Source organism: Aequorivita lipolytica, assembly GCF_007997135.1.
Lineage (GTDB): Bacteria > Bacteroidota > Bacteroidia > Flavobacteriales > Flavobacteriaceae > Aequorivita > Aequorivita lipolytica.
Map to the genome: position 1 here is coordinate 346,030 of NZ_VORU01000002.1, position 57,671 is coordinate 403,700.

Annotated in this window: 57 protein-coding genes and 2 tRNA genes (1 of these 59 running past the window's edge); 29 read left to right on the plus strand and 30 right to left on the minus strand. The window is 37.3% G+C overall.

Annotated elements, in window-relative coordinates:
- A protein-coding gene (locus ESV24_RS04100) for an NAD-dependent epimerase/dehydratase family protein (RefSeq protein WP_111815393.1) crosses the window boundary here: on the plus strand, positions 1–646 show its 3' portion. Its footprint begins 302 nt before the window's first position; only the last 646 of its 948 coding nucleotides appear in the window; its start codon lies beyond the left edge, outside the window; it ends in the stop codon at positions 644–646.
- 3 nt (positions 647–649) lie between these two features.
- On the opposite strand, the gene ESV24_RS04105 is transcribed toward ESV24_RS04100, so the two are convergent.
- The 8 genes from ESV24_RS04105 to ESV24_RS04140 all read right to left on the minus strand — a co-directional run bounded on the left by ESV24_RS04105 (position 650) and on the right by ESV24_RS04140 (position 8,416).
- Positions 650–1,519 (minus strand): SdiA-regulated domain-containing protein, encoded by an 870-nt coding sequence (locus ESV24_RS04105; protein WP_111815394.1) that lies wholly within the window; start codon positions 1,517–1,519, stop codon positions 650–652.
- Between the two features lie 296 nt (positions 1,520–1,815).
- Positions 1,816–1,887: transfer RNA gene (locus tag ESV24_RS04110), tRNA-Arg, on the minus strand.
- A gap of 75 nt (positions 1,888–1,962) precedes the next feature.
- Complete coding sequence (locus ESV24_RS04115; RefSeq protein ID WP_111815395.1) at positions 1,963–2,952, minus strand: DNA topoisomerase IB; 990 nt, start codon at positions 2,950–2,952, stop codon at positions 1,963–1,965.
- Between the two features lie 173 nt (positions 2,953–3,125).
- Positions 3,126–3,199 (minus strand) — tRNA-Asn (locus tag ESV24_RS04120).
- Between the two features lie 114 nt (positions 3,200–3,313).
- A complete protein-coding gene (locus ESV24_RS04125; RefSeq protein WP_111815396.1) occupies positions 3,314–4,048 on the minus strand; it encodes a tetratricopeptide repeat protein in 735 nt (244 codons plus the stop codon).
- Positions 4,035–4,622: an RNA polymerase sigma factor gene (locus tag ESV24_RS04130; protein WP_111815397.1), complete on the minus strand. Its 588-nt coding sequence runs from the start codon at positions 4,620–4,622 to the stop codon at positions 4,035–4,037. Before ESV24_RS04130 ends, ESV24_RS04125 begins: the two co-directional genes overlap by 14 nt.
- 253 nt (positions 4,623–4,875) lie before the next feature.
- Entirely contained in the window at positions 4,876–6,207 is a 1,332-nt protein-coding gene (gene rseP, locus ESV24_RS04135; RefSeq protein WP_111815398.1) for an RIP metalloprotease RseP, read from the minus strand.
- A 274-nt stretch (positions 6,208–6,481) separates the two neighbouring features.
- On the minus strand, positions 6,482–8,416 hold the full coding sequence (locus tag ESV24_RS04140) for a M1 family metallopeptidase (RefSeq protein WP_111815399.1): 1,935 nt from the start codon (positions 8,414–8,416) through the stop codon (positions 6,482–6,484).
- Between the two features lie 180 nt (positions 8,417–8,596).
- Between ESV24_RS04140 and ESV24_RS04145 the strand changes: the two genes are divergently transcribed.
- The 3 genes from ESV24_RS04145 to feoB all read left to right on the plus strand — a co-directional run bounded on the left by ESV24_RS04145 (position 8,597) and on the right by feoB (position 11,703).
- The gene (locus tag ESV24_RS04145) at positions 8,597–9,262 is read left to right on the plus strand and encodes an SCO family protein (RefSeq protein ID WP_111815400.1); all 666 of its coding nucleotides are present in this window, start codon (positions 8,597–8,599) and stop codon (positions 9,260–9,262) included.
- 107 nt (positions 9,263–9,369) lie between these two features.
- Positions 9,370–9,597: a FeoA family protein gene (locus tag ESV24_RS04150; RefSeq protein WP_111815401.1), complete on the plus strand. Its 228-nt coding sequence runs from the start codon at positions 9,370–9,372 to the stop codon at positions 9,595–9,597.
- A gap of 6 nt (positions 9,598–9,603) precedes the next feature.
- Positions 9,604–11,703 carry a ferrous iron transport protein B gene (gene feoB / locus ESV24_RS04155; protein ID WP_111815402.1) on the plus strand — a complete coding sequence of 700 codons (2,100 nt, stop codon included), beginning with the start codon at positions 9,604–9,606 and terminating at the stop codon, positions 11,701–11,703.
- 423 nt (positions 11,704–12,126) lie between these two features.
- Here the strand turns inward: feoB and ESV24_RS04165 are convergent, their stop codons facing one another.
- The 7 genes from ESV24_RS04165 to ESV24_RS04195 all read right to left on the minus strand — a co-directional run bounded on the left by ESV24_RS04165 (position 12,127) and on the right by ESV24_RS04195 (position 17,821).
- Positions 12,127–12,546: a hypothetical protein gene (locus tag ESV24_RS04165; RefSeq protein WP_111815403.1), complete on the minus strand. Its 420-nt coding sequence runs from the start codon at positions 12,544–12,546 to the stop codon at positions 12,127–12,129.
- Positions 12,547–12,639: 93 nt separating this feature from the next.
- A complete protein-coding gene (locus ESV24_RS04170) occupies positions 12,640–13,800 on the minus strand; it encodes a metal ABC transporter permease (RefSeq protein WP_111815404.1) in 1,161 nt (386 codons plus the stop codon).
- The gene (locus ESV24_RS04175) at positions 13,793–14,917 is read right to left on the minus strand and encodes a metal ABC transporter permease (RefSeq protein WP_111815405.1); all 1,125 of its coding nucleotides are present in this window, start codon (positions 14,915–14,917) and stop codon (positions 13,793–13,795) included. Before ESV24_RS04175 ends, ESV24_RS04170 begins: the two co-directional genes overlap by 8 nt.
- A gap of 59 nt (positions 14,918–14,976) precedes the next feature.
- A complete protein-coding gene (locus ESV24_RS15485) occupies positions 14,977–15,195 on the minus strand; it encodes a four helix bundle protein (RefSeq protein ID WP_235003996.1) in 219 nt (72 codons plus the stop codon).
- A 219-nt stretch (positions 15,196–15,414) separates the two neighbouring features.
- Positions 15,415–16,155, minus strand: coding sequence for a metal ABC transporter ATP-binding protein (locus ESV24_RS04185; RefSeq protein ID WP_111815406.1), 741 nt, complete (start codon positions 16,153–16,155; stop codon positions 15,415–15,417).
- 18 nt (positions 16,156–16,173) lie between these two features.
- On the minus strand, positions 16,174–17,079 hold the full coding sequence (locus ESV24_RS04190) for a metal ABC transporter solute-binding protein, Zn/Mn family (protein ID WP_111815407.1): 906 nt from the start codon (positions 17,077–17,079) through the stop codon (positions 16,174–16,176).
- 88 nt (positions 17,080–17,167) lie between these two features.
- A complete protein-coding gene (locus tag ESV24_RS04195) occupies positions 17,168–17,821 on the minus strand; it encodes a metal-dependent transcriptional regulator (protein WP_200829519.1) in 654 nt (217 codons plus the stop codon).
- 102 nt (positions 17,822–17,923) lie between these two features.
- Here ESV24_RS04195 and ESV24_RS04200 point away from each other — a divergent pair, with 102 nt between their 5' ends.
- Both ESV24_RS04200 and ESV24_RS04205 read left to right on the plus strand, forming a co-directional pair.
- Positions 17,924–20,230, plus strand: a complete 2,307-nt coding sequence (locus ESV24_RS04200) for a TonB-dependent receptor (RefSeq protein WP_111815408.1) — start codon at positions 17,924–17,926, stop codon at positions 20,228–20,230.
- 6 nt (positions 20,231–20,236) lie between these two features.
- Complete coding sequence (locus ESV24_RS04205) at positions 20,237–20,710, plus strand: thioredoxin family protein (RefSeq protein ID WP_111815409.1); 474 nt, start codon at positions 20,237–20,239, stop codon at positions 20,708–20,710.
- Positions 20,711–20,735: 25 nt separating this feature from the next.
- Here ESV24_RS04205 and ESV24_RS04210 read toward each other — a convergent pair whose 3' ends face one another.
- Positions 20,736–21,467, minus strand: coding sequence for a TerB family tellurite resistance protein (locus ESV24_RS04210; RefSeq protein ID WP_111815410.1), 732 nt, complete (start codon positions 21,465–21,467; stop codon positions 20,736–20,738).
- A gap of 332 nt (positions 21,468–21,799) precedes the next feature.
- Here ESV24_RS04210 and ESV24_RS04215 point away from each other — a divergent pair, with 332 nt between their 5' ends.
- The 6 genes from ESV24_RS04215 (at position 21,800) to ESV24_RS04240 (ending at position 25,852) form a co-directional block, all read left to right on the plus strand.
- On the plus strand, positions 21,800–22,210 hold the full coding sequence (locus tag ESV24_RS04215) for a BrxA/BrxB family bacilliredoxin (protein WP_111815515.1): 411 nt from the start codon (positions 21,800–21,802) through the stop codon (positions 22,208–22,210).
- A gap of 18 nt (positions 22,211–22,228) precedes the next feature.
- Positions 22,229–22,450 (plus strand): hypothetical protein, encoded by a 222-nt coding sequence (locus tag ESV24_RS04220; protein WP_111815411.1) that lies wholly within the window; start codon positions 22,229–22,231, stop codon positions 22,448–22,450.
- A gap of 79 nt (positions 22,451–22,529) precedes the next feature.
- On the plus strand, positions 22,530–23,273 hold the full coding sequence (locus ESV24_RS04225) for a lysophospholipid acyltransferase family protein (RefSeq protein WP_111815412.1): 744 nt from the start codon (positions 22,530–22,532) through the stop codon (positions 23,271–23,273).
- Complete coding sequence (locus tag ESV24_RS04230) at positions 23,273–23,938, plus strand: HD domain-containing protein (RefSeq protein WP_111815413.1); 666 nt, start codon at positions 23,273–23,275, stop codon at positions 23,936–23,938. The genes ESV24_RS04225 and ESV24_RS04230 overlap by 1 nt, the downstream gene beginning before the upstream one ends.
- 211 nt (positions 23,939–24,149) lie before the next feature.
- Positions 24,150–24,617 (plus strand): toll/interleukin-1 receptor domain-containing protein, encoded by a 468-nt coding sequence (locus tag ESV24_RS04235; protein ID WP_111815414.1) that lies wholly within the window; start codon positions 24,150–24,152, stop codon positions 24,615–24,617.
- 71 nt (positions 24,618–24,688) lie between these two features.
- Positions 24,689–25,852: an RDD family protein gene (locus ESV24_RS04240; protein WP_111815415.1), complete on the plus strand. Its 1,164-nt coding sequence runs from the start codon at positions 24,689–24,691 to the stop codon at positions 25,850–25,852.
- A gap of 68 nt (positions 25,853–25,920) precedes the next feature.
- Here ESV24_RS04240 and ESV24_RS04245 read toward each other — a convergent pair whose 3' ends face one another.
- From ESV24_RS04245 to ESV24_RS04310, 14 genes are all read right to left on the minus strand, one after another.
- A complete protein-coding gene (locus ESV24_RS04245; protein WP_111815416.1) occupies positions 25,921–28,200 on the minus strand; it encodes a S9 family peptidase in 2,280 nt (759 codons plus the stop codon).
- A gap of 338 nt (positions 28,201–28,538) precedes the next feature.
- Positions 28,539–30,260 carry an AraC family transcriptional regulator gene (locus tag ESV24_RS04250; RefSeq protein ID WP_160110593.1) on the minus strand — a complete coding sequence of 574 codons (1,722 nt, stop codon included), beginning with the start codon at positions 30,258–30,260 and terminating at the stop codon, positions 28,539–28,541.
- Positions 30,261–30,311: 51 nt separating this feature from the next.
- On the minus strand, positions 30,312–31,382 hold the full coding sequence (locus tag ESV24_RS04255) for a PA0069 family radical SAM protein (protein WP_111815418.1): 1,071 nt from the start codon (positions 31,380–31,382) through the stop codon (positions 30,312–30,314).
- A gap of 75 nt (positions 31,383–31,457) precedes the next feature.
- A complete protein-coding gene (locus tag ESV24_RS04260; RefSeq protein ID WP_111815419.1) occupies positions 31,458–33,284 on the minus strand; it encodes a Xaa-Pro dipeptidyl-peptidase in 1,827 nt (608 codons plus the stop codon).
- A gap of 88 nt (positions 33,285–33,372) precedes the next feature.
- Positions 33,373–34,941: a hypothetical protein gene (locus ESV24_RS04265; protein WP_111815420.1), complete on the minus strand. Its 1,569-nt coding sequence runs from the start codon at positions 34,939–34,941 to the stop codon at positions 33,373–33,375.
- Positions 34,942–35,069: 128 nt separating this feature from the next.
- On the minus strand, positions 35,070–36,638 hold the full coding sequence (locus tag ESV24_RS04270; protein WP_111815421.1) for a hypothetical protein: 1,569 nt from the start codon (positions 36,636–36,638) through the stop codon (positions 35,070–35,072).
- A 63-nt stretch (positions 36,639–36,701) separates the two neighbouring features.
- Entirely contained in the window at positions 36,702–37,484 is a 783-nt protein-coding gene (locus ESV24_RS04275; protein WP_111815422.1) for an enoyl-CoA hydratase/isomerase family protein, read from the minus strand.
- Positions 37,485–37,584: 100 nt separating this feature from the next.
- Entirely contained in the window at positions 37,585–39,042 is a 1,458-nt protein-coding gene (locus tag ESV24_RS04280) for a sensor histidine kinase (RefSeq protein WP_111815423.1), read from the minus strand.
- A 63-nt stretch (positions 39,043–39,105) separates the two neighbouring features.
- Positions 39,106–39,663 carry a protoporphyrinogen oxidase HemJ gene (hemJ, locus tag ESV24_RS04285; protein WP_111815424.1) on the minus strand — a complete coding sequence of 186 codons (558 nt, stop codon included), beginning with the start codon at positions 39,661–39,663 and terminating at the stop codon, positions 39,106–39,108.
- 35 nt (positions 39,664–39,698) lie between these two features.
- Positions 39,699–39,989, minus strand: a complete 291-nt coding sequence (locus ESV24_RS04290; RefSeq protein WP_111815425.1) for a type II toxin-antitoxin system RelE/ParE family toxin — start codon at positions 39,987–39,989, stop codon at positions 39,699–39,701.
- Positions 39,979–40,269, minus strand: a complete 291-nt coding sequence (locus ESV24_RS04295; protein ID WP_111815426.1) for a hypothetical protein — start codon at positions 40,267–40,269, stop codon at positions 39,979–39,981. Before ESV24_RS04295 ends, ESV24_RS04290 begins: the two co-directional genes overlap by 11 nt.
- A 40-nt stretch (positions 40,270–40,309) precedes the next feature.
- Positions 40,310–41,650, minus strand: a complete 1,341-nt coding sequence (locus ESV24_RS04300) for an MATE family efflux transporter (RefSeq protein ID WP_111815427.1) — start codon at positions 41,648–41,650, stop codon at positions 40,310–40,312.
- 111 nt (positions 41,651–41,761) lie between these two features.
- Positions 41,762–42,799 carry a ferrochelatase gene (gene hemH / locus ESV24_RS04305; RefSeq protein WP_111815428.1) on the minus strand — a complete coding sequence of 346 codons (1,038 nt, stop codon included), beginning with the start codon at positions 42,797–42,799 and terminating at the stop codon, positions 41,762–41,764.
- A 93-nt stretch (positions 42,800–42,892) separates the two neighbouring features.
- Positions 42,893–43,783 carry an AraC family transcriptional regulator gene (locus ESV24_RS04310; RefSeq protein ID WP_111815429.1) on the minus strand — a complete coding sequence of 297 codons (891 nt, stop codon included), beginning with the start codon at positions 43,781–43,783 and terminating at the stop codon, positions 42,893–42,895.
- A 277-nt stretch (positions 43,784–44,060) separates the two neighbouring features.
- Between ESV24_RS04310 and hemA the strand changes: the two genes are divergently transcribed.
- The 17 genes from hemA to ESV24_RS15435 all read left to right on the plus strand — a co-directional run bounded on the left by hemA (position 44,061) and on the right by ESV24_RS15435 (position 57,596).
- Positions 44,061–45,323 (plus strand): glutamyl-tRNA reductase, encoded by a 1,263-nt coding sequence (gene hemA / locus ESV24_RS04315; RefSeq protein ID WP_111815430.1) that lies wholly within the window; start codon positions 44,061–44,063, stop codon positions 45,321–45,323.
- A 2-nt stretch (positions 45,324–45,325) separates the two neighbouring features.
- Complete coding sequence (hemC, locus tag ESV24_RS04320; protein WP_200829514.1) at positions 45,326–46,255, plus strand: hydroxymethylbilane synthase; 930 nt, start codon at positions 45,326–45,328, stop codon at positions 46,253–46,255.
- Entirely contained in the window at positions 46,252–46,902 is a 651-nt protein-coding gene (locus ESV24_RS04325; protein WP_111815432.1) for a uroporphyrinogen-III synthase, read from the plus strand. The genes hemC and ESV24_RS04325 overlap by 4 nt, the downstream gene beginning before the upstream one ends.
- Positions 46,903–46,943: 41 nt before the next feature.
- Positions 46,944–47,306, plus strand: a complete 363-nt coding sequence (locus ESV24_RS04330; protein ID WP_111815433.1) for a four helix bundle protein — start codon at positions 46,944–46,946, stop codon at positions 47,304–47,306.
- A 39-nt stretch (positions 47,307–47,345) separates the two neighbouring features.
- On the plus strand, positions 47,346–48,374 hold the full coding sequence (hemE, locus tag ESV24_RS04335) for a uroporphyrinogen decarboxylase (RefSeq protein WP_111815434.1): 1,029 nt from the start codon (positions 47,346–47,348) through the stop codon (positions 48,372–48,374).
- Positions 48,375–48,857, plus strand: coding sequence for a DUF6973 domain-containing protein (locus tag ESV24_RS04340; protein ID WP_111815435.1), 483 nt, complete (start codon positions 48,375–48,377; stop codon positions 48,855–48,857).
- 45 nt (positions 48,858–48,902) lie between these two features.
- A complete protein-coding gene (locus tag ESV24_RS04345; protein ID WP_111815436.1) occupies positions 48,903–49,658 on the plus strand; it encodes an EI24 domain-containing protein in 756 nt (251 codons plus the stop codon).
- Positions 49,658–50,563, plus strand: a complete 906-nt coding sequence (hemF, locus tag ESV24_RS04350; protein ID WP_111815437.1) for an oxygen-dependent coproporphyrinogen oxidase — start codon at positions 49,658–49,660, stop codon at positions 50,561–50,563. The genes ESV24_RS04345 and hemF overlap by 1 nt, the downstream gene beginning before the upstream one ends.
- A 70-nt stretch (positions 50,564–50,633) precedes the next feature.
- Positions 50,634–51,623, plus strand: coding sequence for a porphobilinogen synthase (hemB, locus tag ESV24_RS04355; protein WP_111815438.1), 990 nt, complete (start codon positions 50,634–50,636; stop codon positions 51,621–51,623).
- Positions 51,624–51,668: 45 nt separating this feature from the next.
- Positions 51,669–52,028 (plus strand): hypothetical protein, encoded by a 360-nt coding sequence (locus ESV24_RS04360; protein WP_111815439.1) that lies wholly within the window; start codon positions 51,669–51,671, stop codon positions 52,026–52,028.
- An 83-nt stretch (positions 52,029–52,111) separates the two neighbouring features.
- Positions 52,112–52,582: a hypothetical protein gene (locus tag ESV24_RS04365; protein WP_111815440.1), complete on the plus strand. Its 471-nt coding sequence runs from the start codon at positions 52,112–52,114 to the stop codon at positions 52,580–52,582.
- A gap of 113 nt (positions 52,583–52,695) precedes the next feature.
- Entirely contained in the window at positions 52,696–53,784 is a 1,089-nt protein-coding gene (locus ESV24_RS04370) for a CNNM domain-containing protein (protein ID WP_111815441.1), read from the plus strand.
- Entirely contained in the window at positions 53,774–54,277 is a 504-nt protein-coding gene (locus ESV24_RS04375) for a methylated-DNA--[protein]-cysteine S-methyltransferase (protein ID WP_235003997.1), read from the plus strand. Before ESV24_RS04370 ends, ESV24_RS04375 begins: the two co-directional genes overlap by 11 nt.
- Before the next feature lie 90 nt (positions 54,278–54,367).
- Entirely contained in the window at positions 54,368–55,510 is a 1,143-nt protein-coding gene (locus ESV24_RS04380; protein ID WP_111815442.1) for a serine hydrolase domain-containing protein, read from the plus strand.
- Positions 55,511–55,618: 108 nt separating this feature from the next.
- Entirely contained in the window at positions 55,619–56,260 is a 642-nt protein-coding gene (locus tag ESV24_RS04385) for a DUF2459 domain-containing protein (RefSeq protein ID WP_200829515.1), read from the plus strand.
- 123 nt (positions 56,261–56,383) lie between these two features.
- A complete protein-coding gene (locus ESV24_RS04390; RefSeq protein ID WP_111815443.1) occupies positions 56,384–57,097 on the plus strand; it encodes a 3'-5' exonuclease in 714 nt (237 codons plus the stop codon).
- Positions 57,098–57,182: 85 nt separating this feature from the next.
- Positions 57,183–57,596, plus strand: a complete 414-nt coding sequence (locus tag ESV24_RS15435) for a hypothetical protein (protein WP_200829516.1) — start codon at positions 57,183–57,185, stop codon at positions 57,594–57,596.
- The last annotated feature ends 75 nt before the right edge of the window (positions 57,597–57,671 follow it).

The following is a 57,671-nucleotide window of genomic DNA, read 5'->3' on the forward strand; positions in this document are numbered from 1 at the left end:
ATTGAATTTAGCTAAAGAAAAGAAAATAGAAAAGATATTTTGGCCATCCAGTATAGCAGTTTTTGGGCCATCTACTCCGAAAACTGATACGCCACAACGTACAGTTATGGAGCCCAGCACCGTTTATGGAATCAGCAAGCAAACAGGCGAGCGCTGGTGCGAATATTACTTTAACCGTTATGGGGTGGACGTTCGCAGTATACGTTATCCCGGTCTTATTAGTTACAAAACGCTTCCTGGTGGCGGCACTACAGATTATGCCGTTGATATTTACCACAAAGCCTTAAAGCACAAAAAGTACATTTGTTTCTTAAATGCTGAAACCACATTGCCAATGATGTTTATGGACGATGCCATTAGGGCTACCGTAAACATTATGGAAGCTGAAAAGGAAAAGGTGAAAATTAGAAGTTCGTATAATCTTTCAGGAATGAGCTTCAATCCTGAAGAAATAACGGCGAGTATTCAAAAGCACATCCCAGAATTTAAGATAAGTTATGAGCCAGATTTTAGGCAAGCTATTGCAGACAGCTGGCCGCAAAGCATCGACGATAGCAAGGCACGTGAAGATTGGGACTGGAAAAGTGAAATTTCGTTGGATGAAATGACTGAGATCATGTTCACTAATTTGAAGGAAAAGTATTAATTATTATTCGTCGAACTCAACCTCAAGGATAGTTGCAGTTCCATATCTTCCTTCGTTGGAAATATATAGCGTGCCGTCTGGAGCAAAGGTTATTCCTTCAGGTTGGGGGAATGATTCCTTAAGTAGTTTGTGCAACTTAATAGGCTTACCCAGGCTGTCCAAAATTAATAACTGCGGATTTTTTCCTTCCAGAATGTAAAAGTTTCCGTTTAGGGGGTGTAAAGCAATGTCTGAAGGATAGAAACTTGATGATGCTTCTACATCATCATCTATGTCTTTAGGTTTAAAAATTGGATCGTTCAAAGGAATTTTCAATACTGGCAAGGAGTTCGTTTCTTTTGTTGCCAGATTGAATGCGTAAATCCCTTTATATTCGTCGCTGTTTGGATCTTTGTTTTTTACAGTGAAAAGTAACCGATTTTTGAGAGTATCTGCGGTTAGGGATTCTATATTTTCTTTTCCAGAAAAAGGAATTTGGTAATTCTTCGTTTGGAAATTGGCGCTCAAATAGTTTTCTATTTCAAAAAGACGCCCACTGCTTGCCATTACAAACGCACTGCTGTCTGCTGTGGTAAGCGCTTCATAATCGCCAGATTTGGCAAAATTCACTTTTTTTTCTATTAGGTTTGTGCTGAGGTTGTAGATAAAAATTATACCATCCTCATCCTGGACGCAGGCAATCTTATCTTCAGAAATCCATCTAATTCCAGATATTTCATTAAGATCTGTTGGCACGTCCCATTTGCGTACAATAGTATATGTTTCTTCTTCCAAACGAGGGTTAAGCGCAGGGTTTTCAAAAGCATACCAAAGAATTCCCACAAATGCGAGAACCCCAACAATTATAAAAAAAGCTATTCTATTTTCGTTCATAAAGAGGATTATTATATAAACTTATAAATTAAGTGAAATAAAACTTGAAGCTCCTTAAAGTTATTATAAAAAATTTTTGAAACCTTGAGTGCCCAATGGTTTTGGAAAAATTGAATATTGTATTGTAGCCTCACCAAGAATTCCTTCGGCTTCGCTCGGGATAAACTTCTCTTCTTGATTCGTAGCCTCACCAAGAATTCCTTCGGCTTCGCTCGGGATAAACTTCTCTTCTTGATTCGTAGCCTCACCAAGAATTCCTTCGGCTTCGCTCGGGATAAACTTCTCTTCTTGATTCGTAGCCTCACCAAGAATCGAACTTGGATCTAAAGTTTAGGAAACTTCTATTCTATCCGTTGAACTATGAGGCCTTTAATAGGGATCCCCAAATTTAACTATTTATAAATGATTGCAAAGAGCCAAGCCTGCTCAAAATAATGCATCAATTATTTCTTTTTTAAACGGTTGCGAAGCATGCACAAAACTCCAACTTCTTCTTTTGATAGATTTTCTGCTTTTTTAAGCAATTGGTTTATTTCCTTTTCAAAATACTTCAGGGTTCGTCCTTTTGTATAATCTTCTATAATTCGTGGATCAATATAAGAACCTCGCGCAACTGAAGGAGTGTTGCCCAACCTTTCCGATACAAGGTTTACTGCTTCTTTAATGTTTTTGTCCAATATCTCTTGGTCTTTTTTGTCCACCACTCCAAGCTCATCCAGAGCTATTGCAGCAATCATAGTTCCGGCCCAGGTTCTAAAATCTTTTGCGGAAAATTCATCACCTATTATCTCGTGTATGTAGGTGTTGAGATCATCACTTTTTACGTCAACAATATTGTCGTCTTCATCCAAATATTTGAAAATTTCATAACCTGGCATATCATCTATTTCCTGAACAATTTTAGCCAATTTTTTATCCACGATATGCTTTTCCTGATCTTGTCCAGATTTTCCGTTGTAAGTAAAGATGAGTTCATCGCCATTAATTGTAAGGTGCTTGCTGCGCATAGTTGTTAATCCGTAGGTAGCATTTTCTTTTGAATAAGCTTCGCTGCCTGGCCGAAAGAAAGCAGACTCTAACAAACGAACCATCGTGGCCATAACTTTTTCGCGGTTTAGTTTACGTTTGCGCAAGTGTTGCCCGGTAACACGCCGCATATGTTCCAGTTGATTTGCAAAATCAATAATTCGGTCAAATTTTTTAGCGTTCTGGCGCTCTGTGTAGTTGGGATGGTAAATGTATTGCTTGCGATCTTTATCATCTCTTCCCGTCACCAAAAGATCTTCTTTTCTATTTTCATTTATTTCCACATCGGTCCATGCTGGTGGAATGACTAGCGATTTTATCCACTTTCGAATTTCTTCATTTTTGATAATCTTGCCATTTTTGTCTTTATAGGTAAACCCTTTACCGTGTTTCTTTCTTTGGTACATCGCTTTTTTTTGAAATAAAAATAAAACAAAAATTTTATTCTTGGCAGAAACCGTTTTCTTTTAAAGGATTATGGTTTGAAAACTTATAGCATGGAGAGAAATGTTTGACCTATATTTTACCTGCGTAAAACACAAAAGCCTCCACATTTCTGTGAAGGCTCGTATTCATTCTGCTCCTCCTCTTGGGCTCGAACCAAGGACCCTCTGATTAACAGTCAGATGCTCTAACCAACTGAGCTAAGGAGGAATTTTGCGTTAGCGGTTGCAAATATACCTATTTTTTGATTCCATCAAAATAAAACTTGAAACTTTATCAATTTTGTTTTTCGGGATTTATTATGGCTTGTAGATTTTGAATTGCTTATAGCCCATCCAACTCTTTGAGTAGTACAATATTTGAAGAAGATTCGCTATTCTCAAGAACTGCTTTGGCTTCGTCTACCTTGTTTCCTTTTAAAAGAGAAAGCGCCAAATAATAACTTATTTCTTCTGAAAAAGCACTATTCGGTTTTGTTTTGGCCAATTGTAGATATTTTTCCGCTTGGCGTGGATTGCCGTTGGCTAAGTTTGCAACCCCAAGAAAATATATCAATGTGTCGTTCTCAGGATTTGCGGCGTAAAGAGGTTCCCAACGACTGATAGCTTCTTTATATTCCTTGCGTTTATAATTTACCATTCCATGATAAAACTCGTAATCTGAAGAAGTGCCCATGGTTGTGGGTAGTCCTGGGTCTGGTTTAAAATTAGAAGCAAACACCTTCTCCGGCGAGTTTCCATTACTTAGAACAGCCCATGTACTTACACTTATTAAGACTAAAATAGAAGCGGCAAGTGCCAACCAACCACGGGATAACCATTTTTTTTCTGGCTCATCTGCAATTTCTGAGTGAAAATCATTCAACGAATGTTTTAGATTGATTTCTTCCACACCTTGCATAAGTGCTTTTTGCCCCATCACGTTTTTACGAAAATCTGGGTAGATATTCATCTGTTTCTCGAATTCTGCTAGTTGATGCGCATCTAGGTTGCCGAGCAAGTATGTATCAATAAGCTCCTGTGTTTCTTGTGTATTATCTATGTTGTTATTTGGTTCCATTAGGGATAATTTGGGTCATTTTTCGCAATTGTTCTTGGCAACGATATTTTGCGTTGCGCGCGGAGGCTTCATCCATCGACATAATTTGAGCTATTTCTTTGTATTGTTTTCGTTCAAAATAGAACAGTTTCAGCAAGGTTTGGCAGCGTTCACCAAGATTGCCTATGCAGTCCATTATTAATTTAATTTTCTGGCTTTTATTTTCTTCAATTTCAATTTCCGGTTCTTCGTATTCTATATCGCGATTTATAAATGTGGTGTTCTTGTATTTAACGGAACGCACATGGTCCAACCATTTGTATTTCGCAATCTGAAAAAGATATCCGTTTATAGCTGTATCACTTTCGGCGGCAAACCGGTCATTTTTAATGTTTCGCCACATTGCTACAAATGCTTCTTGGTAAACATCTTTTGCCTGCTGCTCGCTGCCACTGTTTTTAACTACATAGCGCTTCACTTTCGTAAAGTTGGTTTTATACAAATTTTTTAAAGTGGCAGCATCATTTTTTTTAATGAGTACTACTGTTTCGTTAAATGGCAAATCGTTGAATTTTTGGTCGCTACTTTTCTGCATCGGTTATAAAACAATACAGAAAGATACAATTTATCTGTAATCGTTTTAATTTTTTTGAACAACTTAAGCTAAACGGATATCTTTTTCGTTCAAATGAACTATTCCATTTCTTTAATATTGTGCAAAAAGCCGAATTATAGACTTCGCCATTTTAAACACATCGGAAGGGGAACTGATATGTCATCAAAATTTTCAAAAAAAATACTTCGGTTGTGTTTCCGAAGTATTTTTTAAAAGGATAATCTATATTGGTTTACTCAAACAGCCAGCGATAAATATCGTTTCCGTTGGCAAAGAGCACTAAAGCGATTAAAATAAAAAAGCCTACCATTTGGGCGTATTCCATAAACTTATCATTCGGTTTGCGGCCTGTTACAATTTCATAAAGAAGAAACATTACGTGACCACCGTCTAGAGCTGGAATTGGTAGAATATTCATAAATGCCAAGATGATTGAAATTAATGCCGTGGTTGCCCAAAAACTCTGCCAGTCCCAGACGCCAGGAAAAAGATTCCCAATGGCTCCAAAACCACCAACTTTGGTCGCTCCTTCTTTTGTGAAAACGTATTTGAACTGCGCTATATAATCTTTTAGAGTATTATAACCGTAGCCAATACCACCAACTATGCTTTCCCCAACTGTATAATTTATTTTTGTTTTACCTAATTGCGAATTTAATTTTTCAGTAGAGAACCAAACCCCTAACTGTCCTTCTTCATTAGGAGTGATATTTAAAGTGTCTTGTGTATTCCCTCTTAAAATAACAATCTCCTTTTCAGAACTCAGATTCTTGTCGAGAATACTTTGTAATTCATCACGATATTGAATGGTTTTGCCATTTATAGCAATAATCTTGTCGGATACTAACACTCCAGCCTTTTCAGCTGGACTATCTGAATTTACAGAATCAATAACTATTTCCTGTCTGGGAGTAAAGGCAGGCATAATACCACTTTGGAACATTTTTGAGCCTGCATCTTCTGGAACTTGAATAGTCTCGATATTGCCATCAGCATGTTTTACTTCTACTTTTGAAACATCGCGGACAAAAATATAACGGTTTATTTCTAGCACATCGTCTAAAGGCTCTCCATTGATATTTAAAATCTGATCGCCATCTTGAAAACCGTATTCTTTGAATTGCTCGGTAACCGCAAAACCTTGTGGCATATCTTCATTAGTGGTAATATTTCTTCCGTAGAAATAAAGAATTCCCATGTAGATAACGAAACCAACAATAATATTCACAGTAACTCCACCAAGCATAATTATTAATCGTTGCCAAGCTGGTTTGCTACGGAATTCCCAAGGTTGGGGTGGTTGCGCCATTTGCTCCTTATCCATGCTCTCGTCTATCATTCCGGCTATTTTTATATAACCGCCCAATGGTAGCCAGCCTATTCCGTAAACGGTTTCGCCTATTTTCTTTTTAAAGAGTGAAAACTTTACATCAAAGAAAAGATAGAATTTTTCAACCCTTGTTTTAAATAGTTTTGCGGGAATAAAATGCCCCAACTCGTGGAGCACGATTAATATAGATAAGCTTAATAGGAGCTGGATAGCTTTAACAACAAATGGAGTCATAGTTTTGTATATAGATATTTATTTTTAGGCTCGATCAAACAAAATATATTACCAAAATCGACCCTAAAACAATTTTGTTTGCCATACTTGGGCTGCGCTTAATAAGCAGCAGTTTCAGCAAAAAATCGCACAAAAGTAATCTTTTAGAACTTGCAAAAAAAATAAGCGGGTGTGTTCCCGCTTATTTATGTTTTCTTTGTGGTTCAAGTTGAAAAAAATTGCCACAAATTCACGAATGTTTTTATGTAATTATTCGTGAATTTGTGGCAAAAACTTATTCCTTCACAACTGTTTTGTTGATAATGCCTTCTGAAGTTTCTATTTTGAAGAATAAAATTCCTATTGAAAATTTTGAGACATCTACGGTTTCTGAATACATTGAAGAATACAGCAACTGCCCCAAAGCATTGTAAATTTCAATGTTTTTAATCTCCAATGATTCCGGCTTTTGAATATTAATCACGCTCGATGTAGGATTGGGATAAAAAACAATTTTCTCCTCTACAAAAAAGTCTCCCGTGCCCAGAGTTACATTGTTGTTTCGTGAAATTATGTCATAATCCGGATCAAACTGTACACTCTGTACCGTAAAGCCTACAGCGGGCTGAAAGGCTTGATTGTTTACTGTATTGTCCAGCCAAATATCTAAGGTTTCTCCCTGTGTGCCATTTATCCTTAAAGGAACAGGGACTTCAAAAAATGAAACCGAAGAATTGCTTTGGGTCTGCGAAATTTTCACATTCACGGTCGCAGGACCACCGGCTTGATTCCAGCTAATGTTATAGCTGGGGTAGCCTTCTCCATAAATCCAATCGTTGAAAAATTCTGAAAGATCCTCACCGCTTGCAGCCTCCATATTCCTGATAAGGTCACCAGTTTTTGCGTAACCGTAAGATAGGGCAGGGTCTGCCAAATAATCTTTCAAGCCTTGAAAGAAAACAGCATCGCCCAATTTTTTGCGAAGCATATGCAGCACCATAGCACCTTTATTATAGCTCAATCTACTACTAAAAATTCGGTTTACGGAAGTAGTGTCCTGAGCAGGAATATAAACCGATCCGTTTGGAGAATCTGTAATAGAACCTATTTTGTCTTGTTTCCAAGACCTAAAGTCTGTACTACCGTCAAAATCTTCTATCACCAATCCGGACAGGTATGTGGCAAAGCCTTCGTTTAACCATATATCCTGCCAGCTGCCACAGGTAACCTTATCGCCGAACCATTGGTGCCCAAGTTCATGGGCGATCAATCCGCGACCAAGACTTCCCATAAAGGAAACGGTAGTGTGTTCCATACCGCCGCCCCAGCCAAATTGTGCGTGGCCGTATTTTTCGTTGGCGTAAGGGTAGGGTTCAAACAGGTCTGCATACAGGTTCATAATATCTACGGTAACCGGTGTGCGGGCTTGAGCGTAGGAAAGGTCTTCAGGATAAATGTAGTTAACTATTTCAAAAGGGTTCCCATTGTTGTCCACGGTGTGCGAATAAACCGTATAATTGGTAACTGCAATGGCAATCAAATATGCGGGAATAGGATATTGGTGTCTATAATGTGTGGTTTTATTGCTTCCGTTAATTGTTTGGCCTATTTCTAAACCGTTTGAAACGGCCACATATTCTTCATTTGAAGGATTGAATTGTGGGGTTGTAATATAAACATCAATCACGTCAATCTTGTCATTCAGATCTTGCTTGCACGGCCACCAAGCTTTTGCGCCAAAAGGCTCCGAAAGCGTCCACATAACGGGATCGCCATTATGGGTGTCTGTTTCAAAAGAACCAAAACCAGAGCTAACGGGATTACCGGAATAACTTACAGACAATGAATCTAAAACGCCTTGCGCTTGAATTTGCGGAAGGTTTATTACAACCTCATCATCGTTATTTTGGGTAAAACTAAGCGGAGTGCCACGTTGGGTAACTTGGGAAACCGTCATATTATCCACAAGTTCAAAAGTTATGGTGTTTAAGTTTTCCTTCGCCACGAAATGTGAAGTTACTTTTCCGGTAATAAATGCTTGCGCCGGATTTACGGTAAACTCTAACCTGTGGTATTTAAGGTCATAATTTCCTGTGTTCAAGTTTACAGGTTTTCCAAACCAGCCCGTTGCGGCTTTTGCTTCAGCTTCGCTGATGTCTTCTGATTGAAAATTTTGGGAAAAGGATAAAAAGGAAATTAAAATTAAAAAGGGAAGTACTAGTGTTTTCATTGGAGAATTTTTTTTATTGTGATTTAGTTAAAAATCATTTGACCAATCTTGAGGACTAAAAAGAATAAATCAAAAAGAATTGTTTAACCTTGAAATTTGCATGTTAAATGTATTCATTTAGATAGTTTTAGAACTTATTTTTGCAGCCAAATATGTGTCTTCAGTCTAAAATTTAACGCAATGTTTACCTTCTTTAAGAAATATAAATTCTTCGCTGTTGTTTTGATTATTCTTTCAGCAATAATTATTAGCATTATCTATCAAATAATGAAGCCTAAAGAGGTGCTGAAGATCTATCAACCGGCAGACGTTTCAACAGAACTTGTTGACAGTACGCTTCATTATGTAAAAAAGTACCACACCATTGCGGATTTTAGTCTTATTAATCAAAACGGAAAAACCATCACCCAAAATGATTACAAAGATAAAATCTACGTGGCGGACTTTTTCTTCACCACCTGCCAAACCATTTGTCCTATAATGACGGACCATATGGTGAAAATTCAGAATGAGTTGAAAAATGATAATGAGGTTCTTCTGCTTTCGCACACTGTCACTCCTGAAATAGACTCTGTTGCACAACTTAAAAAATACGCTTTGGAAAAAGGTGTGGACGATGCCAAATGGAACTTGGTAACTGGAGATAAAAGAGAAATTTATGACCTCGCCAGAAAATCATACTTGGCAGCGAAAGATGTACCATTCCAGGTTAACGATCTCGTACATACCGAAAACTTCGTATTGGTAGATAAAAAGAAGCGTATCCGCGGCTTTTATGACGGCACTGATTCTGAGTCCATTGAAAAATTATTGGCAGATATAAAAATATTGCAACAGGAAGATTAGCTTCTAAAAACGTGATTATTTTTTAGATTCAAAAAATCTCAAAAGGTCTTCTCCCACGTCCTTTTTTTCCTTTACTTTTGCCTTGTTTAAAATCAATCTAAATAAAAATGGCCATTACGATCGCTTCCTTAAAAAAAGGACAAAGAGGCATTATCAAGGAATTTTCGGTAGACGTTGTTCCGTTGAAACTTTTGGAGATGGGCTGTCTGCCCGGCAATGAGGTTGCATTGGTTCAGTTGGCCCCATTTAACGATCCTTTGTATTTAAACATCAATGGCAGCCATCTCGCTATACGAAGAGAAACGGCTTGTATGATTGAAATTGAATTGATATAATTAGTAATGGCGAAGCACATAAACGTTGCACTTATTGGAAACCCAAACACCGGAAAAACCTCTGTGTTTAATAGGTTAACAGGGCTGAACCAAAAAGTAGGAAACTATCCCGGCATTACTGTTGAAAAAAAGCAGGGAACCTGCAAATTCGGCCGCGCCTGCAAAGTTCACATTCTTGATTTACCGGGTACCTATAGCTTAAATGCCTCTTCGCTAGACGAAAATGTGGTTATTGAATTGCTGCTCAATAAAAACGATAAAGACTTTCCCGATGTAGCCGTAGTGGTTGCCGATGTAGAAAATCTAAAACGAAATCTGCTGCTTTTCACACAAATAAAAGATTTGGGCATTCCTGCAATTCTTGCCATAAATATGTCTGACAGGATGAAACGGAAGGCAATTTCGCTAGATATTCCATTGTTGGAAGAAAAACTGCAGACCAAAATTGCACTTATAAGCTCACGAAAAAACCTTGGGTTTGATAACTTAAAGGAATTGATTGAAAACTACAATCAACTTTCTACTAAGCCTTGTATGAACGCTTCTAGTATTTCTCCGGAATATTTTGACCGTTTGCGAAAAGCATTTCCAAATCAAGATTTGTATAAATTGTGGTTGGTGATTACACAGGATGTTAATTTTGGCAAACTGGACCGAAATGAATTGAAAGGTGTAGCCTCTTTTAAGACGGAATCCGTTAGCAACCTGAAACGGCTGCAGCAAAAAGAAACCATTACACGCTATCAGTTTATAAACGAAACTTTAAAGCAAACCCTTCACATAGATACTGAAAATGCCAAAGATCTAAGGAGCCGTTTGGATAGAGTTTTGACCCACAAAGTTTGGGGTTATGTTATTTTCTTCGGAATTTTATTACTCATTTTCCAAGCTATTTTTGATTGGAGTGCCTACCCGATGGATTTCATAGATAGCACCTTTGCTTCTTTGAGCGAATGGACAAAAAATACAATGCCAGTTGGCGATTTTACAAATTTGATAGCCGAAGGAATTATTCCAGGTTTGGGTGGAATCGTGATATTTATACCTCAGATCGCTTTTCTTTTTCTTTTCATTTCCATTTTGGAAGAAACGGGCTATATGAGTCGCGTGGTTTTTTTGATGGACCGCGTGATGCGGCGTTTTGGCCTTAGCGGAAAAAGCGTTGTGCCACTTGTGGCGGGAACAGCCTGCGCCATTCCTGCTATTATGGCCACTCGTAATATTGAAAACTGGAAGGAAAGATTAATAACTATTTTAGTCACGCCTTTTACTACTTGCTCTGCACGCTTACCGGTTTATTTGATAATAATAGCTTTAGTAATTCCAGATACCCGTGTTTTGGGAATCTTCAGTTTGCAGGGGCTTACGCTAATGTTTATGTATGTTTTAGGCTTTGGAGCCGCAATCATTTCTGCCTATTTGCTGGATAAAGTCTTAAAGATCCGTTCCAAAAGTTTCTTTGTGGTTGAAATGCCCAACTACAAACTTCCATTACCTAAAAACGTTATTATTACAGTGATTGAAAAAACCAAAGCTTTTGTTTTTGGAGCAGGAAAAATCATTCTTGCCATTTCAATTATTCTTTGGGTATTAGCTTCTTACGGCCCTGGAAATTTCAACAATGCAGAAGAAATTATACAAGCGCAATACGCTTCGCAAAATCTTTCAGAAGAAGAAATTGAGATGCACATAGATTCCTATAAGTTGGAACATTCATACATTGGTCACATTGGCCATGCGATAGAACCTGCGGTAAGACCGTTGGGTTACGACTGGAAAATAGGGATTGCGCTAGTGAGCTCCTTTGCAGCGCGTGAAGTTTTTGTAGGAACCCTCGCTACCATTTACAGCGTTGGCAGTGACGATGAGCAGACTATTAAAAACAGAATGGCGGCTGAGGTTAATCCCGTTTTGGGCGGACCGTTGTTTAATTTTGCCAGCGGGGTTTCACTATTGTTGTTTTATGCTTTCGCAATGCAATGCATGAGTACGCTCGCCATTGTAAAGCGCGAAACCAATAGCTGGAAATGGCCAATGTGGCAATTATTCGTAATGACTGCTATAGCCTATGTTGTGGCCTTGGCAGCGTATCAATTTTTGAAGTAGAATAAATGTAGAATAAACATCTTTTTGTTATGCAAACAATATTAGTCTTGATAACCTTCGCATTCGCAGTATTCTTTATGATCACGAAGTTTGTTTGGAATCCTTTTAAAACGAGTAAAACATCAAATAAGCCTGGTGACCATTCAGACTGCGGCAATTGTAGTTTGCATTAATTATTTTGAAGAACAAATCATCGGCTCGTGCTCGCTTTTTAGGGATTTTCTTCGCTTGCGTTTTGAGCAGTATTTAAGTATCTTTGCGCTATGCAAACAATATTGGTTTTAATAACGTTTTCTATAGCTGCAGGCTTTTTGCTAAAAAAGTTTGTGTGGAATCCTATTTTTGAAGCACGTCAAAATTCAAGTGGCACGCTAGATGGAGGGAAAACCAAATGTGGCAAGAAAGATTGCGGCTGCCACTAGTCTAATTAATGTTTTTCTCTTCACAAATCAACAATACGTAATTTACATCTTTTCCAGAATTTGTTGAAGTTGGATAAGGTTTCAAAGCCAATCCATTGATAGCAAATTTAGCTGAACTATATAAATTAGTATTTTTTTCCTCGCCAGGCTTTACTTCACCAAAAGTTAATAGTTTTTGTTCAGTTGTTCCGTTTGTGGTTACTTCAGCTTTTACAATGGCACGGCCTGCCCAAATACATGTTACGCCCTCTGGGCAACGGGAATCTTCCACCACTTCCAAAAATTTTATGGAAATACCTTTCAAAACTACAGTTTCACCTTTTGGAACTTTCACGGCAATTTTAGGAGCCTCAGCGGAATCTTCCTGCCCAAAGGCAAAAGTTGAAAAAAGAATTATTATTGCTAAAAGTGAATTTTTCATAATGTAAGTTTTTTTTCAATTTTAAAGATACTATAAAAAATAGTGCCATAAAATTGGTAATTCAAAATCTAATAAATTTCAAAACAATCTATCTTATCCTCGGAAAAGGAAAAAATCCTCTTTCATCGGCTCAATCTTTTCATCTTTATTGTTGATGATATAATCTAGCGATTTCTCGGTAAAAGTTAATCCTTTGGTAGTTAGAGAAACCACATCATTTTTTATTTTTACAAGGTTGTTCTTTTCAGCTAAATCCAATACAGTTCTGGCCCGAACTTCACGCCAATTAATATGCTCCTGCAGGTGGTTTATGTGTCTTTCCCTTTCTTCTTCATGACGGTTTAAATGAAGCAGAAAAGTGATTAGGGAAACTTCTATTTTCTGTTGCTTTTGACGATATAATACGGATATGAGTCCTTTTTTGGGAGCGAATAAATACACAATTAGAAAAATCACTCCCAGTGTTGTTGCAATAGATCCAGAGATAGAAGCATCCAAAAAATTTGCAAGCCAATATCCTGCAATGGCAGAAACAACACTAAATAATAAAGAAAGAGCAATCATTTTTTTGAGATCTTCAGTGAGCAGATAAGCAGTCGCGGCGGGCGCAATCATTAAAGCTACAACGAGTATTGCTCCCACGGCATCAAAAGCGCCAACGACAGTTATGGAAGAAATTGACATTAATCCATAGTGCATAATTACAGGCGAAATACCAATTGCCGAGGAAAGGCCCGCATCAAAAGTGCTAACTTTTAATTCTTTGAAAAATAGTAATAATAGGCTGATAGTAATCAATAAAATGCTCCCCATTACCCAAAGGGATTTTGGTCCCCAATCTGCACCTCCAACCATCAATCTATCAAAAGGGGCGAACGCGAGCTCTCCGAGAAGAACAGCATCAACGTCCAAATGCACATCGTTTGCATTTTTGGCAATAAGTATAACGCCTATGCTGAACAAAACTGGAAAAACCAATCCTATTGCTGTGTCTTCCTTTACTAGTCCTGTTTTTTGGATAAACTCTACCAAAACGACAGTGATAACACCCGTTAAGGCAGCCAAAAGAATAAGTAGTGGAGAGTTTAAATCTTGTGTTACAAAAAACCCGATTACAATACCTGGCAAAATTGCGTGACTAATAGCATCGCTTATTAAAGCCATTTTGCGGAGCACCAAAAACACACCCGGAATGGCGCAGGCCATGGCCACAATGGCTGCAATTAGCTGTATTTCAATTTGTGGACTACTCATTAACGGTTTTTTGATTATACATTTCCTGTGCTTGTTTAAATCCTTTTGGCGTCATTGCCCATTGCTGTCCGTGAATCGCTATCCAACCTTCATTCTCTAATTTTTTTAATGAACTCTTCGTAAATCCATGAAAGTTATTCAAAATACGAATAGCGTGTGGATGCGAAATATTTTCATGGTCTTGCGCAATTCCATACATAAACTGAAGGGTTTTCATCAGTTTCAGATCTGTTCGGTTTTTACGAAACCGTATTTCACGAAACAGAAGTCCTCTTTTAGGAGAAAATATAAAGGAAAATAATACGAAGACTCCCGCAACTAATACAATTACGGGTCCGGTAGAAAGATTGTTTTGGCTGGCACTTATAGCGGTGCCAAATACCCCTGAAAAAGCTCCAAATACCGCTGCCAGCAGTACCATTGTGCCTAAATTGTTGGTCCATTGCCGAGCTGCCGCTGCTGGCGCGAGCAGAATAGCGCTCATTAAAACAACACCTACGGTTTGCAATCCAAGCACGATGGCTAAAACAATTAAAAATGTAATAAGCACATCAATAAATTTTGTGTTGAAACCCAGTGTTTTTGTGTAGTCTGCATCAAAAAGGAGTATTTTGAATTCTTTCCAGAAAAGCAGCATTACAAAAAGTGAAATACCTGTCACGATAACCATCAACTTAACATCGCTTTCCACAAGTGTTGCGGCTTGGCCAAAAAGATATTTGTCCAATCCGGCTTGGTTAGCATTGGGTAGTTTTTGAATGAAAGTAAGCAGCAACATCCCAAAGCCGAAGAATATAGAAAGTATTAATCCCAGTGCGGTATCGCTTTTAAGATGTGTTTTTGAGGTAATTCCCCTTATCCAAAATGTGCCAACCAGACCACTAACCAAAGCTCCCAACAATAAAATTACAGAATCCTTCGCGCCAGTAATCAAAAAAGCTAAGGCAATACCCGGTAGTGCAGCGTGTGAAATTGCATCACCCAGCAAACTTTGTTTTCGAAGTACGGCAAAGCTGCCCAACATACCGCAAATAGCACCAAGAACCGCCGTTCCCAAAGTTATGGTGCGCAGAGTATAGTCTGACCAGAGTAAGTTGAAATATTCATTTATTGACATATTGTAGTCGGTAGTTTTTAGTCGTTAGACGGTGGGTCGCGGTAATTTATGATTTGGGTTTATTGAGATATTTTTTGGAGTGAAACTGTCATTTTTGCTAATTCAACAAGCTTTACGCGTGCATCTTTGTCATCTTCTTCTGTAATAAAACCTTGCCTTTTTGCGATTGTTGAGCATACCACACATTCTTTAGAAGAATTCCAAGCCATTTGCAGGTATCGGTTAAATTGCGCATCGGTATCAACCGCACCCTCTGCAATATTTAAAGGAATAGACACTGAAGCTCTTTTGTATTGTGATGTTAAACCATATAGCTCCTCTTTTGGAAACTTTTTTTGTTATAGAATAAACATCATCAACAAAATCCAACGATTTTTGATACACTGACAATTCTTCAAACTTAAATTTTGGGTTTTCCATGGTTGCTTCAATTTTAGTATTAATTTTCTAGCTTATCTAAATGCCTCTCTACGGACCACCAACTAAAGACTACCAAACTATTTATTAATTGCAACCTTATAATTTATTCCGTACGTTTTGGTTAAATTATCATCATTAAAAATTTCTTTTACGGGTCCTGTGGCTATTTTTTTCACATTTAAAAAAGTAACCCAATCAAAGTATTCCGGCACGGTCTGTAAATCGTGATGCACCACTACTACAGTTTTACCAGCTTTTCTCAATTCTTTTAAAATATTTATGATTGCAATCTCTGTTGTAGCGTCAACACCTTGAAAAGGCTCGTCCATCAAATAGATAGCTGCATCCTGTGCCAAGGCTCTTGCCAAAAATACTCGTTGCTGCTGCCCACCGCTCAATTGGCTTATTTGCCGATTTTTAAAAGCGAGCATTCCCACTTTTTCCATAGATTCCAAAGCAATCTTTTTTTCCTTTTGGCCGGGGCGTTTTATCCAGCCTAAGCTTCCGTAGGTACCCATCATAACCACATCTAGTGCGGTAGTTGGAAAATCCCAATCTACGCTTCCTTTCTGTGGGACGTATGCAACCATTTTTCGCTGTTTGGAATATGGTTTTCCATAAATTGAAACACTGCCCGCAATGGGTTTTATGATGCCTAAAATTGTTTTAATAAGCGTAGATTTACCAGCGCCGTTTGGTCCCACTATTGCCATCAAGACACCTTCCGGCACAGATAGGTCAATGTCCCAAAGAACAGGCTTATAATTATAAGCTACGGTAAGATCGTCTATTTGTACAGCCAGTTTTTGATTGTCCATTTGTTATTGTTTAAAGCCTTACTTAAGGGCATTTACAATAGTATTCATGTTATATTTAAACATTCCGATGTAAGTTCCTTCTTCAGTTCCTGGATTCCCTAGTGCGTCACTATAAAGGGAACCGCCAATCTCAACATTATGGTTCTTTGAAAGTACCGATTCTTGCAGCGCCTCAATAGTTCGCCTAGGTACAGAGCTTTCTACAAAAATGGCTTTAATGTTATTCTGTATTATGAATTCTGAAAGATTCTGAACGTCTTTTACGCCAGCTTCGGTTGCGGTAGAAATACCCTGTAGCCCCACAACGTTGAATCCGTAAGCTTTTCCGAAATAATTAAATGCATCATGGGCAGTAACCAAAATACGCTTTTCTTCCGGTAAGGTAGCTATAGTTGCTTTGATTTCACTTTCAAGGGAATCCAATTTTTCTTGATATTTTTTATTGTTTTCTGAATAGCTTTCTGCGTTCTTTGCATCTGCTTTTGAAAGCTCATCGGTAACAATTTGAGCAAACTGTTTAAAAAACTGAATGTTGAACCAAACGTGCGGATCGTAGTTTGATGCGAAATATTCCGAAGGTATCAACTCATCCTTGGGCAATCTATCGCCTAAAGAAACGGTGTTTTTTTTACCCTCCATTTTCTCAAAAATATCCACGAGCTTTCCTTCCAAATGGAGCCCTCCGTAAAAAATTATATCGGCCTCATAAAGTTTTGAAACGTCTCCTTCACTTGCTTTGTAGAGATGTGGGTCTACGCCGGCACCCATAAGGCCCTGTAAGGAAACGTGATCTCCACCAATTTCAGAAACTAAGTCTGTTATCATAGTTGTTGTAGTGACAACCTTAATTTTTCCATTATCTTCAGTGGCATTTTTACAGCTTAAAAACAGCATTACAAGACTTAAGATTATTAATTTTTTCATATTAATTTTTAGTTTTTGCCATTATGTTTTCAGCCGAAAAAATTGGTCATCTTTTTGTAATAGAAGTACAATCAAATTAATCGGGCTGCTAAATTGTTTGCACATATATATTTTCTGCGACAGTTTTTGAAATGAAAAATTGGTCATCAAATACCTGAATTATCATGGAACCATCAAAAAATTCCTTTCCAAGAACTGTTATTTTAGTGCCGATACTGACTTTCTTTTTATCTAAATACTGAAGAAATTCTGGACTCGATTCTTTTACACCAACACAAATGCCTTGTTGATTCTTTTCAATTTCAGAAAGCAGTTTTTTCTCTGTTCGCTTTAAAACCCCATGTTTATCCGGAATTGGATCGCCGTGCGGATCAAAATCTGGACTGCCCAAAAATTGGTCGAGTCGGGTTATAAGTTCTTCCGATTGAATGTGCTCCAACTGCTCGGCTATTTCATGTACCTCATCCCAATGAAAATTGAGCTTTTCTACCAAAAAAACTTCCCAAAGACGGTGTTTCCGTATTACACCTGCTGCAACTTTTCTGCCGGCTTCGGTCAAGGATACCCCTTTATAACGCTTGTATATCAAAAGTTTTTTTTCGGAAAGTTTCTGAACCATATCGGTTACAGAAGAAGGCTTTGTGTCCATTCTTTCCGCAATTGCATTGGTGCTGATTTCGCCAGCGGTTTCCAACTCTAGATGGAAGATTGCTTTTAGATAGTTTTCTTCGGCAAGTGTCATCATCAAATTTATGTTTATGCAAAGATATATTTTTTTATTTAAAAACATATTTTTAGATTTGCCTAAAAATATAATTACCTAGAACTAATAATATGTAATTTTATGAAATATTTTATTTACTTTTTTCTTTTTGCAATAACACTTGCTTCGGCCCAAAATAACAAAGCGAAAATTTCGGGAACGGTTTCTACTGAAGGCAAACCCATTCCATTTGCTAGCGTATATGTGAAAGGCGGAACAGATGGTGCCAGCGCTGATGTGGAAGGCAATTTTGAATTATCAATTGGTGCTGGAAAAGTGACCCTTGTTGCGCAGTCTCAGGGTTACCGGTCTGAAAGTATTTCTGTAACTGTTGCAAATGGCGAAACAAAAATTTTAAATTTTAGTCTTTCTGAAAGCAACGAAGAATTAGAACAAGTGGTAGTAACAGGTACACGAACTGAAAAACGCCGAATAGATTCACCCGTAATCGTGAACTTGATAAATAGCGAGACCTTGGAGCAAGTTGTAGCAACAGATCTTTCTGAAGGCTTGCGTTTTCAACCAGGTCTTAGAGTAGAAACGGACTGCCAAACTTGTAATTATACCCAGATTCGTATGAATGGCTTACAAGGTGGTTATTCACAAATCCTGATTAATGGTCGTTCCATTTTCAGTCCATTGACTGGTCTTTATGGCCTTCAACAAATTCCCGTGAACATGATTGAGCGAATTGAAGTGGTTCGAGGTGGGGTTTCTGCGCTGTATGGTTCTAGCGCTATTGGTGGAACGGTGAATGTAATCACTAAAATTCCGAAGAAAAATAATTACAGTTTAAGCTATATGTATGAAAATATTGATGGCGGTGCAGATCAAAATTTGATCAATGGAAATGCCACGGTTGTGAGTAAAGATTATAATGCCGGTGCAAATTTTTTCGTAAGTAATAGGAGAAAATCTGCCTATGATGCCAATGGCGATAATTTTTCTGAATTGCCAGAATTGAAAGGCAATTCCTTTGGAGTGAATGCTTTCTATCTGCCTACTGAAAATTCTAAATTGGAATTGAGTGCAAGCAGCCTTTACGAATATCGTTTTGGTGGTGAAATGGTTGATAAAGCTGCATTTTTAGCACAACAGTCTGAAGAGCGTACCCATAATGTGTTGATGGGAAGTTTGGATTATCAAGTAAACTTCAATGAAGATAAAAGTTCGCTTATTCTATATTATGGCGGTCAAAGAACTGATAGAGATCACTACACGGGCATAATTCCAAATGACGAAATTGAACAACAGGCCTTTTTTGCCGCACCACCTTATGGAGTTTCTGAAGTCACAACACACCAAGGTGGAGCGCAATTCAACAATAAATTCAATGAATTTTTGGGTGGAAAAACTGTTTTGACCGGAGGCGTGGAATATGTTTATGATGATGTTTTTGACGAAATTGAATCGTACAATTACCTAACCGATCAGACCACAAAAAACTTGGGCGCGTTTGTTCAAAATGATTGGGATATTACGGAAAGTCTGAATTTTCTTTCCGGTTTTAGGGTCGATAAGCACAACTTGGTAGCTAACGCTATTTTCAGCCCACGTCTTTCATTGCTTTACAAATTAAAGGAAACTACACAATTCCGATTAGGTTGGGGAACAGGTTTCCGCGCGCCACAAGCATTTGATACCGATTTGCACATTGCCTTTGCAGGTGGGGGTGTTTCGCGAATTTCACTTGCCGACACTTTATTCGAAGAAAAATCAAACAGTTTTACTGCTTCTGTAAATTATGATAGAGCTACCGAGCATTTTATTGCAGGTGTCACTTTGGAAGGCTTTTATACACATTTGAATGATGCATTTTACCTATTTCCTTTAGGTGAAGATGACTTTGGTGAACGTTTTGAAAAGCGAAACGGTAGCGGTGCAACAGTAAAAGGAATTACAATGGAAGCACGTGCTAACTTCGATTATGTTGTTGAAATTGATGCAGGTTTTACGTTTCAATCTAGTTTGTTTGATGATGCTGTGGAAAATATTAAGGGATTACCAGCAAAACGTGAATTTCTGCGAACGCCTAATAATTATGGGTACGCTACTTTAACCTATACACCCACAAAAAAATTAAGTGCGAGTGCAAATTTAGTTTACACAGGAGTAATGGACATAATTCACGTTGCTGGCGAAAATACGGGTCAGACTGTAGATGAATATTATAAAACACCAAGTTTTACAGAGCTCAGTCTGCGTGTGGGATACACATTTGATATTCCTAAAGTGAGCACTGGTTTAGAGCTATATGGTGGTGTAAAGAACGTAACCAATAGTTACCAAAACGATTTTGACATAGGGAAAAATCGTGATAGTAATTACATCTACGGTCCTAGCGCGCCAAGATCTGTCTTTGTTGGTTTAAAAATTCAATCACTTTAAAAAAAAATGAAACGCTTTACTTTTCATATTTTGTTGTTAATGTTAGTCAATGCCGCTTTTTCCCAAAATGAAAAAGTGGTTCATTGGCTTAATTTTGAGCAATTGGAAGATTCGCTCGCAACAAACCCTAAAAAGGTTTTTATAGATTTTTATGCAGATTGGTGCGCCCCTTGTTTAAAAATGCAGCGGGAGGTTTTTACAGATGAAAAGATTATAGAAATTTTAAACGAAGATTACTACGCAGTAAAAATGAACGTGGAAAGTACGGATACGATTCACTTCGGAAATGAAGTTTTTATAAACGAAAGAGCAAATCGAAGAAATCCCGTACACCAAATTCCACTTTTGATGGCCAGACAAAAAGACAAACCCTTTTCATTGCCGGCACTCGTTTTTTTAGATGAAAAATTTCAGGCAACTGCACGCTACTTTCAATATTTGAATGTGGAACAGCTTTTGAAAATTTTAGAAAAAAGGTAGTTCTAAAAAATTCTGAAAAAATAATCTAAAATCCGCGTTCTTTCTGCAGTTGCCCATAAGCCTCCTGCACTTTTTTGAATTTTTCCTCACCCCCTTTTTGGTGTGCCTCGTCCATATGCTGTAGTTTATCGGGATGGTATTTTTTAACCATTGTGCGATACGCAGCTTTTATTTCGGTAGTGGTTGCAGTTCTGTCTATTTCCAAAATTTTGTAAGCGCTGTCCGGATTTTTGAAGAACATTGCTTTTATACTTTCAAAATCGCGCGCATAAATTCCCAAAAACCCTGCAATCCTATTTATTTCGTTTACTTCGGAAGTTGAAACGCTACCATCCGCATTCCCAATGCTAAACAAAAAGTGAAGTATCTGCAAGCGGCTTTCGTAGCGGGTTCTTTGCCGCAAAAGGCTGCAAATGCTTTGAGCCGAAATTTCACGCTTCTTTATTACGTCGTTAAAAACCTTGAAAGTAGCGTTGGCACGATCCCTACCGTATGCTTGCACAAAATACTGGCGAACGTAATCCAATTCTGTTTGGCTTACATTTCCATCTGCTTTTATAACTAATGAAGCCAAAGAAAGTAAGTTCAATTCAAAATCTGCAGGAGTTACCTGCTCTTTAGACGAACCGAAGGAAGTTTGAAACGTTTTGCCTCTTACGCTTATATTGTCTAATAGGCTTCCAATTAAAAAACCCGCAATGGCGCCGGGAAAACGATAAACAAAATAACCAAGAACGGCCAATAACCAACGAAGCATAAATTTTTATTTTTTATAGCAGACAAAAGTACCATTTAAAGCACCAAATCTCAAATCTCAAATCTCAAATTAAAAAAGAAGTACTAAACTCAAACGAAGAACCAAATACCCAATATCCAGTTCCAAATAAATTTCAAGCATCAAAAAACTCAAATTCTTACAGAAATAGAATGCACGTGGGTTTTGAGTTTTTATATTTTGGAATTTATTTAAGATTTGGAGCGTGTGATTTGTGATTTATTTGAGATTTGGAATTTGTTATTTGGGATTTAATTCCTTTCAGAATTAGTATCTTTGCGTTCAAATTTTTATACACATTAAATACAAATATTATGTACCCACCCGATTTAATAAAACCAATGCGTGAAGACCTAACTAAAGTAGGTTTTTCCGAACTACATACTGCAAATGACGTTGAAGAAGCCTTGAAAAAAGAAGGAACCACCTTAGTAGTTGTAAACTCCGTCTGTGGATGTGCTGCTGCCAATGCGCGTCCAGGAGCAGCCATGTCAATTCAAAATGACAAAAAGCCAGACCATTTGGTAACAGTTTTTGCAGGCGTGGACCGCGAGGCAGTTGATGCCGCAAGAGCTAGTATGGTTCCGTTTCCACCAAGTTCACCAGCTATGGCTTTGTTCAAAAATGGTGAGTTGGTCCATATGTTAGAGCGTCACCACATTGAAGGCCGCCCTGCACAAATGATTGCCGAAAACTTGAAAGGCGCCTATAACGAATATTGCTAATTACAGATTGATCTTTGAATGAAAGCAACTAAACCATTAACGATTGTTGTTGGAATCCTCGCTCTTGGAGCACTTTTATTTAATATTTACGAAAATCCGAGGGTTTCACATTTGTTCGGGAAAGAAATAGATGATTGGCTTTACAGAGTATTTTGGTTAGTAGTTATTGGCCTTTGCGTTTATAATTACATCTACATAGACCGAAATACATTGAAAAATAAGTCGAAATCAAAACGTTGACTTTTTCAAATTTGAAATTTTACACATGCAAAAAGGAAAACCGTTTTTTTAAGGACGGTTTTCTTACTTTTGAATAGCAATGAAGGCACTGTCAAAAATTATTAGTTATCCTTTTACGGTACTGTTTTACCTGCTTTTTGGTATTACAATCTTAGTTTTTCATCCTATTCAGTGGATTAGTTTTAACTGGTTTGGTTATTCGGCGCACAAAAAAACTGTTGATTGTTTTAACTGGACAATAATACGCTGTCTACACGCTTTGGGAACTACCTTTCATGTTGATATAAACACAAGCATACCCAATAATGTGCCCATTATAATCGTATCAAACCATCAAAGCATGTGGGATATTTCGCCCATAAGCTGGTATTTACGAAAATATCATCCCAAATTTATTTCCAAAGTAGAATTGGGCAAGGGCATTCCTTCTGTTTCCTTCAATCTACGTCATGGCGGTTCCATTTTGATAGACCGAAAAAACCCGAGGCAAGCGATAGTTGAAATGGTGAAATTTTCAAAATACCTTCAAAAATTCAGAAGAAGCGGGGTTATTTTCCCCGAGGGAACTCGAAGCAAAACGGGTGTGCCAAAGCCTTTCCGAAGAAGCGGTCTACAAACGCTTTTCAAAAAAGTTCCAGACGGCTATGTAGTTCCGGTTTCAATCAACAATTCCTGGAAATTGCAACGTTGGGGCATGTTTCCGATTCAAATGGGCGTTCGGCTGGAAATGACCGCGCACCCCGCCATAAAAATCGCAGATTACGACGTGGAAATGTTGATTGACAAAGTGGAAGAAACAATCACTTCAAAAATCCACAAATAATGGCTTTATTTTCTACCGAAGAAATAATTCAAAATACAATCACCTTCGTTAAGAATGAATTGCAAAATGCCGAAGGAGGCCACGATTGGTTTCACATTGAACGGGTTTATAAAAATGCTTTGCTAATTTCTGAAAGTGAAAACGTAGATAAAATGGTGGTCTCGCTTGGCGCATTGCTTCACGATATTGCCGATTCAAAATTTCACGCTGGCGATGAAACCGTTGGGCCAAAAAAGGCACATCAATTCGTGAAATCACAAAATCTTTCAGAAGAAATAATTGAGCACGTTGTAAAAATCATAGAAAATATTTCATTCAAAGGTGGAAATAAAATCCAGCAATTTCACTCTAAAGAATTGGATGTTGTACAGGATGCAGACAGACTGGATGCTTTGGGAGCTGTTGGCATTGCACGAACATTCAACTACGGCGGTTTTAAAAACCGAAAACTTTACGATCCCGAGATTAAGCCAAATCTAAAAATGACTCCTTCGGAATATAAAGCTTCCGATGCGCCAACAATCAATCATTTCTACGAAAAATTATTACTTTTAAAAGACCGAATGAATACTGAAACGGGAAGAAAAATTGCGGAACAACGGCATCAGTTTATGGAAGGTTTTTTAAAACAATTCTATGCGGAATGGGCGGGTAGCAATGTATAATGTTTTCAACAAAATCGCTGTTATTTTATTCCGAAGTGTTGCTCCAAAAGGCTCAGAGTAAATAATTTAAAAACTCTTTTTAAACTCTTTTACGATAAATTTCATATATTTAAACCTAATATTTATCTCTCAAGATAATATCCTCACTATTATAATTCTAAAACTCCAAATCTTTTGGAGCTAATAATAGTTTAAAATAAGTTCGGATATTATGACAGATTCTTCACTATCGAAAGTTCAGATCTTCACCTCTTATGCTCACGAAGATGAGGAACTTAAAAACGAAATGGACAAATACCTAAAGGTATTAAAACGCTCCGGTAAAATTGATACTTGGAACGATAGGGCTCTTATTGCTGGTCAGGAATGGAATGATTCTATAATGGACGAATTGCGGAAGGCCGATGTAATTTTGCTCTTAATTAGTGTTGATTTTAACGCTTCAGATTTTATTTGGGACAAAGAGTTGGCAGAGGCTATGCGCCGTCATGAAGAAGGAAGCGTCTACGTGGTCCCCATTATTCTTAGAAACTGCAAATGGACTTCATTGCCCTATGCAAAACTGCAGGCTTTGCCTCGTAACGCCCGTCCAATTTTAGATTATCCAGATCGCGACACGGCTTTTACCGAAGTTGCAGAAGGAATAGAAAGGCTTGTAGACCACATTATTGCAAAATAAGTGACTATCCAAGGTTTTCTTTTAAATTAATATGAAAATATCTAACTACTAACCATTAAAGTTAATCAAAAATGGCAACCAAAAAATCTGAAACAACCATGGAAATAGATGCAATAAATATCTATTTTTTAGCCGCGCCCGAAGATGAAAAACAAGTAATGGCTATAAAAAAATATCTTGCCCCCGTTATAAGAAGTTCAAGAAGACCTATTGAAATTGAAAGTGATTTTGAAATTCCGCCTGGCCAAGACGTAAAAGAATACAAGCAGAAATTATACGAAGCAGAAATTGTGTTAGCCTTTATAAGCTCAGATTTTATAAATGATAATGAAACATATGCCCGTACGCAAAAAGTTATAGAAAGGTATAATAGAAACGAAACTGTAATGCTGCCAATATTGGTGCGTAACTGTATGTGGAAATCTACCCCTTTTGTTAACCTTCCTCTCTTGCCTAAAAATTTCCAACCTTTAAATAATAAGCAATTTTGGAATAGTGAAGACGATGCCTTAACAGCGGTAGTAACAGATATTTATGAGGCCATCGAAAATTTTACGTATGAAAATGAAGTGGAGTTGGAACAGGCAGATTTAAAAATTGCTCAGGCTTTGGAAGATATTAGTATAGATAAAGCACCCCCAGAGCATGAAAATATAGAAGAAAACCCAAATCTTGAGAAAACAAGAGAGAAAGTAGAGGCCAAAAAAGTTGAGCAAGAGCAGCCTAAAACGAAATCAAAAAAAATTGACAATGTTGCCATGGACGTAGAGTGGCGGAAAAAATACTATAAAGACGTACTGTGGAAAAGAGCCGTAGCTTACTTTCTCGACAATATAATTACTACTATTCCTGCAATGCTGTTTGCAATAATTTTATGGTCAATTGTTTCGGTTATCCTTTATCCCGAAAACCCAGAAGATGTATCAGACACAGAGGCTGGTTTTATTGTTGTATTCAGTCTATTTTTCTACTTTATTATTTGCGCCATCTTCGAATCTTCAAAATTTCGAGGCACTTTTGGCAAGCAGATTATGAAACTAGAAATTAGCGATAGAAACGGGCATCGCGTATCTTTTTTTAAAGCCTTTTGGCGAAATATCTTCCGTTTGTTAACAGCCTATTCGTATTTTTTGGTTATTCCTTTAATCATTCAGATTTTCACATTTATGAAAACACGAAAGTTGTTTCATGATCAGATTTCCTATACTGTGGTGGGTGAAAAGATAAAGCGTTAAAAGCCCTAAATATTAATGCCGGTACAAAAAGCACCGGCATTAATTAATTTATTAAAGGTTTTATTTACTTACTTTTTAGTCTTAAGATTTTCCGCGAAAAAGCCCATCATCGTTTTATAGAGTGCTAATTGGTTTTCTTCTTTCCCAAAACCGTGGCCTTCATCATATTTTACCATATAAGGTACTTCTACGCCTTTTGCTCTAAGCGTTTCCACAATTTGATCGGCTTCATTAATATTTACGCGAGGATCATTTGCACCTTGTACTACAAATAAAGGCTTCGTTATTTTATCTACGTGTAAAGCAGGAGAAATCTCGTCCATAATCGCCTTTTGCTCGGGAATGTTTGGGTTGTACCAAATTTTATACAACAGTTCACGATATTTTTCCCAATATGGAGGAATGGTGCCCATAAACGTATGTAAGTTACTTACCCCAACATAATCTACACCGCAGGCATATTTTTCCGGGGTTTTGGTCATTCCGCGTAAAACTGCGTATCCACCGTGACTTCCGCCATAAATTGCTACAAGATCCTTATTTACCCAGCCTTGCGCTATTGCGTAATCTACGCCATCTTCCACATCATCCATTGCTTTACGGCCAATTTCGCCAAAACCTGCTTTTAAAAATGCTTTACCATAACCACCGGAAACTCTAAAGTTAACGTGTAAAGTTGCATAACCGCGACTTGCAAATAACTGCGCTTCTGGGTTAAAACCCCAATTATCCCGAATGCCCTGCGGTCCGCCGTGTGGATTTACAATTAGCGGCACCTGTTGGCCTTCTTTGTAATTTGCTGGTAATGTAATGTAACCGTAAATGGTAAGTCCGTCACGGCTTTTAAACTTGATTGGCTTCATAGTAGCCATATCTTCAGCTTTTAAATGCGGCAATAACTTATATAAAAGCGTTACCGTGTCTTTTTCAACATCATATAAATAATATTCTCCTACAATTTTATCGCTAGTAACAGCAACCATATATTGTGACTCGTCATCGGTTTTTCCTAAAGTGAAGAACTGCTTGTCGCCAAATTCCTTTTGCAAACGAGCATAGATTTTCTTGTAAGTAGCGCTAACGGGTACAATTTCAGTTTTTTCTCCCGTAAAGCTGAAATAATCTATTTCGTAATTTCTTTTTCTTGAAAGCGAAACTCCTGAAACATCAAAAGTGTCATTACTGAAAAGGGTTTTTATTTTTTTATTTTCTTTTAAATCGAATAGTTGAATTTCAATTTTATCATCCTCTAAATTTGAAATAACATAAGCATCGTCCGGATTTTTGCTGCTTGGGTTGAAAGATGAAATACTGAATGTGTCGCCAAACTCGGTGAGCTTTACGCGCTTAAATTCTCCGTCTATTTCATATAACAATTCCATATTAATGCCATCTACAATACGGTTAATGGCACGTAAATTTCCTTTTCGGTCAAAATCATACGAGCTTACTGGCGGATCGCCGGCTTTTACTGTGTAAAGTTTTGTAGCTTCTCCCGTATTGATATTAAGGCGGTACGGTTCTTCCTGTTGTAAATCATCCTTATTCATCTGGACAATTACGTGGTCTTCGTCTTCTTTTAGAGATTCAATAATATTTACTTTAACGCCTTCGTATGGAGTTAATTCTTTTTTATTTTGGCCTGTAACATCTACGCCAAAAACATGTTGGTTTTCATTACCGCCCTTATCTTGCAGGTATAAAAGTCTCGTGTTGTTTGCCCAAAAGTAACCGCGTATTAAATCCTCTTTTTGTTCAATAAGTAAGGTTTCCTTTTGGGTTGCGGTTTCTTTTAAATATAAATCACGTTCTCCTGTTTCCCTTCTTTTCATATAACTTATAAACTTGCCGTCTGGAGAAAGTTGAAAGGAATAAGCTTCTGGCGTTTTAAAATAATCTTCAACTGAATATTTGTAATTCCCAGATTCCATTGCAGCTAATTTTTCAAGCGCTGCATCGGTAGAGGGAAGCGCAGTATTTCCTGGTTTTGTCTTCACAGTTTTCTTTAGGTTTAGCGGGTATTTTTGTCCCATTTGTTCGTAGCTTCCTTCAATGAGTTCTCCAGAAACTGTACCGGTATAGGTCAATCCCATTTTGGACGAAGTAATGGTAATATTTTTATCCTGCAATAATACGGAATCGAGTTCTATTCCGCTTGCTCCTTGGGCAGGAACATCTAGCGTTGCGCTATAACCATCGTTAGTTGGCGTAATGTTAAAAATAAGTTCCATTTTCATGCCCTGTGCTTCGAGCGTGCCGCTGTAAGACCCGTTAAGATCTTGGGCGTTTATTGATCCTGCTAGAAACAGCATTGTAATTGCGATTGTAAATTTTAGAAGTGTTGTCATAATGTTTATTTTAGAAAATTAGTTTTACGATTAGATATATTGCAATTCCAATTACAAGGCCAATTGCAAATTTAATGATTGTAATTCGAGTTGTTGCTTTCATACTTTCTTTGTTTTTCGTGTTTTCATAATAATTGTTTCGTGGTTAATTTCTGAAACAAACTTGCAACACAAAACACTATAATAAAAGAGAAGCATCCCCAGATTTAGAAAATTGGGGAAGTATAAAAATTATGTTAGGCATTGAAAACAAAGCGTTTTAAAGTTATTTTAATTAATCTGAAGTAAAGAGAAAAAGCTAGCCCTATATTTATAAATTTAGGGTGCAATGGATGTTTTTAAGCTATATTTTTAATTTCCTTAATGTAGAAAGAAGGATTTAAACCGGTGTCTTTTTTGAAATATTTGGTAAATGAATCTGCAGATTTATAGCCTACTTCCTCAGCGATAGATTGAACAGAATAAGACCTAAAGATAACATCGTTTTTAAGGCGAACAATGGTATAATTTATTCGGAGGTCATTAATATAGGTGTTGAAGTTTTTACCGTAATGCGAGTTTATTACTTTTGAAAGATACGAAGTATTTGTATTTATCTTTTTCGCAACATTGTATGAATTACAATCCTGTTTTAGATAATATTCCTGTTTTTCTAGCTTTTTAAGCCCATCGAGAATTTGTTGTTTTATTTCGTTAGGTACATCTATTGTGTTTTTTTCTTCTAAGACATCGTCTTTGGTATCAATTATATTCAAATTGTCTTCAGAAGAATTTTTCATTTTTTTCAGTAATGCTTCAAACTTGGCTTCGTTTTTCTTTTTGTTTCTGTAAAAGCGTAGCAATATAAATAGAAGTGCCAAAATTATAAGTGAAGCCCCTAAAAACAGATAATTGAGATAGGTTTGTTTTTTTTCTTTTTCAGCTTCGAGTGTTTTTAACTCGCTTCTGAATTTTTCAATTTCCTGTGCCTTTGTCGAAGCTTTTACCTCACTTTTAATTTTATCAAATTCAGATGTGGTATTTATGTATTTTTCAAAATAAAAATTGGCCCTTTCCAAATTGCCTGTTTCTTTATAACTATCTGCCAAAAGCTTGTAGTAATCAGACATAAATCCTTCTTCCTCAGGTTTAACGTCATAATTGTCAAGCGACTGTTGCAAGAGTTCTTTTGCTGCCTCAAAATTGCCTTCTCCGTGCTCCACTTTTCCCAAATCATAGTTCATCCGTAAATCCATCAAAGGTGAATTCAGATCACAAATTTTTGAAGCAGCTCTAAAGTTTTTCTTGGCTTCACTATATTTTTTTTCAAAGAAAGCAATTTCTCCCTGGGCTTCGTATAATATTCGCTGATTACAGCTATCTTCTGGAGTAACTAATTTTGAAATCTGCCTGCTGTAGTATTTTGCAGAATCTGCTTGTTTAATTTTAAGGAATGAACCCGAAAGCTCAGAGTAAGTATTAACGAGAATTGTTTTTTTTGTAGTTGCAGTGAAAGCAGAATCAAGCGGCTTATTTTTATAAATCGAAATAGTTTTTTTTCGAATTTCGATTGCTTTCTGAGTGTCGCCAGACATTTGTAAGATATATGATATATATTGTAAAACATTTTCCCTCCAAAATTCGTTTTCGATTCCTTCAGATTTTAAAAGCGCTGTTTCCAAAATTTCAAGTGCTTTTGAGACGTTTGAAAGACTCATTTGAACTTGCGCTCCCAAAATATAGGAACCAACAATCTCTCCTTCCAGTTTGTTTTTTGCAGCAAAACTCAGGGCTTTTTCAAACTGTTTTTGTGCTTTATCTAACTCGCGGTGGCGTTCGTAAATAATGGCGAGAGCCTGAATTCCTTGCCATTCTTTTTTCGTATCGCTTTCTCTTTTAGCTTTTAAAATAAAGGCGTTAGACGCATCAACGGCTTTGGGAAGATCATTAAATAGATATTTGTTAATAGAGTCACTAATAGATTCAAATGACTGTTGAGAAATATCGGTTTTTTCCTGTCCAAAAAAGAAAGAACAATTTAGTACGAAGCAATAAAGAAGTAGTTTTTTAAAGATATTCATAAATTTAATAGTCGCAATTTCAGCCATTATGGACAAAGCCAAAGTTACTAATTAAAACAACCGCAGCTGCGGATTTTTAAGTTCTAGAAAGTGCGAAGTATCTAAGGGCTCTCTTTTGCTGTCTTTTAAGTATCTCTTTTTTGCGATCGCCATCGTGTTTTTCACCTGTTCGCTTATTGTTCCTTCACCTTTCATTCGTCGTCCCCAATTGCTATCGTTGAGGTTTCCGCCGTGGCATTCTGCAATTTGGTTTAAAATGCGTTCCGCCTTATCGGGGATAGTTTTGTGTGCCCAATCCTTAAAGATTTCTGCAATCTGGCCATTCAATCTTACAATGGTGTAGCTTACATCTACCGCTCCAAGTTCTGCTACTTTTTTTACCAAAGGAAGTATTTCGTGACTGTTCAGCGAAGGAATAATCGGCGCCATCATAACCCGAACTGGAATGCCATTTTCTGAAAGAATCTCAACAGTTTTAAGACGCTGTTTTATGCTCGCTGTTCGAGGTTCTAACAATCTACGCGTATCTTCGGAAAGGGAAGTGATAGAAATGTTGACCGAAATAATATTCAACTTCGCCATTTCCTTCAAAATATCGAGATCGCGAAGTATTAGCGAATTTTTTGTGATGATTCCTGTTGGATGTTTCCACTTCAGCATTACTTCCAAACATTTTCGGGTTATTTCCATTTTGCGCTCCAATGGCTGATAACAATCTGTATTTCCTGAAAAAATGATGGTTTCGCCTACCCAATTCTTCGAAGTTATTTTTTCTTCCAAAAGTTGTGGTGCATTTCTTTTAAAGAGAATGTTTCGTTCAAAATCCAAGCCCGCGCCATAACCCCAATATTCGTGGCTGTTTCTTGCGTAGCAGTATACACAGCCGTGCTCGCAACCTTGATACGGATTTGCAGAATAGCCCATCCCAACATCTGGGCTATTCACTTTATTTACAAATGTTTTGGGAAAAATCTCAATGTACTTTGTTTTGTTTTTGTCTGCTTCTTCACCCTCAGCTTCGCAGAAATTTAAATATTCGTCCAAAACTTCGTGGCTATTTTCGAAGAAACGGTTGTGAACATTTTTCTGGGCGCCACGGCCTTTTAGAATATTATCAGACATAAAAAAACTTTGAAGTTAGGAATCTTCAAAGTTAATTATTATTAGGAATAAATCCTTCTAAATTAGGAAATATTCCTAATTATGTATTGCTTTTTTGAAAGCTTCTTTCCCGCCAACCACTGGAATTTCAATAGTTGTTTCGTCAAGATCAATAGTGAGTATAGTTCCCGGTTCTGGTAAAAGTGTGAATTGACTATCGCTTGAAAAAATCATCAACCCAATCTGTTGCCCAGCTGGAATCACTTGATCGTCTGGAATAAGATTGAAAGACATTTCATAAAATTTGCCTCGTTTTAAAGGTTCACTTTCGGTAATAGACTTGTAATTCTGGGGATCTGCCCAACCTCTTGTAATAATATTGTTAGTAATTTTTGCATCAGGATCTTTGTTCCAAGGCAAAGAAACCATCCAAACGGAAAGATTGGCTGCGGGTTTGCTGCTGGCCAGTTTTATATTCAATTTTGAAAGTCCCGAAAGATGTAAGTCTTCCTTTAAAACTGGAGTTACAAAAAGTAATCTGTGAATGGAATTTGCAAGTTGCGCGAGCGAATCTCCTGAAAAATTATAGTCATCAGTCAACATAGCTTGAAGTTGTACTGTATTCTTTTTTTCGATAGCCAAAATTCCTTCATTTGGGGAAGTAGAATTTAGATGAAGCATAACTTTTTCGGCATCGGGATTTGGATAGTTGGCGTAGGGTGTTGGATTGTCGTTTTTGTCATTCTCGCGAACAATCCACGCTTTCGGTTCTTTTTCAACACCATTCTCAATTCCAAAAAGATAACGTGTAAACCATCTATTCATCATAGAAAGTGGTGGTGGCCCGCCGTGTCCGTATTGATGGTAATAAATTTTTACAGGCAATCCCATTTCTTCAGCCGCCTTGTAAATTCTGTAACTATGTTCAGGCATTACGTTCCAGTCGTTAAACCCATGCGCCATAAATAGTGCGGCTTTCATAGGTTTCATATCATTTAGATAATCACGACCCGCCCAAAAATCGTTGTAATCGCCTGTTTTACGGTCAATGCCATTTTTTATTTCGTTATCGCGATAAGTTGCATTGTTGTAAGCTCTTTTTGACTCATCGCCACTGTGAATAAAATCATAAAGTACGTCCACATCTTCTCCTAAATATCCACCCGGCGAGCGCACCAATCCATTAGAACGATAATAGTGGTAATAGGAAGTATTTGGCGCAATAGGAATGATGGCTTCAAGCCCTTCAACGCCTGTAGTTGCAGCGGCCAACGGAATTGTACCGTTATATGATGTTCCTGTCATCCCGACTTTTCCTGTAGTCCAATATGCATTTACTTCTTCGGTTCCGTCGGGAGTTGTATAGCCTTTTGCGCGACCGTTTAGCCAATCTATAACTGCTTTTGGAGCCAATGATTCATTGTCGCCACCCACGGTTGGCGAACCCTGTGAAAGTCCAGTTCCTGGGGAAGAGGAATGTATAACGATAAACCCGCGAGGAACCCAAGTTGAGGTTTGTGTATTGGAAATTATGGGTCGCTTGCCCCATCTTTTTACAGAAGGATGGACAATGTCCTTTCCGGGCGCACCCAATTCCTGATAAACATCGTGAAAAGCACCCTCAACGTCTGGCGCCACCCCAGCAAAATAGGGGCTTGATTCATAAACTACTGGCAGTTTTAATCCGTCAGTTTCGGTTTGTTTAGGCCTTGTAACGTCAACGTGCATGCGGTCTGGTTTGCCATCACCATCGGTGTCAAAGGTTGTTTCTACCCATAAATCTGTGCGTATCCAATCTTTTTGATTTTCAAAAGCGGGAACAATTTGGGCCTCGCCGTCTTTAAACCACGGTTCGGCTTTTTCTTGGGCTATTGAAGTAATAGGCAATAAGAACGTGGCAATTAATAAGAAGTAATTTTTCATAATTTTTAGAATGGAGTTTCAGAAAAAGAGTCTATAAAGTTAAGAATCTTACGGCATGCTTTCGAACTTTGGAGAAAATAAATTAAAATTAGAAATATAATTTCACCATCATTGGTTTATCATTACTTTCTGCTTGCACCAAAATATCCGATTCATTTAATAACACACCAAATCGCAGCCCGAGATGTGCGTTGTAAATATCGGGAAACAAAATCTTATCATACCTAAATGCACCAGTTTCGTACATTTTTAGAAGGTATAATTTCGGTCCTTCCTTAAACTCTATTTCATTGTTTTTCAAAATTTTTAAATCTGAAGCTGCATTCACAAAATAATAGAAAACATTATTTTTAGTGGTGGAAGCATACGATAGAAAAGGAATATTATGCGGCGACCAAGCGCTTTGCTTTTTATTAATATTTTTTGCCCAAACTAATTCGCCATTGCTGTTTATTCTACAACTAATAATGTCTTTATAAATCCGATTTGCGCCTGCATTTTTGTCTGCAATATATATTTCAAATTCTTCGGCATTTATAATTACATCGCCATTTTCTAGCATAAATGTGCTTCTATAGGAGAGAAAAGATTTTAATTTTTCTTTCACCTTTCCATATTTTTCCACCATAAATTCTTCGGAGAAAGGCCGAAATGATTCGGTGGATGTTGCTAGAGATTTTGGATCTATATTAAAACGCACAACGCCACTGTATCCCAAATAGTTATCAAAGGATCCTGTGGTTGAAGGGTCAATGTAAAGTCCTACTGCGGCAAGCTTTTCTACTTTATTCACCAATTGAAGCGAACGAATTATATTGTTACTTTCAATTGAAATGAGCTGTTGTTTTTTTGAAACTGCATCAGCTGAAAAAAGAATAAAATAATAATTTGGAGCGTTTTTCTTTTCTAGAATTATATCGCCGTTATTAAAAACTCTTCCCAAAAAATAGACTGTGCCCTCGTTGTCCATTACCATATTTAGGTATTCTAACTGCAATTTTTTTGTCGGTGATTCTGTTAAAGCTATTAAGTTTTCAAATTCGTATTCATAAATTTTTTCGAAATTTTTATTGAAAGTAATAACTAGCAGGGCATCCCCTTCTTTTGTTTTGGTGAAAAGATTGAGTGCAATAAATTCGCCGTTTTCAGATTCAACGAAATCGCCCAAATTGTTTTGATAATGAAGACTGTATTCTGGCTCGCTACGAATACCAAAATGATCGTATTTGTTAAGACGAGTTCTGTCTAGGGCATAGATTTCTTTTTCACTAAAATTGAAATCTTCTTTTGAAGAAGTTAAGGTAGCAAAGGCATATTTTTTCTCTTTATAATTGTACTGAAATTGTAGCAAAACCACCGAATCTGCTGTTAAAAACACACCTTTTATTTCATTGCGGTTTACCTCAAAGGTTGTTCTTTTTAGCAATTTTAAATCCTTGCTGTAATGTTCGATATAATACCCTTTTGGATTCGAAATGCTGGAATAGTAATTTCTAACAGTGAAGATGTCGCCGTTAGTATCTTCTTTTGCAAAGAGAAGTGTGGTCTTATATTTTTCATCTTTAAAAATCTCGCTTGCCGAAATTTTAAGTGAGTCTAGTTGCGCGTGCCCGATTATACCCAACAAAAGGCAGAATAAAAAAATAACATTTTTCATAAATCTTCTTTTACTTGAATTTTACTTTTAAAAAATAACCTTTCTTTCTACGGAAAGGCTAATTTTTATAACTTAAAATATTCGTTACGTTTTCCAATTTTCAGAAAAACGAAACCTACTTTTTTGGCCTACTTTATATTTATTTTCAGAAACTGTTTTTTAGATTTTTTCCTTCCCACAAAAACTATTTCCTTTCCATCTAGCGTAGTGGTGGTACCTTGGCTTACAAAAAACGGCACTTCGGCGTCTTTATCCTTTAAAATACTCTTATACGAATAAGTGCCGTTGGCATCAATTTTTATTGCAAACATTGATTTCCCTTCCTTAAATTCCAACCTATCATTACGAATGGTTCTAATTTTATCTGAGCAGTTTAGAAATAAGTAAGTATCATCATCTACAATGGTTGACGCAAAAGAAAGATACTCCATCTGCCCTCCAGAGGTTGCCTGCCGTTTGTTGATATTTCTAGCCCAAACCAACTTGCCTTCTTCGCTTATTTTAACGGTAACAATATCGTCATAATGATAAGTAACTCGGGTACTCATACCACCGTTGGCAGACATCATGGAATGTTGTGTAATATAAAATTCTTCCGCATTTAGCACAATATCGCCATTTGGGGTAAGGTGCTTGCTCCTCAATGTTAAATTACGGAGCTCTTTATCTTTTAGCTTTCCATACTTATCATTGATAAATTCTTCTGAAAAGGGAATGAATGATTTTTGGGTAACATTTAAGGATGTTGGGTCCAGATTGAACCTACAAACACCTTTATACCTGTTGTCATTTTTTTCGGAATAAAAACCAGCGCAACTTATTGAATTCTCGCTGCGCAATGTAAAGAGTGATCCCACAAAATTATCATCAGTCTTAAAACTGGCTTGTGTTTCCCCACTTTCATTTATTTTATGAAGTTCATAATGATAGTTTGCCTTGCCGTTTTTCTTAGACTTTTTTGATTCATTCTCAAATACTTTTCCTAACAGAAAAATGTCTCCGGTAGTATCGTCCACATCCACGTTTTCATAAATGAAGAATTTGTCTTCAATATTTCTCTTGAATTCCTTTTTGAAAATTTGGTTCATACCTTTATCAAAAACATAGAGAAGTTGGGTTTGGGATTCTTTATCTTTTATATCAAAATTTACCGCAAAGAAATTTTTATGCTTTGAAAATGTAACTTCACCAAAGGCACCTGAATCCATTTGGCTCCACCCATTGTTTATAAAGAACACACCTATGCCTACACCAAAATATTGCTTTACATCACTCTCAGCCAAGGTAAAAAGCGTTTTGCTGGAAAACTGCAAATCTGCCAACGGTGATTCCAGCACATTGAACTTATACAATTCTTTTTCTTTGTCCAAAGCTGCTTCCATAATGTAAACAGTACCATCGTTCACCATTAAGCCTTGAAAAGTGTTGTTGTCTATTTCAAATTCGGTTTCTTTTAAAAGGTTTAGTTCTTTGTTGTAATGTTCAATATAATAACCTTTTGGCTGCTTCATAAAACCTCCAAAATATAGGCGTACAGTAACAAAGCCGCCTTGTCCGTCACCTTCAGAATACAAAAGCTCGGTATGTTTCTTATCATCCTTAAAAACAGTGCTTTTGCTTGATTTTATTGAGATGTCTTGGGAATGCGATATAAATGAACACGCTAAAAAAAGAAGGGTAAAAATTTTTTTCATCATTTAATTTGTTTAGGTTTTTACAGGGGGGAAAATACAAAAGCAAATCAAATATTTAAGAAAAAATTATTTCCCTGGAAACTCCGCCTTCCTTTTTTGAAGGAACGCTTGTGTGCCTTCCTTAAAGTCCTGGGTGCCAAAACAATTACCAAATTCTTCAATCTCAACTTCAAAACCGTTTTCGCCGTCTTCAAAGTTCGCATTGATTGCCCTAATAGCCGAAGCGATGGCGACAGAAGAATTTTTCATGATTTTTCCAGCCATTTTTTCTGAAAACTCAAGTAATTCTTCGGGCGTGGTTACGTGATTTACCAAGCCGTACTGAAGTGCTTGTGTAGCATCTATCATTCCAGCGGTCATAATCATTTCCATCGCACGGCCTTTGCCCACCAATTGCGGCAAACGCTGTGTGCCACCGTAACCGGGAATTACGCCCAATGATACTTCTGGCAGACCCATTTTAGCATTATCCGAAGCAATGCGGAAGTGTGCCGCCATGGCTAATTCGAGACCGCCGCCAAGTGCGAAACCATTTACTGCAGCAATTACGGGTTTTGAGAAGTTCGCCACGAAATCAAACAATAATTCCTGTCCCTTTGCAGCCAGTTTTCCACCTTCTTTTACTGAGAAATCTGCAAATTCACTAATGTCTGCGCCTGCAACAAAGGCTTTTTCACCGCTTCCGGTTAAGATTACCACTTTTGTTTTTGATGAATTTTCAGCTTCTTGAAATGCGTCGTGCAATTCTTGAATCGTTTCACGATTCAGCGCGTTCAATTTTGAAGGACGATTGATGGTTATAGTAGTGATTCCATCATTGGTTTTAGAAAGTATGTTTTGGTAGCTCATATAATTTTATGTTTTGTTGAATGATTTTTTACCACGAATACTAGAATGATTATTCAAATATTCGTGTATTCGTGGTCGCCTTACAAAGCTACTAAAAACCTTAAAGCATTACAGGGAACGAAACTTTAAAAGTGGTTTTTTCTTCGGAAGAATGTAGCGTTATAGTGCCACCATAAGTTTCAACTATATTTTTTACCATGCCTAAACCAAGGCCCATGCCGCTACTCTTAGTAGTAAACTGGGGTTCAAAGATACAGGTCCTATTTTCTTCGGGAACGCCTATTCCATTATCTGTTACCAGAATATTCACAAAGGTTTCTTCCATTTTTACTACCACATCTATTCGCGGTTCAGTAGGATTTTTTTGTTCAATGGATTGAATACTGTTTTTAACTAGATTAGTTACCACCCGAACCAACTGTGTTCTGTCAAATCGCGCACGGACTTCTTCTTCTTCGGAAAAGAAATAGATGTATTCCTCATTAAAAATATCTAGCGCCAGTTTGCTAATTTTAACCACATTCAACGTTTCATCTTGCTGTGCAGGCATTTTTGCATAGGTAGAAAAGGCTGAGGAAATGGAGCTCAATGTATCTATTTGCTGAAGTAATGTGCTGGTATATTCTGCCATTTTTTTGTCAACATCTGGGTCGTTACAGTCAAATTTCCGCTGAAAGCTTTGCACCGTAAGTCGCATAGGCGTGAGCGGATTTTTAATTTCGTGCGCCACTTGTTTCGCCATTTCGCGCCAAGCGGTTTCACGTTCGCTGGCAGCAAGTTGCGCAGCACTGTTTTCTAGCTCATCGATCATGCCGTTGTATGAATTTACTAGCAGTGAAATTTCTTGGGGCGTATCGCTAATATGAATTTTTTTATTTCGGGTATCAAAACGGGTTTCAGAAAGCTTTTCGCTAATTTCCTTTAAAGAACGGGTAACATATTTTGAAAGAAAATACGAAATTGCAATAGCGGCCATCAACATAAAGAAGTATGCAATGCCCAGTCTGTAAAGGTATTCGGTAAGTTCTTTTGTAATAAAACCGTCATCTTCAATATACGGCAGATTGAGTATTGCCAAAGGTTTAAAATAGCTATCGGTAATGTAGGTATATGAAGATTGATATTTCTGTCCACCTTCCTCAAATTCCTTTATATAGTTTTTTGTGGGTGAACTTTGAAGCATTTCCAACGCAAAAGCTGGCATTTTTGGCGAAACGGTATCTTTAAAAAATGAAGGTTTTGAAGATTTTAAAAGATTTCCATCTAGATCATAAAGGAAAATCTCGAGGCTGTGGATGTCCTTTATCTCGTAGATCTTATCTTTAAAAATTAGTGGAATTTGGGCTGTTTCAACAGGATAGGTTGTGGTTTTTAAAATGTAATTTATGTTTTCGCGAATGGCGGCTTCCTTCCGTAATAAACGGTCGCGGTGATAATCCTGTGCTTCTTCTTGATATTGGAATACGGTAACAATGGCGATGAGTACCGAAGCTCCCAAAACCAAAAGGAACATAGAAAGAAAGATGCGTGTGCGAAGTGATTTTTTGTAAAAGTACATTTACATTATTTTGAAAGAAGAAAGATAGCAATAATTAAACCGCTTTAATTCTGAATTGTGAATTCAGAATTCTGAATTATTTTTTCTCTCTCTAATTCTTTTATAAATTTTATAGCCTATCATCAATAAAATGGCAAAGACTATAATACCGACGGTGCCATAAATCCAGTTAGTTCCATCCTTCAAAATTACTAAGAAAACCACGGCAAAAAGTATTATTGTGGGTACTTCGTTAAAAAGGCGCATATAGTTTGATGAATGTTTCACCACGCCGTTTTGTAATTGTTTAAAAATTTGATGACATTTAAAATGATAGATAAGCAAGATTACAACAAAGGCTAATTTAACTTGCATCCAAGCGTCACTCAGAAAAAATAGGCGCATATAAATGAGCCAAATACCAAAAAATACCGCCAAAATCATACTTGGCCACGTAATAATATTCCACAAACGCGAAGCCATAATTTTTAATTGATCGCCCAAGATTTCTCTATCGGGAGAAGGTTTTTGGGTGGCTTCAATTTGATAGACAAAAAGACGGACAATATAAAAAAGCCCGGCAAACCAAGTAATTATAAATATTAAGTGAAGCGATTTTATGTAGGGGTAGTATTGTTCCATTAATAGTTTTCAGAAAAAATGCTTGAATGTAGGATTTATTCAGGTTTAGTTTTGGGATTTCGACTTGTATGGAAAAATGATCCAATGTAAATTGTATTTTCTTTTACTTCATAAATTATTAAAATGGGAAATCTTTTTAAAACGGCTTCGTAATAACCTTTGTTGTTTTTTCGGAAAGTGAATGGATTTTCTAAGAGATAGAAATATATCGAATTAATTTCTTCCAAAAAATCTTTTCCCAAGCCTTTCTTGTGGGCTTCATAAAAACCAACTGCTTCATCCAATTCTTCATAAGCAATAGGAAGAAGAAGGGTTTTATAAATCATATTTTCTTTTGAGCTCTGCCTCAATTTGTTCCCAAGTTACTCCAGAAATTTCTCCTTTTGCCAATTTCTCACTTTGTTTCTTCAGCAAATCCCAATGCCCTTTAGGCACTGGTGAAACCCATTCTGTTTTGTAATCCATTTCAGCTTCCTTCACTTCGGAATACTGATGTTGGGAAGGCGGAGGCCCAATTAAAAGCAGCAGGGCTTCTAACAATAAATCATTGTTTTGACAATTTTCAATTTCTGAAATCAGAGTTTTTTTGAGTTCTTCGTTGTTCATAATAATGCTTTTTCAAACTTAAATGTACTGAATTTTCAACTTATTCTTTCAACGTTTTCCGAATTTCACGATTCAAAAAATATCCGGTAACAATGGTTGAAAGAATATCTGCCGCCGGAAAGGAAATCCAAACGCCCAACTCGCCAAAGTAATGTGGAAGAATAAAAATAAGCGGAATAAAGAAAAATCCTTGCCGCGTTAAAGTGAGCAACAATGCGGGAACTGCTTTCCCGATAGCCTGAAAATAAGCAGAGCCAATCAACTGGATTGCAATAATGGGCGTTGCCGCAAAAACCCAACGCATATAGTGTGGTGTTTCTGAAAGTATGTCGGGATCTGTTGTAAATACGGAAACAATCTGTTCGGGGAAAATCATTATCGCAGCAAAAATAACAAGCCCTAAACCACCTGCGTACAAAATTGCTTTGTTGATACTTTCGCGAACGCGCGTAAATTGATGTGCGCCGTAATTGTAGCCCGCAATTGGTAAAAATCCTTGGGTAACGCCCAAAACGGGGAAGAGTGCAAACATCAACATCCGGGCTATAATTCCGTAGGAGGCAACGGAGGCTTCGCCACCAATATCGAACAGAATGTTGTTCATTAAAAGATAAGTAACGCTAACTACGGCTTGTCGTGCAAGTGTTACAAAGCCGAGCGCGGACATCTCTTTTAGAATAGGTAAATCCAGTCCAAAATGTGGTAGACTTATTTGTAGTTCAGATTTATTACTTAAGAAAAACCAAAGGACATATAAGAAACACAGGCCATAAGAAATGGTCGTTGCCCAAGCGGCACCGGCCATTCCCATATCTAAATGATAAATAAAAATATAATCCAAGACAAGATTTCCAACGGAAGGGATAATCATGGCAATCATTGCGAACTTAGGTTTTCCTTCGGCGCGAATTACGTTGTTTCCCATCATACAGAGCGCTAGGAGCGGCACGCCATAAAGCACAATGCGGTAATAAATTTTTGCGGGCTCAAAAATGTCGCCCTTTCCGCCGAAGGCGGGAATTAGTTCATTTATAAAAACCAAACCTAGAACTACCATGGAGATAGTCAATAGCAGCGTTAAAGTGATTTGATTTCCGAAGGTTTTCAGCGCGCGTTCTTTGTTTCCGGCGCCCAAAGCGCGTGAAATAATAGAAGAACCGCCAATACCAATTGCCATTCCCAGGGCAGCGATAAAGAAAGAAACTGGCAAAACCACGTTAATTGCGGCAATGGCGATGGAACCAATCCAGTTTCCTACAAAAATGGTGTCAACCAAAATATTCAGCGACATCACCAAAATACCGATGGAGGCCGGTACTGCTTGTTTTATCAATAGACTCCCAATAGATTCGGAGCCCAGCGCGGCTGATTTATTGCTCATTTTTTTATTCTCTATTATTATTTTCTATTACTATTATTTCAAAGCTACCGCGCTACTAATACTATTAATCCATTTAAATAAATAATAATAATAATAAAAAATAAATAATAATTAAGCGATTGCGGTTTTTACATCAACAATACGCCATTGGTCAATCCAGCCCGTCACAACTTCAGCCCAATCATCGCGGTCATTCAAGCACGGAATAACGGTAAATTCCTTTCCTCCAGCTTCGTGGAAAATCTCTTCTCCTTCCATGGCTATTTCTTCAAGTGTTTCCAAACAATCACTTACAAAAGCTGGGGTTACGATCGCCATTTTTTTCACGCCGTTTAGACCCATGCGCTCTATTGTTCTATCTGTGGGTGGCTTTAGCCAAGGATCAAAACCCAATCGGGATTGAAAGGAACTGGAATACGTTCCAGCTTGTAAATTCAACTTTTCTGCAACTAATTCTGTAGTTTTTAAACATTGGTGACGATAGCAAAATTCGTGTGCTGGAGAATCTGTGATACAGCAGCTTCCGTCAATTTTACAATGGCTTTTTGTTATGTCGCTTTTGCGGATATGTCTTTCCGGAACGCCGTGGTAGCTGAACAAAAGATGCTCATAGTCCACGTTTTTAAGTTTTTCAGCAATGCTTTTTGAAAGCACTTCAATATATTCCGACTTGTTATAAAATGCAGGAAGCGAAGTGATTTGTAGCTGCGGAAAAAATTCTTTTTTAAGTTCTTCCACTCTTACATCAATGGTTTCCGTAGTAGCCATTGCAAATTGTGGGTAGAGTGGAATGGTTAAAACTTCATCAACACCTTGATCTACCAATTCCTGTAAACCTTTTTTAAGCGTCATACTTCCGTAACGCATCGCCAAAGCAATGGGAACGGTTGTTTTCTCCTGTACTTTTTTCTGAAGTCTTTCTGAAAGAACAATCAAAGGCGAACCTTCATCCCACCAGATTTTTTGGTAAGCTTCTGCAGATTTTTTTGGGCGTGTGTTCAAAATAATTCCCCGCACCAAAAACGAGCGGAACCAAAACGGAACATCGATTACTCGCGGGTCCATCAAAAATTCATCGAGGTATTTTTTTACGTCTTTTGGGTTGGTACTATCCGGCGAACCGAGATTTACAAGGAGAACTCCTTTCATAAAGGCAATTTTTTTAGAGAAACAAAATTAGTCTTTTAAAGAACAATCTTCAAAAGGGATGGTATTTAAAAACTATGAGACTATTTTGATTTTTTATTTACTCAGCCCCATCAAAAACTTCTTTGGGGTAGTTCCAAACCTTTTTTTAAATGCCGCAATAAAATGGCTCGAGGTGCTATAACCTACTTTTAATCCAACTTCGTTAACATTGTGCGAACCTGTGGCTAGGAGTTGGCGAGCCACTTCCATTTTATAATCAAAGAGAAAACTGAAGACTGAATCGCCATAAATTTGTTTGAAACCTTCCTTCAGTCTATTAATTGGAAGGTTTATTTCGTCTGCTAATTCTTGCAGCGTGGGTGGTTCTGCCATTCTCGCAATCATTATCTGTTTGGCCTTTTTTATTTTAACAACATTGTCTTCGTCTGCTAAAAAAGGACATTGTTCCACATCAGCATCTGCGGGTCTGTTGAAATATAGACTGAGTAATTCATAAGCTTTCGCCTTAAAATACAACGGTTTTATAGTTGGATGCAGGTTGTAATTCATCAATTGGTTTAGCACAATAGCCATAGAGGGTGAAATACGTCCATCTTTATAATATTTTCGGTCCCTATTTTCTTCACTCAGAAAAGTGATATAATTTGCTTCAGTAGAAAAAAGACTGTGAAATTTATTGATAGGAAGCAATACTGAAAGTACCCAGGAATATTTTTCCAACATAATGTTCATGGGCAAATCGCGCTGTGGATTGTAGAGCAACAGCGAGTTTTCTTCATTAATGGGTAGGGTGTAGCTTCCTTCATTAAAAAGAAAGGATGCAGAACCTTTTATACAGAAATGAAACTGGATAAAAGTGGCGCTTACTTCGCGCTTAAAAGTTTGATTTTCATCGCTTTCGTTGTTGAATTTAAGAATAAAAAAACCGGGAGAAATTGTAGTTTCTTCATAAAAGCTTTGAGCGACATTTTTTTCGAAATCCATAGCGTTTTTAAAATGGTTTTATTTAGAATAGTTCTAAATAAATGTAGCAAATTGTTCTTGGAAACCGCGAATTTAGGGGTTAAAGTATGATAAATGTCATATTTTAGCCATTTTTAACATACATCGACATAAAAGATACCGCTGGCGTTATTTTTTAAAAAACAATGCGCTTACATTTGCTCTGTTTTTATATGAAATGTCCTCCAATAAATTTTAAGCAAAGTAAAAGGAATGTCTTGGGCATTGCAACTTCCTATTTCTCAAATATAACTTGTGGATGAAAAATAATTTGAAGACATATTCTGGGGAATCACTCGAAGGTAATTTTTACGCCATCGGGCTCAATTACAAAAAAGCAGATGCTCAAATACGCGGCCATTTCAGTATTAGCGACATAGCAAAAGAGAAAATTCTTTTACAAGCCAAAGAGGAGGGTATCCCATCACTTACTGTAATTAGTACTTGTAATCGTACCGAACTTTACGGTTTTGCCCAGCACCCATATAAACTTATAAAATTACTTTGCGAGCACACTAACGGTACTGTTGAAGAGTTTGAAAAAGTAGCCTATATTTATAAAAATCACGATGCAGTCTCACATCTTTTTACTGTGGGTACTGGTCTTGACAGTCAGATTTTAGGTGATTTTGAAATTATAAGCCAATTGCGAAACGCTTTCCGTGAGTCTAAAAAGCACGACATTATCAATCCATTTATGGAGCGACTTGCTAATGCTGTTATTCAGGCCAGCAAGCGTATAAAGAATGAAACTGGAATTTCTTCGGGCGCAACTTCTGTAAGTTTTGCTGCAGTGCAATATATTATGGCGCGCGTTCCTTATATTTCGGAAAAGAATATTTTGCTTTTCGGAACTGGGAAAATTGGTAGAAATACTTGTGAAAACTTGATAAAGCATACCAAAAATCAGCATATAACACTTATAAACCGAACTAAGGAAAAGGCTGAAAAAGTTGCTGGTAAATTCAACTTGATAGTAAAGGATTACGCTGATATCCAAAGCGAGATTGCCCAAGCCGATGTGCTTATTGTGGCAACTGGAGCGCAGCAGCCTACTATTTCAAAAGAACTTTTATATCTTAAAAGGCCATTACTAATTTTAGATCTTTCAATTCCAAAAAATGTTTCAGAAGACGTTATGGAAAATGAGCTGGTAACCGTTGTGCATATGGACCATCTATCTGCCGTAACAGATCAAACTTTGGATCAACGTGCGGGACAGCTTCCATTGGCAAAAAAGATTATTGCTGAAGTTGAGAAAGAATTCAACCAATGGGCAGATAATAGAAAATTTGCGCCAACCATTAAAGCTTTGAAAAGCAAACTATCGGAAATTAAGGACGGTGAAATAGACAATCAACGCAGAAAAATTAATGGTTTCAACGAAGAGCAAGCCGAGATAATCAGCGAACGCCTTATTCAAAAAATCACAACACACTTCGCCAATCACTTAAAAGGCGAAGAAGGTTCTGCCGAAAGTATAGAACTCATAAGAAGGGTTTTTCAACTTGAAACTGCCTAATCTTGAAAAAGACAATCCGCATTGGCACCCGCGACAGTGAACTTGCACTTTGGCAAGCCAATACTGTAAAATCCAAACTTGAAAATTTAGGATACACCACACAATTGGTTCCCGTAAAATCTGATGGCGATTTGGTATTGGACAAGCCGCTTTACGAAATGGGTATCACGGGCATTTTCACCAAAACATTAGATGTAGCAATGATAACGGGAATCGTGGATATCGCCGTGCACAGCATGAAAGATGTGCCCACACTTTTGCCCAATGGTATTGTACAGACCGCGGTTTTGGAACGTGCTTCTTCCGAAGATATTTTGGTTACACCTCCATTCGCCCCTCACAAAAAGGGAATTGATTGGGAACAGCCCTGCACGATAGCTACAGGAAGCCTTCGCCGACAAGCGCAATGGCTTCACAGATATCCAAATCATAAAGTGGTGGATTTACGCGGAAACGTAAACACACGACTTCAAAAATTGAAAGATAACAATTGGCAAGGCGCCATTTTCGCCAAAGCGGGATTGCAAAGAATTAATTTATTACCCGAAAATTATATCGATTTAAGCTGGATGCTCCCCGCACCTGCACAAGGGGCCATGGTTATTGTGGCTTTGGAAAATGATGAATTCAGCAAAGAAGCCACTTCAAAATTGAATCATTCCACTTCTGAAATCTGCACGCACATTGAACGTGAATTTTTAAGTACATTGGAGGGCGGATGTACCGCGCCGATTGGAGCATTGGCGGAAATTATTGGGAATGAAATTCTTTTTAAGGGATGTCTATTTTCTCTGGATGGCCAATCGAAACTGGAAATTGAAAGAAAAGTTTTGGTGTCAGAATACAAAGGCTTCGGAAAGGAATGTGCCAAATTTATTTTGAGCAATGGCGGTTCAGAACTGATGAGTTCCATAAAAAATCAAATGGGATGAAAACCATTCTTTCCACAAAAAAGTTAAGTCCCTCCCAAAAAGGATTGATTACAAATGCCGGAATTTCTTTAGTGGAGTACAACGCCATAAAAATAGAATTCATTCCCTTTGAAATTCCATCAACTATTGAGAATGTAATTTTTACAAGCCAAAATGCGATAAACGCAGTTATGAGTTATGGGTTAGAAGTTATGAACTGCTTTTGTGTGGGTGAAAAAACCAAATCGCTTTTGGAGAAAAACGGTTTAAACGTCATTAAAATGACTGAATACGCTTCGGAATTGGCGGAATATTTGGTGAAAGATCATCAAAAAGATTCATTTCATTTTTTCTGTGGAAACATCCGAAGCGATGAAATTCCTTCAAAACTTAAAAACAATAAAATTGCTTTTGAAGAAATAGAGGTTTATAAAACAACACTGAATCCGAAGAAATTTGAACGGCAGTTTGATGCGGTTCTTTTTTTCAGCCCAAGTGGCGTGCGAAGCTTTGTTTCAGAAAATAAAATAAATGCTTCGAAAGTAATTTGCATTGGCAGTACAACCGCTCAAGAAGCAAGAAAATATACAGAAAACGTGGTAATTTCAAACGCCACAACCGTAGAAAGCGTAATTGCCAAAACGGTGAAACATTTAATTAGTCATTAGCTTTTGGCCATTGGCTCTTAGCTTCAGTAATTTAAAACTTTATGAGAAATTATAGAGAACTCGAAATATGGAAAAATGGAATTACCATTGTTGAAAAAATATATGAAATTTCAGCAAAACTTCCTGTCGATGAGCGCTTTGGTTTAAAGAGTCAAATTACGAGAGCTTCAATTTCTATACCTTCAAATATTGCCGAAGGTTGTAGTCGTAATAGTGAAATGGAATTCAAAAGATTTTTAGAAATTGCAATAGGCTCACTATTTGAAGTTGAAACACAATTAACTATATGCGAACGTTTAGGTTTTTTGAATGGAGATGATTTTAAAGACACACTCATATTGTTAAATAAAGAAGCAAAAATGATAAACAGTTTAATATCAAAAATAAAAACACAAAATAATTAATGGCCAATAGCTAACTGCTAAAAGCTTATACAAAAAACAATGATTAAAAACGATTTATTCTTAAAAGCCCTCCGCGGTGAAACCGTGGAAAGACCGCCCGTTTGGATGATGCGCCAAGCTGGAAGATATTTGCCCGAATTTCAGGAAATAAAAGCTAAATACGATTTTTTTACACGTTGCCAAACCCCAGAACTTGCCAGTGAAATTACCGTGCAACCTATCCGCAGATACGGAATGGATGCCGCAATTTTGTTCAGTGATATTTTGGTAATTCCGCAAGCGATGAACATTCATGTGGAGATGAAACCAGGCATTGGTCCTTGGGTACCAGATCCTATTCGCTCCTCAAAAGATTTAGAACGCGTGATTGTGCCAGATATTAATGAAACACTTGGCTACGTAATGGATGCCATTAAAATGACCAAAGAAAAATTGAATGACGAAATTCCGTTGATCGGTTTTGCTGGCAGTCCGTGGACAATTTTGTGCTATTGCGTGCAGGGACAAGGTTCCAAAAATTTTGACCTAGCGAAGGAATTCTGCTTTACACAACCCGTTGCTGCGCATGAATTGCTCCAAAAAATAACCGACACCACTATTTTATATTTAAAAGAAAAAGTTAAGGCTGGCGTAAATGCAGTGCAGATTTTTGACAGTTGGGGCGGGATGCTTTCGCCAACCGATTATCAAGAATTTAGTTGGCAATATATGCAGCAAATTATTGATGCGCTAAAAGATGAAACCCACGTAATCGCTTTTGGGAAAGGTTGCTGGTTTGCTTTGGACACGATGGCGAAAAGTGGTGCTTCCGCATTGGGTGTGGATTGGACCTGTTCACCAAAAAATGCGCGTTATTTAACTGGTGGAAAGATTACGCTTCAAGGAAATTTTGACCCAACGCGACTTTTTAGTCCTCCTTCAGAAATTAAAAAGATGGTGAAACAAATGATTGATGAATTCGGGAAAGATCGCTATATCGTGAACTTGGGCCATGGAATTTTACCAAATATTCCGCTGGAAAACGCCGGCGCTTTTATTGAAGCAGTTAAAGAATACAAACAAGAATAGATGCTTTGGAGGATTTTAAGGAGGCTGGATTTTAAGCAACTTTTTGGCTTGCTTTGGCTATTTCTTAAGAATCCGATCTATGCTTTTCCTACTGTTCTTGCAACAAGACGCTGTATGAATATTGCACAAAAAGAATATGGGAGCAGGCATCATTTAAGCAATAAGGCGAACGCTTTCAGACATGCACTTTGGGTTATTTTAATTATCAAAAGTTGTTTAAAATGGCGCAATAACGAAGAACAAGCAAAAACCTGGGCAAAAAAATTTACCGATTGGCACGAAGATTTTTCGCCAAACGAAGCTTTGGAAAGAGCCATGGATTTGCACAATAATAAAGTAGGCATCGCTCTTTTTGAAAATGTAAAAGCTGAAAATGAAATAAAAACCATTTCTTTTTTGAAACAAAAAGCTTCGGAATCGATGCAGATTGAAACTGTTGAAGAAGTTGAAAAACTTGAAAACAAATTAGTTTATATTCAATAATAAAAAACCTAACAGTTTTTTGAAACCTGTTAGGTTTGTAAAAAAATGCTAAAAAATATTCTAAAAGGCATACAAGCATACGCAGGCACTTTCAGCTTAATTAACAAACTTGGGCTATGGAAGTACTTTGCCGTGCCTATGGCCATTAGTTTTTTTACAGCACTTGCAATTGGTTTTTCTGCTTGGGGATTGAGTGATAACCTGGGAGCATTCATTTCAAAAATATGGTTTTGGGAATGGGGCTCAGAAACTTTTAGAACTATCAGTGAATTTATTGGAGCGCTTATAATTATTGCTTTCGGACTTATTATTTATCGCCATATTGTTATGGCGCTTAGCGCCCCGTTTATGAGTCCCGTTTCAGAAAAAATTGAAAAGTATCTTTTTGGCGAAAACCATTCACATAGAAAAACTTCAAATGCGGAGCAACTTTGGCGCGGCGTGCGCATAAACGTTCGCAATTTATTGATGGAATTAATGCTCACCATCCCAATTATTTTGATAGGTTTTATACCTGTAATAGGAATTGTTTCTTCTGTACTTTTGTTTTTGGTGCAGAGCTATTATGCAGGTTTTGGGAATATGGATTACACGCTGGAAAGGCATTACAAATATTCGGAAAGCATTCAATTTGTGCGTCGAAACCGTGGTTTGGCAATTGGCAACGGCATCGTTTTTATGTTGATGCTTTTGATTCCTGTTGTTGGAATTATATTGGTTTTGCCACTTTCGGTGACGGCTGCAAGTACTGAGACTTTAAAGGTTTTGGAAAAAGCCAAATCAGTTCAGAAAAAATTATAATGAAAGAACAATTTGTAGCATACATAAAAAATTTACAAAACGAAATCACTTCCGCTTTGGAAGAAATTGATGGAAAAGCAAAATTCAGAGAGGATAAATGGATACGCGAGGAAGGCGGCGGTGGCCAAACCCGCGTTATTGAAAACGGTAAAGTTTTTGAAAAAGGCGGCGTAAACATAAGTGAAGTCCACGGTAAATTGCCCGAAAGTATGCAAGCCTATTTCGGTGTAAAAGATGCAGATTTTTTTGCTTGCGGCCTCAGTTTGGTGCTTCACCCAAAAAGTCCGATGGTGCCAACGGTACACGCAAACTGGCGCTATTTTGAAATGTATGATTCCGGAGGAAATGTTGTAGACAGTTGGTTCGGCGGTGGGCAAGATTTAACGCCATATTATCTGTTTGGGGAAGATGCCAAACATTTTCACCAAGTTTGTAAAACCGCTTGCGACAAACACAATGAAGAATTTTATGAAACCTACAAAAAGCGTTGCGACGAATATTTTTGGAACGCTCATCGTGAAGAGGCGCGAGGTATTGGAGGTTTGTTTTTCGATTATCTGAAAAAAACTGCTACGATGGAAATGCAGGACTGGTATAACTTTGTAACAGAAATTGGTGATAGCTTTTTGGATTGTTATCTTCCCATTGTTCAAAAAAGGAAAGAGCTTCCTTATACTGAAGAAAACAAAACGTGGCAGGAAATACGCCGTGGGCGCTATGTTGAGTTTAATTTAGTACACGATAAGGGAACGCTTTTCGGATTAAAAACCAATGGACGGATCGAAAGTATTTTGATGAGTTTGCCGCCAGTTGTTCAGTGGAAATATTACCATCAGCCAGAGGCGGGGAGTGAGGAAGAGAAACTTGTGGAGGTTTTGAGAAATCCGAAAGATTGGATTAATTAATTTTGGATGTAGGATTTTAGATTAACAAATCAAAAAATCTAAAATCGTATATCGTAAATCAAAAATAAATATGTACCCATTAAGAAGAAATCGAAGATTAAGAACCAATGAAAGTATGCGAAGCTTGGTTCGGGAAACCATTATAAGCCCAAATGATTTTATTGTTCCGCTTTTTGTTGTGGAAGGAAAGGGCATAAAAGAAGAAATTGCTTCTATGCCAAATTATTACAGATTGAGTTTGGATCTGCTAGAAAAAGAAGTAAAAGAGCTTTGGAAACTTGGATTAAAATCGGTTCTACTTTTTGTAAAAGTTGACGATAAGCTAAAAGACAACAGCGGAAAAGAAGCTTTGAATGCAAATGGTTTGATGCAGCGTGCAATAAAGACGGTGAAAAACGCCGTTCCGGAAATGATTGTAATGACCGATGTGGCTTTAGATCCATTTTCAGTTTACGGGCACGACGGCATTATCTCTGAAGGAAAAGTTTTAAATGATGACACAAACGCTGTACTAGCAGAAATGTCGCTAAGCCACGCCAAAGCTGGAGCAAATGTTGTTGCTCCAAGCGATATGATGGACGGTCGCATTTTTGAAATTAGAACGCTTTTAGAAGATGAAGGTTTTTACAATACCGCAATTATGGCGTATAGCGCAAAGTATGCTTCCGCTTTTTACGGACCGTTCCGCGATGCGTTGGATTCTGCTCCAGTGGATTCCAAGGATATTCCGAAGGACAAAAAAACCTACCAAATGGATTACGCAAACCGTGATGAGGCAATAAAAGAAACGCTTATGGATATTGATGAAGGTGCAGATATTGTAATGATAAAACCAGGACTTTGTTATTTGGACATTGTGCGCGACATAAAACAGGCGGTTAACGTTCCCGTGGCGGTTTATCAAGTAAGTGGCGAATATGCAATGCTTAAAGCCGCTGCGGAAAGAGGTTGGTTGGATCACGATGCGGTTATGATGGAACAACTTACGGCCATAAAGCGCGCTGGAGCTTCAATGATTGCTAGCTACTTTGCAAAGGATGCGGCCAAACTAATTAATTAATAAAATTTTATCATTTCGAGTGTTATTTTCGCATACATTTGCTCGGTGAAAAGCATTGAAAAACATATAAATAAACTACTCGTTTCCGTTACCGTGTTTTTGGTTTTCGGAAATGTGGCTGTTGCTAATGAAGTGCTTTCTGCTAACAGCAAAACGGCGGTTATATCCGAGCTTCAAGAAGAGGATCACGGTAAGCCCTTTATTTTTAATGAGGTTTACCTAGGTGAGGTTTCGCAAACGGTTTCACAGAATGAATACTTGGGCTTAGATTTGGCTAAGACAACTGTTTCGCACCAAAATTTTTCTTTTGCCCGTGTTTCTTCAAATTATAGTTGCTTCTATTCTTCAAAAGACAAACGGGAGCTTATCTTCCGTCATATATTTCCTTTCCATTTTTTTTGGTGATACTGAATTAGTTTTTTCAGCTTGTTTGAATTGATTTTCAAACTTTTTTTATTCAATATTATTCACCAAAAAAACTATATATCATGGAAATAAACGTAACCTTTATTGGGGTAATCATTGTGCTTTTAATATTTGTACCAATAATTTATTTAATAATAAGTGCTGGTGGCAAGGAAAAGAAAATAAGGAAGACCATTTCACAGCTTTCGCAAAACAACGGCATACAATTAAAAAATATCGATTTTATAGGTAACTGCATCATTGCCGTGGATGAGGTTTCAAAGAAACTGGTCTATACTTCAAAGACAAACCCCACTGGCGATTTTAAAATTATTAATATGGAAGATATAAAGGACTGTCGCGCAAAAAGTATAAAACAATCAGATAAAACGCTTGATTGGGTGGGATTGGAGTTTGTTGAAAAAACAGGCAGACTTGAGATACCTTTTTATATTGAAAGTAATGACGAAGAGTTTACGAGAGACCCTTTTGTATGTCTTCAAGATGCCAAGCGTTGGGAAAATACGCTGAAGCCATTACTGAAAGCTTCGTAATTAATTGCTCTAATGAAACCGCCCAATGTGGCGGTTTTTTTATGCAATTAACAAAGCCTTTCATAAAAACAGAATTTAAATCTTTATTTTTAGGGAAAATTATTTAACCGGATATGACCTTATTAATAATATATGCACTGCTTTCCATTTTCTTTTCGTTTCTATGTTCCATTTTGGAAGCTGCACTACTTAGCTTTACCCCAACCTATTTGCGCATGAAGACCCAATCTGGGAAAAGCTATGCCAAGACACTTACCAATTTTAAAAAAGATATAGACAAGCCGCTAATTGCAATACTTACTTTAAACACTATTGCACACACTGTAGGCGCAATATTGGTTGGCGTACAGGCGGAAAAGCTACCTTTCAAAGTAGATTTGTGGGGAATGAATATTGTGGGCGTTGTTTCAGCAATCATGACGATGCTTATTTTAGTAGTTTCAGAAATAATTCCCAAAACTATTGGTGCTACCTACTGGAAAAAATTGGGACCCTTTACCGCAACTTTTCTCAAGGTAATAATCTTTCCCCTAAAATATACGGGGATTCTTTGGCTCCTTCTGTTTGTTACTCGTATGGTAGGTAAATCTGCCCATGTGAGCACCATGAGCCGTGAAGAATTTATGGCCATAACTGATGTTGCGGAAGAAGAAGGCGTTTTTGAGGAAAACGAAACTACAGTAATTAAAAATTTGCTCGTTTTTAAATCGGTTAAGGCGAAGGATGTAATGACGCCATTTCCTGTGGTTACTTTAGAAGATGAAAAAACGACCCTTCAAAAATTTCACAGCCGCCATAAGAATTTGCGTTTTTCACGAATACCTGTATTTAGGGATAAAACTCATAATATTTCTGGATTTGTGCTTAGGGACGATATTTTGGAAGAAATAGTTGAAGAACGTGGCGATAAACTATTGAGCGATATAAAGCGTGAAATATATATGATTTCTGCAGAAAAACCCATTCCGGATCTTTTTGAAACTTTTATAAAACAGCGTGTGCATATCGCGGCAGTTGTTGATGAATTCGGGAATACAATAGGCGTGGTTACGATGGAAGATATTATTGAAACTTTGTTGGGACTCGAAATTATGGACGAGAGTGATAATATTGAAGATATGCAACTGCAAGCGCGAAAGAACTGGGAAAAGCGTGCAAAAAAAATGGGTATTGAAATAGACGATGACCTGAATGAAGAATAATAGTAAAGCTTTTGAAGACTACGTAGAAACGCCTATTGGAACACTGATGCTTTCATTTAATAAAGATTTTGAATTGATTTCAGCAGTTTTTCTTGAGCCAGAAATTGCCCAGCCCATAGCGAAAAGTTCAGGCAGTGATGAAATACAAAATGTGATCAAACAGTTTGAGGAATATTTTGATGGAAAGCGAACAGATTTCAACATTAAACTTTCACCTGATGGAACTGAGTTTCAAACACGGGTTTGGAACGAACTTCTGAATATTCCCTTCGGAAAAACGGTTAGCTACCAACAGATGGCAAATACATTGGGCGATCCAAAAGTGATTCGCGCGGCGGCATCTGCCAATGGAAAGAACCCAATTTCAATAGTTATTCCATGCCATCGGGTAATTGGCAGTGATGGTTCATTAACAGGATATGCTGGTGGACTTCATCGGAAAAAGTGGCTGTTGGAATTTGAAAGTCCGTCGCCACAGCAATCTTTGTTTTAGATGAAACATCCGTGATTAATTTTTATTCAAACAGTGGAAAATATTTAGAGATTTTCCATCTGTCCTTAAAAAAAGAAACATTAAAGACAGATGAAAAGGATTAGGAATTTTTTTAAATGGATCTTTATTTTACTGGTTGTTTTAGTAATCGCACTTTACATTACCGGCTACGCTTACATTTTGAAAGGCGTTTGGGTGGTTTATCTTCACGGGCACACTACTGCCTATATTGACGATTTTAAATATTTTGAAACTGAAGAAATTCCTGCGAGTACCCAACCGCAACCTTGGCCCATTCATAAAAATTACAACACCGTTGAAGCAACCCAAGCGCTTTCTGAAATGAACGATACTTTGGGTACAGTTGCATTTTTGATTATTAAGAATGACAGCATTTGGCAAGAAAAATACTTTGATGGTTTTGGAAAAAAGTCGCAGACCAATTCTTTTTCAATGGCGAAGAGTGTTACTTCGGCTTTGCTAGGGAAGGCTATTGACGATGGTTTTATAAAAAATATCGAGCAGCCCGTTGGCGACTTTTATACACAATACAAAGGAACGGGGTTGACCGTGGGAAACCTATCCGCTATGGCCTCCGGGTTAGATTGGGACGAATCCTATTCAAACCCGTTTGGAATGACCGCAAGAGCATATTATGACGGGAATTTGGCAGAAAAAATACTCAATCTAAAAGTAGTTGAAAAGCCCGGGAAATCATATCATTATTTAAGCGGGAATACCCAACTTTTAGCTATGGTAATACAAAAAGCCACACAGAAAAAAATGGCGGATTATTTATATGAAAGTTTTTGGCAGCCGATGGGTGCAGAAAATCCCGCCGTTTGGCAGGTGGATGATGAAGAAAATAGATTGGTAAAAGCCTATTGTTGCATTGGCAGCAACGCTCGAGATTTTGCCCGTTTCGGTAAACTTTATAAAGATTACGGCAAGTGGAACGGCAAACAAATATTGGATTCTGCTTTTGTGGCGAAATCCATTACACCACGTTTTGCGGAAAGTCCGGAATACGGTTATGGCTTTTGGTTGAGTGATTTTTTGGGAAAGAAGATTTTTGTGATGCGTGGAATTCTTGGGCAATATGTCATCGTTATTCCCGAAGATGATTTGATTATTGTACGTTTGGGGCAACAGCGTGGCAATAAAACTGATTTGCCTTTTAGTAGTGATTTTTATGTTTATGTGGAGGAGGTTTATGAGATGATTGGAGATTGATGCTCTTTAGATTGATATTTTGTTTTTTATATATTTAATTCTTTTGAAAAAAGAAACATTAGCGCAAAAATAAGGTTGCACAAAAAGATTTAACTAATCAAAATATAAATGATAAAAAAAATTACAAAATGGGTTTTATGTTTTTTATCAATACCTGTTATTTATATACTGATTTCCTTACTATTAACAGCTGTTACAGTTAACAAAAAAAATCAAAATAATGAATCTAGCAGGTCAATCTTTTTAACTACAAATGGCGTTCATTTGGCTATTGTGTTACCCAAAAACAATATAGATTCATTAGTATTATCGGGAATAAAACACAGCACTACTGAAAATTATTTGGCGTTTGGTTGGGGCGACGAAAATTTCTATTTGAACACACCAACTTGGGGAGATTTAACTTTTAAAAATGCATTCGGAGCAATGTTTTTAAAGAGTCCTACATTAATTCATTTAACGCGCTACCAAAATAAACAAACCGGCTGGATTGAAATTAAAGTAACTGAATCAGAATTGAAAAAATTGAATTCTTATTTATTTGAAACATTTTTTTTAAATAAAAATGGAGAAAAAGTTATGCTTCTTGGAGAAGGATATACTTCAAGAGACGATTTTTATAAAGCCAATGGAAGCTATTCTTTTTTTAATACTTGTAACTCTTGGGTAAATTCAGCGTTTAAAAATGCGGGGCTGAAATCCTGTTATTGGACACCATTTGACTTTGGATTAATGAATAAATATAAGTAAATCGATTGCTTTTTTTGAATCTTTCTAATTAACAAAGCCTCTGCAAAAATCTATAATTTGAAAATATTACATTCAATATTTTTTCGTAGCTTTAAACTTCTCCCCGATTGAAATTTTCGAAATATGATTAAACGTATTAATTTGGAACATATCCTTTTCTTGGATATTGAGACCGTTCCGCAGCACGAGCATTTTAATGAACTTGATGATACCTCAAAAACACTTTGGGAGCTAAAAAGCCAATACCAGCGAAAAGATGATATCTCTGCGGAAGATTTTTATGAACGCGCCGGTATTTGGGCAGAGTTTGGAAAGATTGTATGCATTTCCGTAGGTTATTTTGTTTTGAAAGGTGATGTACGAAACTTTCGCGTAACCAGTTTTCACGGTGATGAGGTGAAAATTTTGAAAGACTTTAAAAGTCTTTTGGAGACGCATTTCAATAAACCACATCATGTGCTTTGTGCACACAATGGAAAGGAATTCGACTTTCCTTACATCGCCCGAAGAATGATAATAAACGGTATAGATATTCCTTTTAAACTCGATCTCTTCGGAAAAAAACCTTGGGAAGTTCCGCATTTGGATACGCTGGAACTATGGAAGTTTGGCGATTACAAAACCTTTACTTCGCTTAAACTAATGGCGCACGTTTTGGGAATTCCTTCGCCTAAAGATGATATAGACGGCAGCCAGGTGCGCAGCGTTTTTTATGAAGAAAAGGATATTGACAGAATCATTATATACTGCGAAAAAGACACCGTTACGGTTGCACAGATTTTTTTGAAACTTAGGAATGAAGAAATTTTGCATGAAGACGAAATACTTTCTGTTTAAACCGCATTTCTAGAAGCCACACCTTTCTGCAAGGATTTCTCTTTAAAATTTAGTAGATTTGCCAGCCATATTCAAATATACTTTTATGACAATTCTTAGATTCAATCCTAAATCATTTTTTATCCCTATGCTCGTTGCGCTTCCTTTCTTTATTTCGTGTAAAGACAAAGATGCTGCTGAGGAGATTGTGCCCGCCACTTCACAGGAAGCAACTCTTGAACAGAAAAAGCAGGCGTTACAAAATGTGGCTCCTACCTCAACTTCAACAGCAAATTCAACAAAGACTGCAGGCGGGATAAATCCGGCTCACGGAGAACCCGGTCATCGTTGTGATATTCCAGTAGGCGCTCCATTGAATCCTGCTGCAGGAAGTAACGACGCCACACCAACAACAAATAAGGTAAATGCTGTGCCAGCAGCCATTTCTGGGAATGGCGCTAATCCACCACACGGACAACCAGGGCACAGATGCGACATTAAAGTGGGCGACCCTCTTTAAAACTTATAAAGATTTTTAAAAAAAAGCGGCCCGTTTCAATTTTGAAACGGGCCGCCCTAATTATCAATACAAACT

What these genes read in the sequence shown, in the direction of transcription:
- ESV24_RS04195 (WP_200829519.1), bottom strand. Translation starts at nt 17,821, where the DNA reads ATGACACTTGCCGAAGAAAACTATCTAAAAGCAATCTTCCATCTAGAG.
- ESV24_RS04220 (WP_111815411.1), top strand. Translation starts at nt 22,229, where the DNA reads ATGAAAGCAACTAAACCATTAACGATTGTTGTTGGAATCCTCGCTCTT.
- ESV24_RS04330 (WP_111815433.1), top strand. Translation starts at nt 46,944, where the DNA reads ATGAGAAATTATAGAGAACTCGAAATATGGAAAAATGGAATTACCATT.
- ESV24_RS04270 (WP_111815421.1), bottom strand. Translation starts at nt 36,638, where the DNA reads ATGATGAAAAAAATTTTTACCCTTCTTTTTTTAGCGTGTTCATTTATA.
- ESV24_RS04175 (WP_111815405.1), bottom strand. Translation starts at nt 14,917, where the DNA reads ATGTCAATAAATGAATATTTCAACTTACTCTGGTCAGACTATACTCTG.
- ESV24_RS04230 (WP_111815413.1), top strand. Translation starts at nt 23,273, where the DNA reads ATGGCTTTATTTTCTACCGAAGAAATAATTCAAAATACAATCACCTTC.
- ESV24_RS04295 (WP_111815426.1), bottom strand. Translation starts at nt 40,269, where the DNA reads ATGAACAACGAAGAACTCAAAAAAACTCTGATTTCAGAAATTGAAAAT.
- ESV24_RS04275 (WP_111815422.1), bottom strand. Translation starts at nt 37,484, where the DNA reads ATGAGCTACCAAAACATACTTTCTAAAACCAATGATGGAATCACTACT.
- ESV24_RS04370 (WP_111815441.1), top strand. Translation starts at nt 52,696, where the DNA reads ATGACCTTATTAATAATATATGCACTGCTTTCCATTTTCTTTTCGTTT.
- hemA (WP_111815430.1), top strand. Translation starts at nt 44,061, where the DNA reads ATGAAAAATAATTTGAAGACATATTCTGGGGAATCACTCGAAGGTAAT.
- ESV24_RS04300 (WP_111815427.1), bottom strand. Translation starts at nt 41,650, where the DNA reads ATGAGCAATAAATCAGCCGCGCTGGGCTCCGAATCTATTGGGAGTCTA.
- ESV24_RS04255 (WP_111815418.1), bottom strand. Translation starts at nt 31,382, where the DNA reads ATGTCTGATAATATTCTAAAAGGCCGTGGCGCCCAGAAAAATGTTCAC.
- ESV24_RS04325 (WP_111815432.1), top strand. Translation starts at nt 46,252, where the DNA reads ATGAAAACCATTCTTTCCACAAAAAAGTTAAGTCCCTCCCAAAAAGGA.
- rseP (WP_111815398.1), bottom strand. Translation starts at nt 6,207, where the DNA reads ATGACTCCATTTGTTGTTAAAGCTATCCAGCTCCTATTAAGCTTATCT.
- ESV24_RS04345 (WP_111815436.1), top strand. Translation starts at nt 48,903, where the DNA reads ATGCTAAAAAATATTCTAAAAGGCATACAAGCATACGCAGGCACTTTC.
- ESV24_RS04150 (WP_111815401.1), top strand. Translation starts at nt 9,370, where the DNA reads ATGGCCATTACGATCGCTTCCTTAAAAAAAGGACAAAGAGGCATTATC.
- ESV24_RS04165 (WP_111815403.1), bottom strand. Translation starts at nt 12,546, where the DNA reads ATGAAAAATTCACTTTTAGCAATAATAATTCTTTTTTCAACTTTTGCC.
- ESV24_RS04375 (WP_235003997.1), top strand. Translation starts at nt 53,774, where the DNA reads ATGAAGAATAATAGTAAAGCTTTTGAAGACTACGTAGAAACGCCTATT.
- ESV24_RS04340 (WP_111815435.1), top strand. Translation starts at nt 48,375, where the DNA reads ATGCTTTGGAGGATTTTAAGGAGGCTGGATTTTAAGCAACTTTTTGGC.
- ESV24_RS15435 (WP_200829516.1), top strand. Translation starts at nt 57,183, where the DNA reads ATGACAATTCTTAGATTCAATCCTAAATCATTTTTTATCCCTATGCTC.
- ESV24_RS04380 (WP_111815442.1), top strand. Translation starts at nt 54,368, where the DNA reads ATGAAAAGGATTAGGAATTTTTTTAAATGGATCTTTATTTTACTGGTT.
- ESV24_RS04105 (WP_111815394.1), bottom strand. Translation starts at nt 1,519, where the DNA reads ATGAACGAAAATAGAATAGCTTTTTTTATAATTGTTGGGGTTCTCGCA.
- ESV24_RS04245 (WP_111815416.1), bottom strand. Translation starts at nt 28,200, where the DNA reads ATGACAACACTTCTAAAATTTACAATCGCAATTACAATGCTGTTTCTA.
- feoB (WP_111815402.1), top strand. Translation starts at nt 9,604, where the DNA reads ATGGCGAAGCACATAAACGTTGCACTTATTGGAAACCCAAACACCGGA.
- ESV24_RS04185 (WP_111815406.1), bottom strand. Translation starts at nt 16,155, where the DNA reads ATGGACAATCAAAAACTGGCTGTACAAATAGACGATCTTACCGTAGCT.
- ESV24_RS04240 (WP_111815415.1), top strand. Translation starts at nt 24,689, where the DNA reads ATGGCAACCAAAAAATCTGAAACAACCATGGAAATAGATGCAATAAAT.
- ESV24_RS04265 (WP_111815420.1), bottom strand. Translation starts at nt 34,941, where the DNA reads ATGAAAAATGTTATTTTTTTATTCTGCCTTTTGTTGGGTATAATCGGG.
- ESV24_RS04145 (WP_111815400.1), top strand. Translation starts at nt 8,597, where the DNA reads ATGTTTACCTTCTTTAAGAAATATAAATTCTTCGCTGTTGTTTTGATT.
- ESV24_RS04365 (WP_111815440.1), top strand. Translation starts at nt 52,112, where the DNA reads ATGGAAATAAACGTAACCTTTATTGGGGTAATCATTGTGCTTTTAATA.
- ESV24_RS04115 (WP_111815395.1), bottom strand. Translation starts at nt 2,952, where the DNA reads ATGTACCAAAGAAAGAAACACGGTAAAGGGTTTACCTATAAAGACAAA.
- ESV24_RS04290 (WP_111815425.1), bottom strand. Translation starts at nt 39,989, where the DNA reads ATGATTTATAAAACCCTTCTTCTTCCTATTGCTTATGAAGAATTGGAT.
- hemE (WP_111815434.1), top strand. Translation starts at nt 47,346, where the DNA reads ATGATTAAAAACGATTTATTCTTAAAAGCCCTCCGCGGTGAAACCGTG.
- ESV24_RS04215 (WP_111815515.1), top strand. Translation starts at nt 21,800, where the DNA reads ATGTACCCACCCGATTTAATAAAACCAATGCGTGAAGACCTAACTAAA.
- ESV24_RS04170 (WP_111815404.1), bottom strand. Translation starts at nt 13,800, where the DNA reads ATGAGTAGTCCACAAATTGAAATACAGCTAATTGCAGCCATTGTGGCC.
- ESV24_RS04130 (WP_111815397.1), bottom strand. Translation starts at nt 4,622, where the DNA reads ATGCAGAAAAGTAGCGACCAAAAATTCAACGATTTGCCATTTAACGAA.
- hemB (WP_111815438.1), top strand. Translation starts at nt 50,634, where the DNA reads ATGTACCCATTAAGAAGAAATCGAAGATTAAGAACCAATGAAAGTATG.
- ESV24_RS04250 (WP_160110593.1), bottom strand. Translation starts at nt 30,260, where the DNA reads ATGAATATCTTTAAAAAACTACTTCTTTATTGCTTCGTACTAAATTGT.
- hemH (WP_111815428.1), bottom strand. Translation starts at nt 42,799, where the DNA reads ATGAAAGGAGTTCTCCTTGTAAATCTCGGTTCGCCGGATAGTACCAAC.
- ESV24_RS04205 (WP_111815409.1), top strand. Translation starts at nt 20,237, where the DNA reads ATGAAACGCTTTACTTTTCATATTTTGTTGTTAATGTTAGTCAATGCC.
- ESV24_RS04310 (WP_111815429.1), bottom strand. Translation starts at nt 43,783, where the DNA reads ATGGATTTCGAAAAAAATGTCGCTCAAAGCTTTTATGAAGAAACTACA.
- hemF (WP_111815437.1), top strand. Translation starts at nt 49,658, where the DNA reads ATGAAAGAACAATTTGTAGCATACATAAAAAATTTACAAAACGAAATC.
- ESV24_RS04200 (WP_111815408.1), top strand. Translation starts at nt 17,924, where the DNA reads ATGAAATATTTTATTTACTTTTTTCTTTTTGCAATAACACTTGCTTCG.
- ESV24_RS04190 (WP_111815407.1), bottom strand. Translation starts at nt 17,079, where the DNA reads ATGAAAAAATTAATAATCTTAAGTCTTGTAATGCTGTTTTTAAGCTGT.
- hemJ (WP_111815424.1), bottom strand. Translation starts at nt 39,663, where the DNA reads ATGGAACAATACTACCCCTACATAAAATCGCTTCACTTAATATTTATA.
- ESV24_RS04140 (WP_111815399.1), bottom strand. Translation starts at nt 8,416, where the DNA reads ATGAAAACACTAGTACTTCCCTTTTTAATTTTAATTTCCTTTTTATCC.
- ESV24_RS04225 (WP_111815412.1), top strand. Translation starts at nt 22,530, where the DNA reads ATGAAGGCACTGTCAAAAATTATTAGTTATCCTTTTACGGTACTGTTT.
- ESV24_RS04390 (WP_111815443.1), top strand. Translation starts at nt 56,384, where the DNA reads ATGATTAAACGTATTAATTTGGAACATATCCTTTTCTTGGATATTGAG.
- ESV24_RS04235 (WP_111815414.1), top strand. Translation starts at nt 24,150, where the DNA reads ATGACAGATTCTTCACTATCGAAAGTTCAGATCTTCACCTCTTATGCT.
- ESV24_RS04280 (WP_111815423.1), bottom strand. Translation starts at nt 39,042, where the DNA reads ATGTACTTTTACAAAAAATCACTTCGCACACGCATCTTTCTTTCTATG.
- ESV24_RS04385 (WP_200829515.1), top strand. Translation starts at nt 55,619, where the DNA reads ATGATAAAAAAAATTACAAAATGGGTTTTATGTTTTTTATCAATACCT.
- ESV24_RS04260 (WP_111815419.1), bottom strand. Translation starts at nt 33,284, where the DNA reads ATGAAAAATTACTTCTTATTAATTGCCACGTTCTTATTGCCTATTACT.
- ESV24_RS04210 (WP_111815410.1), bottom strand. Translation starts at nt 21,467, where the DNA reads ATGCTTCGTTGGTTATTGGCCGTTCTTGGTTATTTTGTTTATCGTTTT.
- ESV24_RS04125 (WP_111815396.1), bottom strand. Translation starts at nt 4,048, where the DNA reads ATGGAACCAAATAACAACATAGATAATACACAAGAAACACAGGAGCTT.